The sequence below is a fragment of the Bhargavaea massiliensis genome (assembly GCF_018390575.1).
GTDB classification, from domain to species: Bacteria; Bacillota; Bacilli; order Bacillales_A; family Planococcaceae; genus Bhargavaea; species Bhargavaea massiliensis.
Genome location: NZ_JAHBCJ010000004.1, coordinates 246,265 through 303,400 on the forward strand (window position 1 = coordinate 246,265; position 57,136 = coordinate 303,400).

The 57,136-nt window shown below is 54.4% G+C and carries 55 protein-coding genes and 1 riboswitch (1 of these 56 cut by a window edge); of the genes, 30 read left to right on the forward strand and 25 right to left on the reverse strand.

What is annotated here, in order from left to right; translation table 11 throughout:
• Positions 1-44: 44 nt before the first annotated feature.
• Entirely contained in the window at positions 45-854 is an 810-nt protein-coding gene (proC, locus tag KHA84_RS08065; protein ID WP_213423016.1) for a pyrroline-5-carboxylate reductase, read from the reverse strand.
• A gap of 395 nt (positions 855-1,249) precedes the next feature.
• Between proC and KHA84_RS08070 the strand changes: the two genes are divergently transcribed.
• From KHA84_RS08070 to KHA84_RS08100, 7 genes are all read left to right on the forward strand, one after another.
• Entirely contained in the window at positions 1,250-2,197 is a 948-nt protein-coding gene (locus tag KHA84_RS08070) for an MBL fold metallo-hydrolase (RefSeq protein WP_213423017.1), read from the forward strand.
• On the forward strand, positions 2,184-2,936 hold the full coding sequence (locus KHA84_RS08075) for an SDR family NAD(P)-dependent oxidoreductase (protein WP_236823184.1): 753 nt from the start codon (positions 2,184-2,186) through the stop codon (positions 2,934-2,936). The genes KHA84_RS08070 and KHA84_RS08075 overlap by 14 nt, the downstream gene beginning before the upstream one ends.
• A 43-nt stretch (positions 2,937-2,979) precedes the next feature.
• On the forward strand, positions 2,980-4,515 hold the full coding sequence (locus KHA84_RS08080; RefSeq protein WP_236823185.1) for a caspase family protein: 1,536 nt from the start codon (positions 2,980-2,982) through the stop codon (positions 4,513-4,515).
• Positions 4,516-4,610: 95 nt separating this feature from the next.
• A complete protein-coding gene (locus KHA84_RS08085) occupies positions 4,611-4,784 on the forward strand; it encodes a hypothetical protein (RefSeq protein WP_213423020.1) in 174 nt (57 codons plus the stop codon).
• 368 nt (positions 4,785-5,152) lie between these two features.
• A complete protein-coding gene (locus KHA84_RS08090; protein ID WP_213423021.1) occupies positions 5,153-6,379 on the forward strand; it encodes an argininosuccinate synthase in 1,227 nt (408 codons plus the stop codon).
• On the forward strand, positions 6,376-7,767 hold the full coding sequence (gene argH, locus KHA84_RS08095) for an argininosuccinate lyase (protein ID WP_213423022.1): 1,392 nt from the start codon (positions 6,376-6,378) through the stop codon (positions 7,765-7,767). Before KHA84_RS08090 ends, argH begins: the two co-directional genes overlap by 4 nt.
• A gap of 299 nt (positions 7,768-8,066) precedes the next feature.
• Entirely contained in the window at positions 8,067-9,320 is a 1,254-nt protein-coding gene (locus KHA84_RS08100) for a Y-family DNA polymerase (protein ID WP_213423023.1), read from the forward strand.
• A 252-nt stretch (positions 9,321-9,572) separates the two neighbouring features.
• On the opposite strand, the gene KHA84_RS08105 is transcribed toward KHA84_RS08100, so the two are convergent.
• Complete coding sequence (locus KHA84_RS08105; RefSeq protein WP_213423024.1) at positions 9,573-10,988, reverse strand: vWA domain-containing protein; 1,416 nt, start codon at positions 10,986-10,988, stop codon at positions 9,573-9,575.
• Between the two features lie 111 nt (positions 10,989-11,099).
• On the opposite strand from KHA84_RS08105, the gene KHA84_RS08110 reads away from it, so the two are divergent.
• The 6 genes from KHA84_RS08110 (at position 11,100) to KHA84_RS08135 (ending at position 16,819) form a co-directional block, all read left to right on the forward strand.
• Positions 11,100-11,423 (forward strand): YolD-like family protein, encoded by a 324-nt coding sequence (locus KHA84_RS08110; protein WP_213423025.1) that lies wholly within the window; start codon positions 11,100-11,102, stop codon positions 11,421-11,423.
• A gap of 81 nt (positions 11,424-11,504) precedes the next feature.
• The gene (locus KHA84_RS08115; RefSeq protein WP_213423026.1) at positions 11,505-13,259 is read left to right on the forward strand and encodes an ABC transporter ATP-binding protein; all 1,755 of its coding nucleotides are present in this window, start codon (positions 11,505-11,507) and stop codon (positions 13,257-13,259) included.
• Complete coding sequence (locus KHA84_RS08120) at positions 13,259-15,052, forward strand: ABC transporter ATP-binding protein (protein WP_213423027.1); 1,794 nt, start codon at positions 13,259-13,261, stop codon at positions 15,050-15,052. Before KHA84_RS08115 ends, KHA84_RS08120 begins: the two co-directional genes overlap by 1 nt.
• Before the next feature lie 172 nt (positions 15,053-15,224).
• Positions 15,225-15,935: a cytochrome c biogenesis CcdA family protein gene (locus tag KHA84_RS08125; RefSeq protein WP_336511117.1), complete on the forward strand. Its 711-nt coding sequence runs from the start codon at positions 15,225-15,227 to the stop codon at positions 15,933-15,935.
• Between the two features lie 46 nt (positions 15,936-15,981).
• Entirely contained in the window at positions 15,982-16,311 is a 330-nt protein-coding gene (locus KHA84_RS08130; protein ID WP_213423029.1) for a thioredoxin family protein, read from the forward strand.
• Entirely contained in the window at positions 16,304-16,819 is a 516-nt protein-coding gene (locus tag KHA84_RS08135) for a CcdC family protein (RefSeq protein WP_213423030.1), read from the forward strand. The genes KHA84_RS08130 and KHA84_RS08135 overlap by 8 nt, the downstream gene beginning before the upstream one ends.
• A gap of 39 nt (positions 16,820-16,858) precedes the next feature.
• Here the strand turns inward: KHA84_RS08135 and KHA84_RS08140 are convergent, their stop codons facing one another.
• Positions 16,859-17,299, reverse strand: coding sequence for a DUF2621 domain-containing protein (locus tag KHA84_RS08140; protein ID WP_213423124.1), 441 nt, complete (start codon positions 17,297-17,299; stop codon positions 16,859-16,861).
• A gap of 118 nt (positions 17,300-17,417) precedes the next feature.
• Between KHA84_RS08140 and KHA84_RS08145 the strand changes: the two genes are divergently transcribed.
• From KHA84_RS08145 to KHA84_RS08165, 5 genes are all read left to right on the forward strand, one after another.
• Positions 17,418-17,639: a DUF1659 domain-containing protein gene (locus KHA84_RS08145; RefSeq protein ID WP_213423031.1), complete on the forward strand. Its 222-nt coding sequence runs from the start codon at positions 17,418-17,420 to the stop codon at positions 17,637-17,639.
• A gap of 39 nt (positions 17,640-17,678) precedes the next feature.
• Positions 17,679-17,897: a DUF2922 domain-containing protein gene (locus KHA84_RS08150; RefSeq protein ID WP_213423032.1), complete on the forward strand. Its 219-nt coding sequence runs from the start codon at positions 17,679-17,681 to the stop codon at positions 17,895-17,897.
• Between the two features lie 80 nt (positions 17,898-17,977).
• Positions 17,978-18,106: a YvrJ family protein gene (locus KHA84_RS08155; protein WP_008298335.1), complete on the forward strand. Its 129-nt coding sequence runs from the start codon at positions 17,978-17,980 to the stop codon at positions 18,104-18,106.
• A gap of 99 nt (positions 18,107-18,205) precedes the next feature.
• Positions 18,206-18,802, forward strand: a complete 597-nt coding sequence (locus tag KHA84_RS08160; protein ID WP_213423033.1) for an SCO family protein — start codon at positions 18,206-18,208, stop codon at positions 18,800-18,802.
• A 49-nt stretch (positions 18,803-18,851) separates the two neighbouring features.
• Positions 18,852-19,538 carry a lytic transglycosylase domain-containing protein gene (locus KHA84_RS08165; RefSeq protein WP_213423034.1) on the forward strand — a complete coding sequence of 229 codons (687 nt, stop codon included), beginning with the start codon at positions 18,852-18,854 and terminating at the stop codon, positions 19,536-19,538.
• A gap of 48 nt (positions 19,539-19,586) precedes the next feature.
• On the opposite strand, the gene KHA84_RS08170 is transcribed toward KHA84_RS08165, so the two are convergent.
• Positions 19,587-19,838 carry a GlsB/YeaQ/YmgE family stress response membrane protein gene (locus KHA84_RS08170; RefSeq protein ID WP_008298338.1) on the reverse strand — a complete coding sequence of 84 codons (252 nt, stop codon included), beginning with the start codon at positions 19,836-19,838 and terminating at the stop codon, positions 19,587-19,589.
• 577 nt (positions 19,839-20,415) lie between these two features.
• On the opposite strand from KHA84_RS08170, the gene acnA reads away from it, so the two are divergent.
• The 3 genes from acnA (at position 20,416) to KHA84_RS08185 (ending at position 24,043) form a co-directional block, all read left to right on the forward strand.
• Positions 20,416-23,148: an aconitate hydratase AcnA gene (gene acnA / locus KHA84_RS08175; RefSeq protein WP_213423035.1), complete on the forward strand. Its 2,733-nt coding sequence runs from the start codon at positions 20,416-20,418 to the stop codon at positions 23,146-23,148.
• A 161-nt stretch (positions 23,149-23,309) separates the two neighbouring features.
• Positions 23,310-23,735 (forward strand): acyl-CoA thioesterase, encoded by a 426-nt coding sequence (locus tag KHA84_RS08180; protein WP_213423036.1) that lies wholly within the window; start codon positions 23,310-23,312, stop codon positions 23,733-23,735.
• Positions 23,735-24,043 (forward strand): hypothetical protein, encoded by a 309-nt coding sequence (locus KHA84_RS08185; protein WP_213423037.1) that lies wholly within the window; start codon positions 23,735-23,737, stop codon positions 24,041-24,043. Before KHA84_RS08180 ends, KHA84_RS08185 begins: the two co-directional genes overlap by 1 nt.
• Positions 24,044-24,174: 131 nt before the next feature.
• Here KHA84_RS08185 and KHA84_RS08190 read toward each other — a convergent pair whose 3' ends face one another.
• Both KHA84_RS08190 and plsY read right to left on the reverse strand, forming a co-directional pair.
• Entirely contained in the window at positions 24,175-24,471 is a 297-nt protein-coding gene (locus KHA84_RS08190) for a HesB/YadR/YfhF family protein (RefSeq protein ID WP_213423038.1), read from the reverse strand.
• A 36-nt stretch (positions 24,472-24,507) separates the two neighbouring features.
• Positions 24,508-25,110 (reverse strand): glycerol-3-phosphate 1-O-acyltransferase PlsY, encoded by a 603-nt coding sequence (plsY, locus tag KHA84_RS08195; protein WP_213423039.1) that lies wholly within the window; start codon positions 25,108-25,110, stop codon positions 24,508-24,510.
• 264 nt (positions 25,111-25,374) lie between these two features.
• On the opposite strand from plsY, the gene parE reads away from it, so the two are divergent.
• Genes parE through KHA84_RS08210 form a run of 3 tightly spaced genes read left to right on the forward strand, consistent with a single transcriptional unit; the run spans position 25,375 to position 29,996 of the window.
• Positions 25,375-27,336 carry a DNA topoisomerase IV subunit B gene (gene parE / locus KHA84_RS08200; protein ID WP_213423125.1) on the forward strand — a complete coding sequence of 654 codons (1,962 nt, stop codon included), beginning with the start codon at positions 25,375-25,377 and terminating at the stop codon, positions 27,334-27,336.
• On the forward strand, positions 27,333-29,783 hold the full coding sequence (parC, locus tag KHA84_RS08205) for a DNA topoisomerase IV subunit A (protein ID WP_213423040.1): 2,451 nt from the start codon (positions 27,333-27,335) through the stop codon (positions 29,781-29,783). Before parE ends, parC begins: the two co-directional genes overlap by 4 nt.
• A gap of 57 nt (positions 29,784-29,840) precedes the next feature.
• Positions 29,841-29,996 (forward strand): hypothetical protein, encoded by a 156-nt coding sequence (locus tag KHA84_RS08210; RefSeq protein ID WP_213423041.1) that lies wholly within the window; start codon positions 29,841-29,843, stop codon positions 29,994-29,996.
• Positions 29,997-30,008: 12 nt separating this feature from the next.
• On the opposite strand, the gene dapB is transcribed toward KHA84_RS08210, so the two are convergent.
• From dapB to KHA84_RS08240, 6 genes are all read right to left on the reverse strand, one after another.
• Positions 30,009-30,755 carry a 4-hydroxy-tetrahydrodipicolinate reductase gene (gene dapB, locus KHA84_RS08215; protein ID WP_213423042.1) on the reverse strand — a complete coding sequence of 249 codons (747 nt, stop codon included), beginning with the start codon at positions 30,753-30,755 and terminating at the stop codon, positions 30,009-30,011.
• Position 30,756: 1 nt separating this feature from the next.
• Entirely contained in the window at positions 30,757-31,638 is an 882-nt protein-coding gene (gene dapA, locus KHA84_RS08220) for a 4-hydroxy-tetrahydrodipicolinate synthase (RefSeq protein WP_213423043.1), read from the reverse strand.
• Positions 31,639-31,796: 158 nt separating this feature from the next.
• Positions 31,797-31,975, reverse strand: a riboswitch (Lysine riboswitch).
• 1,149 nt (positions 31,976-33,124) lie between these two features.
• Complete coding sequence (locus KHA84_RS08225) at positions 33,125-33,532, reverse strand: MarR family winged helix-turn-helix transcriptional regulator (RefSeq protein ID WP_236823213.1); 408 nt, start codon at positions 33,530-33,532, stop codon at positions 33,125-33,127.
• A gap of 94 nt (positions 33,533-33,626) precedes the next feature.
• Positions 33,627-34,031 (reverse strand): sporulation protein, encoded by a 405-nt coding sequence (locus KHA84_RS08230; RefSeq protein WP_213423045.1) that lies wholly within the window; start codon positions 34,029-34,031, stop codon positions 33,627-33,629.
• Between the two features lies 1 nt (position 34,032).
• The gene (locus KHA84_RS08235) at positions 34,033-35,244 is read right to left on the reverse strand and encodes an AI-2E family transporter (protein WP_213423046.1); all 1,212 of its coding nucleotides are present in this window, start codon (positions 35,242-35,244) and stop codon (positions 34,033-34,035) included.
• 21 nt (positions 35,245-35,265) lie between these two features.
• Positions 35,266-36,249, reverse strand: coding sequence for an LCP family protein (locus KHA84_RS08240; RefSeq protein ID WP_213423047.1), 984 nt, complete (start codon positions 36,247-36,249; stop codon positions 35,266-35,268).
• 129 nt (positions 36,250-36,378) lie between these two features.
• Here KHA84_RS08240 and msrA point away from each other — a divergent pair, with 129 nt between their 5' ends.
• The 3 genes from msrA (at position 36,379) to KHA84_RS08255 (ending at position 39,007) form a co-directional block, all read left to right on the forward strand.
• Positions 36,379-36,912, forward strand: a complete 534-nt coding sequence (gene msrA, locus KHA84_RS08245; RefSeq protein ID WP_213423048.1) for a peptide-methionine (S)-S-oxide reductase MsrA — start codon at positions 36,379-36,381, stop codon at positions 36,910-36,912.
• Between the two features lie 143 nt (positions 36,913-37,055).
• Entirely contained in the window at positions 37,056-37,310 is a 255-nt protein-coding gene (locus KHA84_RS08250; RefSeq protein ID WP_213423049.1) for a hypothetical protein, read from the forward strand.
• 86 nt (positions 37,311-37,396) lie between these two features.
• Positions 37,397-39,007 (forward strand): ABC-F family ATP-binding cassette domain-containing protein, encoded by a 1,611-nt coding sequence (locus KHA84_RS08255; protein ID WP_213423050.1) that lies wholly within the window; start codon positions 37,397-37,399, stop codon positions 39,005-39,007.
• Between the two features lie 49 nt (positions 39,008-39,056).
• Here KHA84_RS08255 and KHA84_RS08260 read toward each other — a convergent pair whose 3' ends face one another.
• The 3 genes from KHA84_RS08260 to KHA84_RS08270 all read right to left on the reverse strand — a co-directional run bounded on the left by KHA84_RS08260 (position 39,057) and on the right by KHA84_RS08270 (position 40,419).
• Positions 39,057-39,536, reverse strand: a complete 480-nt coding sequence (locus KHA84_RS08260; RefSeq protein WP_213423051.1) for a YkvA family protein — start codon at positions 39,534-39,536, stop codon at positions 39,057-39,059.
• Positions 39,537-39,710: 174 nt separating this feature from the next.
• Complete coding sequence (locus KHA84_RS08265; RefSeq protein ID WP_040228597.1) at positions 39,711-39,911, reverse strand: cold-shock protein; 201 nt, start codon at positions 39,909-39,911, stop codon at positions 39,711-39,713.
• 205 nt (positions 39,912-40,116) lie between these two features.
• Positions 40,117-40,419 (reverse strand): DUF1033 family protein, encoded by a 303-nt coding sequence (locus KHA84_RS08270; RefSeq protein WP_213423052.1) that lies wholly within the window; start codon positions 40,417-40,419, stop codon positions 40,117-40,119.
• A gap of 218 nt (positions 40,420-40,637) precedes the next feature.
• Between KHA84_RS08270 and KHA84_RS08275 the strand changes: the two genes are divergently transcribed.
• Entirely contained in the window at positions 40,638-41,354 is a 717-nt protein-coding gene (locus KHA84_RS08275; protein ID WP_213423053.1) for a 5-bromo-4-chloroindolyl phosphate hydrolysis family protein, read from the forward strand.
• A complete protein-coding gene (locus KHA84_RS08280; RefSeq protein ID WP_213423054.1) occupies positions 41,329-42,531 on the forward strand; it encodes a toxic anion resistance protein in 1,203 nt (400 codons plus the stop codon). Before KHA84_RS08275 ends, KHA84_RS08280 begins: the two co-directional genes overlap by 26 nt.
• 20 nt (positions 42,532-42,551) lie before the next feature.
• Here the strand turns inward: KHA84_RS08280 and KHA84_RS08285 are convergent, their stop codons facing one another.
• From KHA84_RS08285 to KHA84_RS08310, 6 genes are all read right to left on the reverse strand, one after another.
• Positions 42,552-44,450, reverse strand: coding sequence for a vWA domain-containing protein (locus KHA84_RS08285; RefSeq protein ID WP_213423055.1), 1,899 nt, complete (start codon positions 44,448-44,450; stop codon positions 42,552-42,554).
• A gap of 6 nt (positions 44,451-44,456) precedes the next feature.
• Complete coding sequence (locus KHA84_RS08290) at positions 44,457-45,320, reverse strand: AAA family ATPase (protein WP_213423056.1); 864 nt, start codon at positions 45,318-45,320, stop codon at positions 44,457-44,459.
• Positions 45,321-45,374: 54 nt separating this feature from the next.
• On the reverse strand, positions 45,375-45,572 hold the full coding sequence (locus KHA84_RS08295) for a DUF6501 family protein (protein ID WP_213423057.1): 198 nt from the start codon (positions 45,570-45,572) through the stop codon (positions 45,375-45,377).
• Positions 45,573-45,890: 318 nt separating this feature from the next.
• A complete protein-coding gene (gene odhB / locus KHA84_RS08300; RefSeq protein ID WP_213423058.1) occupies positions 45,891-47,150 on the reverse strand; it encodes a 2-oxoglutarate dehydrogenase complex dihydrolipoyllysine-residue succinyltransferase in 1,260 nt (419 codons plus the stop codon).
• A gap of 30 nt (positions 47,151-47,180) precedes the next feature.
• Entirely contained in the window at positions 47,181-49,997 is a 2,817-nt protein-coding gene (locus KHA84_RS08305) for a 2-oxoglutarate dehydrogenase E1 component (RefSeq protein WP_213423059.1), read from the reverse strand.
• A 265-nt stretch (positions 49,998-50,262) separates the two neighbouring features.
• Positions 50,263-51,339: an undecaprenyldiphospho-muramoylpentapeptide beta-N-acetylglucosaminyltransferase gene (locus KHA84_RS08310; RefSeq protein ID WP_213423060.1), complete on the reverse strand. Its 1,077-nt coding sequence runs from the start codon at positions 51,337-51,339 to the stop codon at positions 50,263-50,265.
• A 99-nt stretch (positions 51,340-51,438) separates the two neighbouring features.
• On the opposite strand from KHA84_RS08310, the gene KHA84_RS08315 reads away from it, so the two are divergent.
• A complete protein-coding gene (locus KHA84_RS08315; protein ID WP_213423061.1) occupies positions 51,439-52,800 on the forward strand; it encodes an MATE family efflux transporter in 1,362 nt (453 codons plus the stop codon).
• 56 nt (positions 52,801-52,856) lie between these two features.
• Here the strand turns inward: KHA84_RS08315 and KHA84_RS08320 are convergent, their stop codons facing one another.
• From KHA84_RS08320 to KHA84_RS08335, 4 genes are all read right to left on the reverse strand, one after another.
• Positions 52,857-53,945, reverse strand: a complete 1,089-nt coding sequence (locus KHA84_RS08320) for a Ger(x)C family spore germination protein (protein ID WP_213423062.1) — start codon at positions 53,943-53,945, stop codon at positions 52,857-52,859.
• Complete coding sequence (locus KHA84_RS08325; protein ID WP_236823214.1) at positions 53,942-54,982, reverse strand: GerAB/ArcD/ProY family transporter; 1,041 nt, start codon at positions 54,980-54,982, stop codon at positions 53,942-53,944. Before KHA84_RS08325 ends, KHA84_RS08320 begins: the two co-directional genes overlap by 4 nt.
• Entirely contained in the window at positions 54,982-56,382 is a 1,401-nt protein-coding gene (locus tag KHA84_RS08330; RefSeq protein WP_236823186.1) for a spore germination protein, read from the reverse strand. Before KHA84_RS08330 ends, KHA84_RS08325 begins: the two co-directional genes overlap by 1 nt.
• Positions 56,383-56,566: 184 nt before the next feature.
• Positions 56,567-57,136 carry the 3' portion of a CAP domain-containing protein gene (locus tag KHA84_RS08335; protein WP_213423064.1) on the reverse strand. Its footprint extends 309 nt past the window's final position, so the window shows 570 of its 879 coding nt (coding positions 310-879); its start codon lies beyond the right edge, outside the window; the stop codon is at positions 56,567-56,569.

Genomic DNA, 57,136 nt, shown 5'->3' on the forward strand with positions numbered 1-57,136 from the left:
CCCTTTTCCGATAGAATTCCTTTCCATTCTATCAATCGGGCCGGTCACTGTCCGGTCGCAAGCTCGCGGGAGCGGTTTTCCGCCGCCCGGATGCAGGATGCGACCGCATTGTGGAATCCGGCATCATCCAGTGCCCGGATGCCAGCTGCCGTCGTGCCGCCCGGACTCGTTACATGTTCCCTGAGTTCCGAAGGTTCGGCCGTGCGCCGTTTCAGCATCGCGGCTGCACCCTCGAGCACCTGGATGATCAGGTCGCGCGCATCCGTTCCGCACAGTCCCGATGTGGTCGCCGCTTCCTCCAGGGCCTCGGCGAAATAATAGACGTAGGCCGGGCCGCTTCCCGCCAATGCCGTGATGAGATGCAGCTCGTCTTCCTCGACTTCTTTCACAAGGCCGACCGAGCCCAAAAGCGACAGAATGTTTTCCCGCACGTTGGCGCAGACCGCCTCATTCATCGCGACACCCGTTGCGGCAAGGCCGATTGTGGCGGATGTATTCGGCATGGAGCGGGCGACCGGGCGGCTGCCGAGTATTTTTTCAAACAGGCTGATCGGAATGCCGGCCATGACGGAAAGGACGGCCGCCGACGGCTCGAGCTGTTTTGCGACCTGTTCCATCGCCTGGCGGGCATCTTTCGGCTTGGTCGCAAAAACGGCCAATTCCGCCTGGCTGATTTCCGGATCGCCGCTTTTGACCGGCGTGATGCCATATTTGTCCCTGAGTTCATCCAGGCGCGCCTGGTCCGATTTGTTCATGACGAAAACCGAGGCGGGCTTCACCGCGCCGCTTGACGTAATCCCTGCGATGATCGCCTCCGCCATCGAACCGGCACCGATAAATAGTACGTTTTTCAATCCGATCATCTCCTCAGGCAAAAATAAAAATGCGTTTCCGTCCATCCATGATGTGCATCATGAAAAGGACGAAAACGCATCGGTTTCCGCGGTACCACCTTTGTTCGCCGGACTGGCCGGCGCAGCTCTTCCCCCTTTAACGCAGCGGGATACGGCCATGTTTCCATGGCGGCTCGGAAGCAGGTTCGGGGCGGGAGAGGGGATGCGGCTCTCAGCCGGTGACCGCATTTTCTGTGCGCCATCACCGCCCGTACTGGTCTTCGTCGGAGCGTCCGTTCATTTGATTATTGCGATTATACGCATTCTTCCCTGCCAAAGTCAACAGGTGACGCCGGGAGGGCGCTTGTGTAAAATGGATGAATGACCATTCATATTCCTATTCCGGAGGGGATCCGATGACTATCCATAAAATTACAATGCCGACGCCTTTTGCGGTGGGCGATGTCAATGCCTGGCTGCTGAAGGGGGACGCCCTCACCCTGTTTGACGCCGGCACAAATACAACCGAGTCGGAACAGGCGATGCTTAACGGCCTGAAGGAGGCGGGCTGCCGGCCGGAGGATGTGGAGCAGGTCATCCTGACCCATCATCACCCGGACCACGCAGGGCTCGTCGGCCTGTTCGGAAACGCCCGGCTTCTCGGTCACCGGTACAACGAACCGTGGCTGACCCGCGACGAGGCGTTTTTCGAGTACCATGACCGTTTTTATGAAGAATGCCTGATAGAAGAGGGGGTGCCGGAGTCCTATATTCATTGGGTGCGTAAGATGAAGCGCCCGGTGGAATACATCGGGAAACGGCCGCTTGACGGGGTTCTTGAAGACGGCGAAGAAGTTCCCGGGCATCCGGGTTGGTCGGTGGTGGAGACGCTTGGCCACGCCCAGAGCCATCTTGCCTTTTTCAATGAACAGGGCGGGGAGATGATCGGCGGGGACCTGATCCTCGGCAAAATCTCATCCAACCCGCTGATCGAGCCGCCGCTCGACCCCGGGCAGGGACGTCCGCGTTCGCTTCTTCTATATAATGATTCCATGCGCCGCGTCGCGGATCTGCCTGTCGGGGTTATTCATCCCGGCCACGGAAAAGATGTGCGGGGCATCCGGGAGCTGGTCGAATCGCGCCTCGTCCAGCAGAAGCAACGGGCATTGGCCGTTCGCGACATGCTGGCGGAGGGGCCGAAAACGATTTTCGAATTGACAAAGCGGCTGTTCCCGCAAGCGTATGAACGGGAGCTCGGGCTGACGCTTTCCGAGACGATCGGCCAGACCGACTGGCTGGTGGCCGAAGGTCTGGCGTCGGAAACAAGGAAAGAGGATGGAGTGCTTCATTATGAAAAAGTGTAAGCGGGTGCTTGTAACCGGTGCCACCGGCGGCATTGGGCGCGCCATCGTTACCGCACTGCTCCGCGAAGGCCATCTGGTTCTCGCGGCCGGGCGCAACCAGGGGATTCTTGACCAAATCTGCGCGGAAGGCGCGGGCACTGTCAGGGCGGACCTGTCGACCGCGGAGGGGCTGGACCGGGTCGCCGAGGCCGCCGGCGCACCGGATGTGTTCATCTCGGCCTCGGGCGTCGGGGTATTCTTGCATGCACACGAACTGTCGGATGCGTCGATCGACCGCATGCTGGACGTGAATGCGGCCTCGCCGATGAAACTGCTCCGGCGGATCCTGCCGGGCATGATGGAGCGGGGGAGCGGACAGATTATCTTCATCGCTTCCGCAGCAGGCAAGGTCTCAACGAAAAAGGCCTCGGTGTATGCGGCTTCCAAGGCGGCGCTTCTCGGATACGCGGACGCCCTCCGCCTCGAGATGGCGCCGTTTGGCATCTCTGTCACGTCGGTCAACCCCGGTCCGGTCGACACCCCGTTCCTCGACATCGCCTCTCCGCTTTCGGACTACAGGGAATCGATGGCAGGCTACCTGACACCGCCGGAGAAGGTCGCGGAGACCGTCACCGGTGTACTCGGGCGGCCGGTGCGAGATGTCGACCTGCCGTGGTACATGGCAGCCGCCTCGCGGATGCATGCAGTCGCGCCCGGCCTCACCGAGCGGCTCGGGCGGAATTTCTTTAACAAGAAATAAGTGATATCAGTTTGAGTATTTTTATATGTCAGGGGGAGAAGTAATGGTGATAAAAGCATTAATTACTGGTGTTAGTAATTATAATATGGAAGGGGCACCTGATCTTCCTTTTTGCAAAAATGATCTAGCCGCTATGGAAAACTCATTAAGTGTTGGTTTAAAACTAGATAGAACAGATATTATTAAATGTGGTGAGTCAGGAAATCTCACGGTGGAAGAATTCAATAAAGAACTTTCAAAACTATCCTCTACTCTAAATAAAAACGATACACTGCTTTTTTATTTTTCTGGACACGGCCATAACATTGATCAACAGCATTATTTAGTATTAAGTGATGATTTTATAAGCACAAATGAATTGATACGGAAGCTTGAAAAAATTCAAGCGAAAAGTAAAGTGATTTTCTTGGATTGCTGTTTTTCTGGAAATTTCACTGTTGGCAATACTTCAGAAACAGATTTTGAGAAGATGATGTCAGATTTTTATGGAAGAGGTTATGCAGTTTTAGCATCTAGTAGTGCTAATCAAGTCTCTTATAGACATCCGAGTAAGCCGATGAGTCTATTTACAAGCTTCTTATGTGATGCTATTAAAAATAAATCCCTAGTTAAAAAAGGGAAAGTTACTCTAAATGATATTCAAAAATTGACCAGTCTTTATTTGGATGTTTGGAATAAAAAGAACCCTCAATTTTCTCAAAAGCCAATCTTTAAAAAGAATATGGGTGGTACCATCTTCTTTGAGGTAGATGAATATACACCTTATCCCAAATCCTGCATATATTATGAAAGCGAGCAATTCAGTATTTATGATGTAGAACCATTGCATACCGGCAAACTTAAAAGGTATGCGGTAAAAGTTACCTTAAATGAGCCACTTTCTCTTGAAGAGATATCTAATGTCTCTAATATGGTAAAAAACATCATCAAATCTGCTGAAGTTTATAATAATAAGATAAGCGAGGAGAGGTGGAAAGGAAAACCGACAAATATAATTTGGATATATTACGGCTTTGATGAAAGTGATATGAATAGGGGAAATTTTATCTGTCATACGACTTGGTGTGATGAATATCAGGATAAAGAACGGATATATAGTGTAGATAATAAAAATACGTTATTTATAAACAATACACACTTTACTCTTCATACCTTTTACAAAAGTCTAAAAGAATTTCAGCAAGCCAACACCGGGAGTCAAAACGAATTGATCGTAGAATTTGGGATGATTGCTAAGGCAATGATTGAATCAGCCGAATTAATAATCGATTTTTATCATGAACACACTAACGGTTTGTATTCAGAAAAAGAGTTAGCTCGATTGATAGCAACCTACATCGCAAAAATAGAAGAATTGTATCTAGCAAGTAGTGATTTGCCATTGGCACCATACGATTTACAACAATGGGTAGATTCTTATCATGGCCTTTTCTCATCAATTCACAACCTTACGTATTACTATAATGAAAGATATTTATCTCAACGCTCGCCCGAGAATAGAAAAATAGGTATGGAAATGTCTATTAACCAATACTATGAAGAGTTAGAAAGTATTCGAGAGATTGAGCGCTCATTATAATAATGAGTAGGCAAAAGCCTTTTGGTCTAAGCCCCATCCGAATAGGATACGTGGGATGGGGGGATGACGAATGACCAGGGATTATCAACGGCGTCATGATTATTACGAGGATTTTGGCAGGGACAGACACCGGCACAGACATCGGGATCACGACCATTACAGGCACCGTTACCATGACCATCACAGGCATCACGACCGGCACCGCGATCATCACAGGAATCAGGACCATTGGTACCGGGATCAATGGAGCGGATACGGAGAAGCCTTAGCGGGGTTTGCGGGCAGCCTGATTGGAAGCGCATTGTATCCGCAATACGCATATAATAACTATTATTCTCAACCAATTCCTTACCAGTACCCGTATCCTTACCCGTATTCCGGGTATTCCCCATATGACAACCAACCATATGGATACGGCTTTTATTAAGTTCTGATGCCGTGCGTAAGGTGCCTTGAGGCATAGGATTCCGGTTACGGATCACCGAAAACAGATGGGGAAGAGCGGCCTTCGGGCGGCTCTTTTTGTTTTCTTTGAAAATGCATAAACATTTGCTTGCACCGATTATTATTCCATGTTATGATTCTCTCATGAATAAAACATGTATATTATGAATAAACATACACGGAGGGATTCACTATGGGTAAAAAAGTCGTTCTCGCTTACTCGGGCGGTCTGGATACATCGGTTGCCATTGCTTGGCTCAAGGAAAAAGGGTATGACGTCGTCGCGGTCTGCCTCGATGTCGGAGAAGGAAAAGATTTGGATTTCGTCAAAAACAAAGCGCTCGAGGTCGGTGCGTCCGAAAGCTACATGATCGACGCGAAAAAAGAGTTCGCCGAGGAATTTGTCCTCACTTCGCTCCAGGGGCACACGATGTATGAAAACAAATACCCGCTCGTCTCCGCGCTGTCGCGCCCGCTCATCTCCAAAAAGCTCGTCGAGATTGCGCACGAAACCGGCGCGACTGCCGTGGCACACGGCTGCACAGGCAAGGGGAACGACCAGGTGCGCTTCGAAGTGTCGATCAATGCGCTGGATCCGTCCCTTGAAGTGATCGCACCGGTGCGCGAGTGGAGCTGGTCCCGTGAGGAAGAGATCGAATACGCGAAAGAACGCAACATCCCGATCCCGGTGAATCTCGACAGCCCGTACTCGATCGACCAGAACCTGTGGGGCCGCGCGAACGAATGCGGCATCCTCGAAAATCCGTGGATCGCGCCTCCGGAAGATGCCTACGACCTGACGGCTTCCATTGAAGACGCACCGGACACAGCGGACGTCATCGAACTGGAATTCGTCAAAGGGGTTCCGGTATCGCTGAACGGCGAGAAAAAGGAACTGCATGAACTGATCCTGGAACTCAACGACCTGGCGGGCAAGCACGGCATCGGCCGCATCGACCACGTCGAAAACCGCCTCGTCGGCATCAAGTCCCGTGAAGTGTACGAGTGTCCGGCGGCGATGACACTGCTGACAGCGCACAAAGAACTGGAAGACATCACGCTCGTCAAGGAACTCGCGCACTTCAAGCCGGTCGTCAGCAAAAAGCTGACGGAACTCATCTATGAAGGCCTCTGGTTCTCGCCGCTCACCAAGGCGCTCCAGGCATTCCTGAAAGAAACCCAGCAGTTCGTCAACGGCACGGTCCGCGTAAAGCTGTTCAAGGGCCATGCGATCGTCGAAGGCCGCAAATCGGACAACTCGCTCTATGATGAAAAACTCGCGACCTACACGAAGGAAGACGAGTTCAACCACGCATCCGCCGTCGGATTCATCGAACTGTGGGGCCTGCCGACAAAAGTCCACGCATCCGTCAACAAGGCTGCCGATTCCCAGAAGCAGCCGGAGAAGGTGCAGTCATGACCGAAAAGCTCTGGGGCGGCCGTTTCCAGAAAAGCGCCGAGGAATGGGTCGACGAGTTCGGCGCGTCGATCGGCTTCGACCGGGAACTCGTCCTTGAGGACCTTGAAGGCAGCACGGCCCATGTGAAGATGCTCGGAAAATGCGGCATCCTGACGGAAGAAGAGACGGAAGCGATCCTTGGCGGCCTGGAAAAGCTGAAGGAACAGGCGAAGGCGGGTGAGCTGGAGTATTCCGTCGAGCTCGAGGACATCCACCTGAACCTCGAGAAAAAACTGACGGACGACATCGGCCCGGTCGGCGGCAAGCTCCACACCGGACGCAGCCGGAATGACCAGGTCGCGACCGACATGCACCTGTACCTGAAGGAGCGAACAAAGGAGATCATCGCGCTTACCGAGGACTTCCAGAAGGCGATCCTCGAGCAGGCAGAAATCCATGTCGAAACGCTTGCGCCGGGCTATACGCATCTCCAGCGCGCGCAGCCGGTATCGTTCGCCCATCATCTGATGGCATACTTCTGGATGCTCGAGCGCGACAAGGGCCGCTTCACGGACTCCCTGAAGCGCGTCGACCTGTCGCCGCTCGGCGCGGGGGCTCTTGCCGGGACGACGTTCCCGATCGACCGCCATTACTCCGCGGAGCTGCTTGGCTTCTCCGGCGTGTACGAAAACAGCATGGACGCGGTGAGCGACCGGGACTTTATCGTGGAATTTTTGTCCTCTTCGTCTCTTCTCATGGCGCATCTGTCGCGCCTCGCAGAGGAGATCATCCTCTGGTCCAGCCAGGAGTTCGGCTTTATCGAGCTGGATGATGCCTTCTCGACCGGCTCCAGCATCATGCCGCAGAAAAAGAACCCCGACATGGCGGAACTGATCCGCGGCAAGACCGGACGCGTGTACGGCAACCTGGTCGGCCTCCTCACAACGCTGAAAGGCCTGCCGCTCGCCTACAACAAGGACATGCAGGAAGACAAGGAAGGCATGTTCGACACGGTCAGGACCGTCACCGGCTCGCTCCGCATCTTCGCGGGCATGATCCGCACGATGACCGTCAACACCGACGTCATGGAACAGGAGGTCAGCAAAGACTTCTCCAATGCCACCGAGCTCGCCGATTACCTGGCGGCCAAGGGCATGCCGTTCCGCGAAGCGCATGAAGTGACCGGCAAGCTCGTCTTCACCTGCATCCAAAAAGGCTGTGTCCTGAAGGATCTGTCCCTTTCCGACATGCAGGAAGAAAGCGCGCTGATCGAAGAGGATATCTATGAGGTCCTTGCACCCGTCGCAGCCGTCCGCCGGAGGAACTCTTATGGCGGCACCGGATTTGACCAAGTGCGTGTGCAGCTCGACAAAGCGAAAGAGCTCCTCGGCCAGACAGCCACAAAATAAAAATGATGAACCGGACCGGAACGCCATCGCGCGTTCCGGTCTTTTCATGTTCGGACAGGGAGTGGCGGTGCTCCGCCCGTTTTGCGAAATTTCCCATTCAAAAGCACCCGCAACTGATTTTAAAGCACTCATGCCACATTCCGAAGCACTCGCGCCAACTTAGGAACACTCACCGACTTTCATCCCATCCCCTCGATTTCCCGAAATTGCCGTTGAATGATTCCTTGCGGTTTGGCTATACTGAAGGAGGGGAACATTTGTTCTGTATCGAATAAATCATCAAAAAGGAGGATGCGCGCATGTATGAGGGACTGCCGGACCGGAAAATCATCTGCCTGGATATGCGGAGTTTTTATGCAAGCTGCGCGGCCGCGGACGAGGGGCTGGACGTTTTAAAGGAGCCGATCGCCATCATCGGGGACCGTGACCGGAAGGGAAGTGTCGTCCTCGCCGCCTCGCCCCGTCTCAAGCGGGAGTTCGGCGTGCGCACGGGTCACCGGCTGTACGAGATTCCCGACGATCCGTCGATCCGGCTCATCGAACCGAAGATGGGCTTCTATGTCCGGGTGTCGATGGAGATCACCCGGCTCCTTGGCGAATACGTGCCGAAGGAGGCGATCCATGTATACAGCATCGACGAGGCGTTTGTCGACCTCGGCGGGACGGAGCGGCTGTGGGGTCCGCCCGAGGAGACCGTGAAGCGGCTCCGGGACCAGCTGCTTGCCCAGTTCCAGATGCCGGCGGCCATCGGCATGGGGCCGAACATGCTCTTGGCGAAGGTGGCCCTCGACCTCGACGCGAAAAAGACCGGATTCGCCAGGTGGACGTATCAGGATGTTCCAGACAAGCTTTGGCCGGTCGCCCCGCTGTCGGGCATGTGGGGGATCGGCCGCCGGATGGAGCGCCGGCTGAACAGCCTCGGCATTTTCTCTGTGGGCGACCTTGCCCATGCCGACCTCAAGCTGCTGGAGAAAGAGTTCGGCGTCATGGGCAACCAGCTGTACCACCATGCATGGGGCATCGACCTGTCGGAGCTCGGCGCGCCGCTCATCGCCGGGCAGGTCAGCTACGGGAAGGGCCAGGTGCTTTACCGCGACTATGTGAAGCGGGAAGATATCCTCGCTGTCATCCTCGAGATGTGCGAAGACGTGGCACGGCGCGCGCGGGAAGCGGGCAGGGCGGGGCGCACCATCCACCTGTCCGCCGGCTACAGCGAGAACGCGTACGGGGGCGGCTTTTCTCGATCACGCTCGGTGGAAACGGCGACCAACTCGACGATGGCGATCTACCGGGTGTGCACGGCGCTTCTTGATGAATTCCACGACGGCCGCCCGGTCCGGCGGCTCGCCCTTTCGCTTTCCAATCTGGAAGAGGAACATTCGATGCAGCTCAGTTTGTTCGAGACACGGAAATGGGAGGAGCGGAAATTAGGCGCCGCGATGGACGCGATCCGGTCAAAATACGGGCCGGCAGCCATCCTGCGCGCGGTTTCCTATACGGATGCCGGGACCGCCGTCGGCCGGGCGAAGCTGATCGGCGGGCACAAGATGTAAGGCTGCGGCATCGCGGATGGCGCGCCGCCGGACGGAGGGCGGTTTCGTCATTCGAGGTCCCGGTTTCATCATTCGCTGACGGGGTTTCGTCATTCGCCCGTGAATGACGAAACTGGCGGGCCCAATGATGAAATGAACGGCCCCAATGACGAGATCAACAGCCCGAATGACGAAACCGGCCAGCAAATACAAGTCGCCGGGCCTTTCCCGGAAGCCAAAAACCGGCCATGCCGCAGCATGACCGGTTCCGGATCAGGATCCCTGTTCTTTTTTCAGCGCTTCCATCCGGGTGCGGTAATCATCGATCTTCGCATCAATCCGTTCGACTTCCGAGTTGACCGCGTTGCGCTTTTCCTCTTCGAGCCCGTCCAGGATGAGGCGGTGGGCTTCTTCCCGTGCAGTGCTCCTGTCATTCAGGGCATCCCGCATAGCTTCATCGATCAGGCCTTTTTCCAGCATCAGATCGGCGGCGCCCATAAACCGGTACTTTTCGCTCGTGGCCGCGCGCTTCGCAAGTGTGGCCCGTTCGGAGATGCGGTGGAGGGCCGTGGAGCTTTCCCATCCGTTAGGCGACTGGTAGACGAGGAGGGAGAGGTCGAGGTCGGACGGCAGCCAGTACTCCGTCATGCCGCCGGTCATCTCTTCCAGGCTGTCGGCCCCAAGGTAGTTGCCGTTCCCGGCATCCGCCACCGCTTTCAGCTGGCTTTCCGCCTCTGCGTCGACCTGGAAGCCGATAATATCGACGTGGCGTCCGGGATGGTCTTTGACGAATGCCGCGGCTTCCTTGACCGGGTCGCCGCCGCACGTCTCCGCGCCGTCACTCACAACATAGACCGTAATGTTGCCTTCATGCTGCGAGAGGTCTTCCCGCGCCTGGCGGATGGCGCCGGCGAGCGGTGTCCACCCGGCCGCCTGGACGCCGTCGACGGCAGTGTTGAACGTTTCTGCGTCATACTTCCCGGACGGGTAGATGTCTTCAATGGTGCCGCAGGAAAGCGCCTTGTCGGCTTCGTTCTGTGTGCGGGCATGACCGTATGCATAAAGGGCCACGTCGCTTTTCTGGCCGATTGTGCGGCCGAAGCTCCTCACCGCGCTTTTGGCGGTTTCCATCTTCAGCTGCCCGTCCGCCTCCAGCAGCATGCTGGAGCTGGCATCAAGGAGGATGACGGCCTTTTCCGGAAAGGCCGTCCGCGTCTTCTCTGATTCGATTTCATGGGGTTCCGGCAGGAGCGGCTCGTCAAAGGCCGGCTCATACTCGGCCAGCCAGCCGACAAGTTCGCTGTAAGACGGGGTGCCGAGGGTGCCGGCGATTGCACCGAACAGGGCATCGGGATCATCTCCCGCCGCTTCGGCGGCCGGTTTCACGCTGTCGAGAAAAGCATCGCGGATGGTTTCCGGCACTTCCCGGCCGTTCCATGTGGAGGCTTCCCCTTCAATCGTGAAGTCGGCCGTGAGCTCGCCCGGCGGCAAAGCGGCAAGCTCGTCCGCCGTTTCCGCCTGCAAAATGGCGGGGGAGGACACCGCCTCCTCCTTCGTTTTGTCCGCCTTGTCCGATACGGGGGCGGACCCGGCCGCTTCATCCGGCACCGGCTCAGGCGAATCCGCGGTTCCGCCCGAGCATCCTGCCAGCAGGGCGGCGGCCAACAGAGTGATTAACAATGGTTTCACAGTGGTTCCTCCTATCCAGACCTTCGGGCTTATCTACGGAGCGGAGCGAAAAAGGTTTCATTCGGCGTACAGGCAGGGAAAGAACACATCTTTTCAAGGAGAGTGATGCGGATGATCCGCGACAGAGGGAACATCAAATGGACGGCGATGATGCTGCCGGAGCACCTGAGGCTGCTCCGGGAATGGCAGGAGGAAGAGGGCAGGCGGGAGCCGCTCGAGCCGGATCCCCAGCAGATGGAGGAGTGGGACCGGATGCTGCATGAAGCACTCGAGTACGGGAAGCCGCTTTCCGTCTCCAGCCGCGGGGAGAGGTGCTGCACGGGGGCGGTCCATCACTTCGATCCGGCTTCGGGAACGATCCGGATGGTCGGAGTAGACGGGGAGCCCGCGGTCATCCGGACTTCGGACGTCACTGGTATTTCAACAATCGGATAATTTGCATTCCGGCACTTCTCGGATTTCAGAACATTTGCTACACTGGATATCGGCCCAAACATAGAGGGGGGGACGGGAGCCGTGAATGTGTTCATGCAATTGGGGTGGTTTTTCAGAGAGCGGAAAAAGCAGTACATCATCGGCATCCTGATGCTGCTTGTCGTAGCGGTGCTCCAGCTGCTGCCGCCGAGAATCATCGGCTATGTCGTCGATGAAATCCGGCTCGGCACGCTGACGGGAGCCGGGCTCGGCAGGTGGCTGTTCATCCTAGCCGGGGCGGCGCTCGCGATGTATGCGCTCCGCTACTACTGGCGGATCATGATCTTCGGTTCGTCGGTGCTTCTCGGGCGAAGGCTCCGGAGCGAGCTGTTCGCCCATTTCACGAAGATGTCGTCCTCGTTCTACCAGCAGCGCCGTGTCGGCGACCTGATGGCGCACGCGACCAACGATATCCGCGCCGTCCAGCAGACGGCCGGGCATGGCGTGCTGACGCTCGTCGACTCGGTCACGACGGGCGGTGCGGTCATCATCGCGATGGCGGTGACGATCGATTGGAAGCTGACACTCATCGCGCTTCTCCCGATGCCATTCATGGCAGTGCTGACGAGCTGGTACGGAAAACTCTTGCACGAACGCTTCCGCACGGCGCAGGAAGCGTTCTCCGACCTGAACGACAAAACCCAGGAAAGCATCGCCGGCATCAAAGTCATCAAGACGTTCGGCCAGGGAAAAGAAGACATTGATGACTTCAGGGAGCTGTCCGCGGATGTCGTCGCGAAAAACGTCCGCGTTGCCAGGGTCGATGCGTTGTTCGACCCGACCATCTCCCTGATCGTCGGCCTGTCTTTTTTCCTGTCAATCACCTTCGGGGCCCGCTTTATCCTGAACGGTGACATGACGCTCGGGGACCTGGTCGCCTTCACCGCCTATCTCGGCCTGCTCGTGTGGCCGATGCTCGCGTTCGGATTCCTCTTCAATATCGTCGAGCGGGGCAGGGCGTCCTATGGCAGGATCCGGGAACTTCTTGCCGTCCGCCCCGACATCGGGGATGCGGACGGAGCGGCGGACCAAGCACCCGGAGGGGATCTCGTCTTCGCTATCCGGGAATTCCGTTTTCCCGAAGCGGATCAGCCGGCACTCCGCGATGTCCGGTTCACACTGAAAAAAGGGGAGACGCTCGGAATCGTCGGCAGGACCGGTTCCGGCAAGACGGCGATCCTTAAGCTGCTTTTGCGTGAGTTCGAAGGGTATGACGGTGTGATTACATACGGGGGAACCCCAATCACCGATTACCGGAAAGAGCGGCTCCTGGAAGCGATCGGCTATGTGCCGCAGGACCACTTCCTTTTCTCGGCAAGCGTCCGGGAAAACATCGCCTTCACCAATGTGGACGCGCCGTTTGATCAAGTCCGGGAAGCGGCAAGGCTTGCGCACATCGACGGGGACATCCTCGGATTCACCGACGGCTACGACACGGTCGTCGGCGAGCGCGGCGTTTCGCTGTCCGGCGGCCAGAAGCAGCGCATTTCCATCGCGCGCGCCCTGCTCATGGAGCCGGAACTACTCATCCTGGACGACTCGCTGTCCGCGGTCGATGCCCGGACGGAGGAAGCGATCCTTGCCGCCCTGAAGGAATCGCGCACAGAAGAAACGACGATCATCACCTCCCACCGGATGAGCGCCATCCAGCACGCCCACCAGATCATTGTCATGGAAGATGGCACCATCGCCGAAAAGGGCACGCATGACGAACTGATGGCACTTGGCGGGATCTATCATGAAATGTACCGGCTGCAGCAGCTGGAAGCACTTGTTGAACAGGGAGGGGATGCGTGATGGAAGCACCTGAACAGCGGAAACTGAGCGGGCGCGACCAGTGGCACGTCCTCAAGCGGCTGCTCCGCTATCTCACTCCGCACAAGGGAGCGGCGACCGTTGCACTCATCCTGCTCGGGCTGACCGTACTCGGGAGTGTCCTCGGCCCATACCTGATCAAGACATTCATCGATGACTATCTGACACCGGGGGAGTTCCCGGCGCGTCCGCTCATGATCCTCGCAGGCGCCTATCTGGCCATCCTCGTGCTGAATGCGGTGTTCGGATATATCCAGCTCCTGAAATTCCAGGAGATCGCCCTCCGCATCGTGCGCCAGATCCGGATCGATGCATTCACGAAAGTGCACCGGCTCGGGATGCGGTACTTTGACAAGACACCGGCGGGGGGAACCGTCTCCAGGGTGACGAACGACACCGAAGCCATTCTCGAGATGTTCGTGGACGTGCTCGTCGGCTTCCTGCAGAGCGGGTTCCTGATCACCGGCGTCTATATCGCGATGTTCGCGCTTGATGTGCGGCTTGCGCTCCTGTCGCTTCTGCTGCTGCCGCTCATTTTCCTCATCATGTGGATCTACCGGAAGTACAGCTCCGAGTTTTATCAGGACCTCCGGGAGCGGCTCAGCCAGCTCAACGGCAAAATCGCCGAATCCCTGAACGGCATGGGCATGATCCAGGTATTCAGGCAGGAAAAGCGGTTCCGGGAAGAGTTCGGGGAGATCAACGACAAACACTACGAGGCGGGCATGCGCAACATCAAGCTGGACGGACTGCTCCTGCGCCCGGCGGTCGACATCGTCTATGCGCTCGGGCTGATTTTGCTCCTGTCCTATTTCGGGGTGACATCATTCAGCGAACCCGTTGAGATCGGGGTCATCTACGCGTTCGTGACCTATATCGACCGGTTCTTCGAGCCGATCAACCAGGTCATGCAGCGCCTGTCGATCTTCCAGCAGGCCATCGTCTCGGCCGACCGGGTGTTCCGCCTCATGGACGATCCCGAACTGGAACCGGCACAGCCGGAGCAGGGCGATGTACGCATCGATCAAGGCAAGATCGAATTCAGGGATGTCTCTTTTTCCTATGACGGGAAAAACGATGTGCTGAAACACATCAGCTTCACCGCCAACCCGGGGGAAACGGTGGCGCTTGTCGGCCATACCGGTTCGGGGAAAAGCTCGATCATCAACCTGCTCATGAGATTCTACGAGTTCGGGCGGGGGGAGATCCTGATCGACGGCCGGCCGATCAGATCGTATCCGAAAACCGCGCTCCGGGAAAAGACCGGGCTCGTCCTTCAGGATCCATTCCTATTTTATGGGGACATCGAAAGCAATATCCGGCTCTTTGACGGGTCGATCGGTTCCGCCGAAGTGCAGGCGGCCGCCGAATTCGTCCAGGCGGACCCGTTTATCCGGAGCCTGCCGGACGGCTACGGCCAGAAAGTGACGGAGCGGGGCTCCACATTCTCGGGCGGACAGCGGCAACTGATCGCATTTGCGCGGACGATGGTCAAAAAGCCGAAGATCCTTGTCCTAGATGAAGCGACGGCCAATATCGACACAGAGACCGAGGTGGCGATCCAGAAAGGGCTGGAGCAAATGCGGAAAGGCCGGACGACAATCGCCATCGCGCACCGCCTGAGCACTATCCAGGACGCGGACCTGATCCTCGTCCTTCACCAGGGCGAAATCGTGGAGCGGGGCACCCATCAGGAACTGCTCGCCAAAGGCGGCCTCTATCACAAGATGTACCGCCTGCAAAACGGCTTGCTCGAAGAAAATCAGATCAAGTGAGCGGCACCCGCCTTTCTTTTACGGAAGGCCGGTGTTTTCCTGTATAACTTTGGATATCTTCGCGGAAGCCCGGCCAAGGCCGGACTTGGTCAATAAACTGTCACAGACAGGAATGGCGAAAACGCAATCGGATTCTGATAGTATAAGGACAGCAAGAGAAAGGGGGATTGTGGTGTCGACAGACCTCAACATCCTACTGGCCTTCGGAGCGGGATTCCTGAGCTTCATCTCCCCGTGCACGCTGCCGCTATATCCTGCATTCATCTCCTACATCACCGGCATGTCGCTGGATGATCTGAAATCGGACCGGGGCAAGATGTCAAAAAGCGGAATCCTGCACACCGTGTTTTTTCTGCTGGGCTTTTCGGCCATCTTTATCGCCCTCGGGTTCGGCACCTCGTTTATCGGTTCGTTCTTCGTCAAATATGATGATCTTCTCAGGCAAATCGGTGCCATCTTCATCGTCGCGTTCGGCCTGATGATTGTCGGACTTCTGACGCCCGATTTTCTCATGAAAGAACGGAGAATCCAGTTCAAGAACCGGCCGGCCGGCTACTTCGGTTCAGCGGTCATCGGCCTGGCTTTTGCCGCGGGTTGGACGCCCTGCAGCGGCCCGATCATCGGTGCCATCATTGCGCTTGCCGGACAAAATCCGGGATCGGGCATGTGGTACATGCTCGCCTATGTTTTCGGCTTTGCGATTCCGTTTTTCGTCCTGTCATTCTTTATCACGAAACTCGCGGTCATCCGCAAGTACAGCAACATCATCATGAAAGTCGGCGGATGGGTCATGATCCTCGTCGGAATCCTGCTGTTCTTCGACGGCATGACGATGATCATCGGCTGGCTGAGCCCGATTTTCGGAGACTTCCAAGGGTTCTGATAGGATGAAGACATCGTCATTGCCGCAGGAAAGGAGGGATTCGGCAATGGAGCAAATCAATTCGTTCGATGAATGGCTCGGCGCGCTGGAGGAGGAAGGCACGCTGCTCCTCTTCGTCAAGACCGACAACTGCTCAGTCTGTGAGGGGCTGCTTCCGCAGGTGGCCCCCTTAGAAGAAGAGTATGCATTTCCTTTCTACCTGGCAAACGCCGCACAAGTACCGGAACTTGCGGGACAGCTGTCGCTTTTCACCGCTCCGGTGGTGCTCCTGTTCAAAGAAGGCCGGGAATTCGCCCGTTTTGCGCGTTTTGTCCCGATGGCAGAACTAAAACAGCGAATGGACGAACTAGAGCTGGCGGGTGGACAATATGAATGAGTTTGTCAACTGGGTCTTCACCGAGATACCCGCTCCGGTCCTGATCGTCGGATCCACTGTGATCTTCGCGATGGCGGGACTCGGCGCGGTGATCATGCGCTCCAGGGCAAGCAAGCAGCCTGCGAGCGCCAAAAAGATCATCCTCCCGCCGATCATGATGTCGACCGGCGCACTCATGTTCCTTTTTGAGCCGTTCCGTGTCGCCTGGCCCCATGTGTTCGAGGCACTCGCTGTCGGCCTGCTGTTTTCAACCCTTCTCATCCGGACTTCCAAGTTCGAGGAAAACGGGGGAGAGATCTACCTGAAGCCCTCAAAGGCATTCATCTTTATCCTGGCCGGCCTGCTTGTCTTGCGGGTTGCAGGCAAGCTGATCCTCAGCAGCACGATCGATGTCGGCGAACTGGCAGGGATGTTCTTCCTGCTCGCATTCGGCATGATCGTCCCGTGGCGCATTGCCATGTACGTGAAATTCAAAAAGCTGCAGTCCCGCACCGGGGCCGCAGCATAAAAAAACCGCCATCCGGGAAAACGGAATGGCGGTTTTTGGTTAGTCCCTGCTGAACTGGTACAGATTCCTGTACGGGGTGTCATCAATCTGCATCTGCTCAAGCTTCTTCTTGAGAAATTTATGGTCACGCTTGGGCGTCGCGAGAATATAGCCGCGGATAATATGGTCCAACTCAATCCGCTTCGCCTTTTCGTGCAGGGCAAGCTGGCCGATCCTTCCGGCGATCTTCTGTTTGGCCACCGGGCGGAACAGTTCCGGCACAGGCGACACCAGTTCATTCAGCATCTCCTTGGACTCGGCTGTCCAGAGATGCAGCGATTTATTGACATAGTATTCTTCCCAATCGAGCGTCGACCGTCCGTCTTCCTTCGGCAGGGCCTTCAGGAACTTGCGGAACATGAAATACCCGCCGATTGCGAACAGGCTGACCAGGACAGCCACCCAGAATAGGATAAACCAGAGAAACCAGCCGTCTAGCAACACTCTCACCTCTTTTGCATTCTCCAACAATTATAAAGCCGACGACGACTTTTTTCACCTCCGTTGTATTCTTTTCACCAAATCGCCCTATGTAACGGGTGAAAGGGGGGGAGAAAACATGGCAAACATCGTCTTCAAGAACGCATCCATCCGGCTCCACTTTGACGCAGGCTTTGACGGGGAAGGCAAACCGGTAGTGAAGCTGAAAACCTACCGGAATGTGTCCGGTTCGGCGGATGCGGAATCCCTGGCGGCGGCAGTCGGTGCACTTGGCAGCCTTTCGGGCTACCCGTACATCGCAGCCGAAAAGGTGGAAACAGCGGAAATCACCCAATATTGATCGCCCGGAACCGGTAGGTCATAAAAGGAGGGATGGAGAATGGATCAGACGTTGGAACTCATTTTCAAGACTGCCGGCGGCAAGCGGATGACCCTCACGGTTGATGCACCCAAAGAAGGGATCACGGAAGCGGAGGTACGCCAGGCGATGCAAGAAGTGATCGGCAGCGGCGTATTCGGCACGGACGGATACCCGGTCGATTCGGCAGAGGCCGCCCGTATCGTATCCCGTGGGGTAACGGACATCATTACCGCCTGACCCTGGGCTCCCCGGCTTTTCCGGGGAGCTTCTTTTTGATCCGTCCGGATAAGGCAAGAACGGGAAAGGAGGGCACCTTCATGCAAGAGTGGATGACGTTCATCCAAGATCTCGGATTCCCGATATTTGTGTCATTTTACCTGATGCACCGGGTAGAGACAAAACTGACCGCCATTCATGACGCACTCGTGTCGCTCAAAGCGGGGTAGTTCATCGGATTGTCGGAAAAACGGGACCGTCACTGTTGAAGGCGGCCCACGCTTCCGATAAGATAAAAATGAATAGATGAAATAAAGGCGGTCTTATTGATGAAAAAACTCATCTCTGCTGCGGCGATGGTCATCTTGGCCGCACTGGTACTCGGCGCCTGCAACGCGGGAAAGTTTGAAGGGGACTTTTCGTGGGAGGTCAAGCCGTTTGAATACACGAACCAGCACGGCGAAAAAGTCTCTCTGGAAGACCTGAAAGGCCAGCCATGGCTCGCACAGTTCGTCTTTACCAACTGCAACTCGGTGTGTCCGCCGATGATGTTCAACATGGCGGAAGTCCAGGACCACTTGGCAAAAGCGGGCATCGAAGATTATAAAATTGTTTCATTCAGCGTCGACCCGAAGTACGACACCCCTGAAAAGCTCCAGGAGTATCTTGATACGTTTGAAGTGGCCGATCAGGCAAAGTGGGAAATGCTGACTGGCTACACTCAGGAGGAGATTTCGGACCTGTCGGTGAAATCATTCAAGCTTCCGGTCATTGACGATCCGAACTCTGACCAGGTCACGCACGGAACTTCCTTCTTCCTTGTGGACCAGGAAGGAAATGCGGTCAAGAGCTATGACGGTTATATGGAAGTGCCTCATGATCTCATCGTCGAAGACATGGAAGCGTTGATCGAGGCAGGGTCCTGATGAGAAAAAGCCGGCGCATGCCGGTTTTTTTCGTGGAAGGGGAATGAGGATGCGCAAACGCAAAATCACGAAAAGCCGGGGAAGGCGACTGCGAAAGGGAAACTGCCTTCTCGCAGCGTTCGTTTTTCTCCTCCCTTTACTGATTGTCTTTTACGTGTTGACCGCACTGCTTTGGCCGGCGCTCCGGGATGTCCCTCTGATCCGGGAGCTGAATGAGTACGCAGCCCATAAACCGGACCGTCTGTTCGACATCAGGGTGCCGGAAAATTATGTGCCGCTTTACAAGGAAGCGGCAGATGAGTTCGGGATACCATGGACGCTTCTGGCGGCACATCATCGGGTGGAGACACGTTTCAGCACGATGGATCCGCTTGTATCGCCGGCAGGTGCGGAAGGGCATATGCAATTCATGCCCTGCACTTGGGTAGGCTGGTCACATCCGAGCTGCACAGGACTGGGGAAAGGGGACATTCCCGAAAAAGTAAAGACGGACCCTGAAGCAATCCGCTCTTACGGGGGATACGGGCTTGATGCGGACGGAGACGGGAAAGCGGATCCGTTCAGCCTGGCAGATTCGATCTACAGCGCCGCGAGCTATCTGGCGCAAAACGGGGCGGCGGAAGGTGAGCTGGAGCAGGCGATCTTCCTATACAACCACAGCGACCGGTATGTGGAGGACGTCATGTCGTTTTACAGGGATTACGAACAGCGGGCAGTCGAATACAGCGGAAAATGAAGGAACACAAAAAGAGGACCGTTTCGGTCCTCTTTTTTGTGTGTTCCATTATGCTCTGCGCATGGCCTTGAGGATAAAGCTGACGACGAACACGAGAATCAGTGCGCCGATCAGGGCAGGGATCAGAGCGATTCCTGCAACGTCCGGACCAAAGTCACCGAAGAGCGCGCCGCCGATCCAAGCACCGATGATACCTGCGATGATGTTACCGATGATTCCGCCAGGGATGTCTTTCCCGAGGATCATGCCTGCGAGCCACCCGATGATTCCGCCTACGATCAGATACATTAAGAATTCCATGTTTCCTTCACTCCTTCTGTAAAATTTTTATAATGCCGTTACAGTACTTTATATATCCAAAAGAGTCCGGGCTAAAACCTAATATGCCCGAAACAAAGTCAAAAAACCTCAGAAAAAATTGGTTTCTGAATGATTTAAATATTGAAATATCAATCTCCTTCCTTTATAATCAAGAAAAGCAAAAGGAGAGATGGATACGATGAACACGGAACGGATGAAAGTTCTCGACCGCCACGCATTTCTGTTTGCCTTGGTGCACAGTCTGTTCGTCGTTTCCCTTGCTTATGACTTCATCAGCTTCTACTGAAGCCTGCCTGCACACATTGAAATCCGGCTGCCCTTTAGGGATGGCCGGATTTTGTTGCGTCTTTTCATTAAAAACGGCGTTCGGAAAGCCGGACTGCCTCGGACAGGCCCGGATCTGACACCTGCTTGACCCTTTAATTAGAGTCATTCGGTTTTCTTATGTTCTTCAATCAATATTATGTAATTTACTTATCGTGCGGAATTCGATAAGATAAGGAAGAGAAAAGTGGATCCATCCGTCTTTTCACGTAGAAACAGAGGAGGAAAAGCAATGGCTAAGAGCACGCAAACAGTTAAAAGCAATCTGCACAACAGCCGCCAGTCGTTCGAATTGAACGGCAAGACGTATCACTATTATCGTCTGAAGGCTCTGCAGGATGCAGGCATCGCTGATGTATCACGCCTGCCTTACTCCATCAAAGTGCTGCTGGAATCTGTCCTTCGCCAGCACGATGGCTATGTTATCAAAGATGAGCACGTTGAAAACCTTGCAAAATGGGGCACGGATGTAGACCCTTCCTCGGAAGTTCCATTCAAGCCTTCCCGCGTCATCCTTCAGGACTTCACCGGCGTTCCGGTCGTCGTTGACCTTGCGTCGATGCGCCAGGCAATGGCGGATCTCGGCGGAAACCCTGACGAGATCAACCCTGAAATCCCGGTAGACCTCGTCATCGACCACTCCGTCCAGGTAGACCGCTACGGCTCGAATGAAGCACTCCGCCTGAACATGGAGCTGGAGTTCGAGCGCAACGCCGAGCGTTACCAGTTCCTGAACTGGGCGCAGAAGGCCTATGACAACTACCGTGCCGTACCACCGGCAACAGGTATCGTCCACCAGGTCAACCTCGAGTACCTCGCCAGCGTCGTACACGAAATCGAAAACGAAGACGGCACATTCGAAACTTATCCGGATACACTGGTCGGCACAGACTCCCATACGACAATGATCAACGGGATCGGCGTACTCGGATGGGGCGTCGGCGGTATCGAAGCGGAAGCCGGAATGCTCGGCCAGCCTTCGTACTTCCCGCTTCCTGAGGTCATCGGTGTCAAGCTGACGGGCGAACTCCCGAACGGCGCGACGGCAACCGACCTTGCACTCCGCGTCACACAACTTCTCCGCCAGAAGGGCGTTGTCGGCAAGTTTGTCGAATTCTTCGGCCCTGGCGTGGCACAGCTTCCGCTTGCGGACCGCGCGACCATCGCCAACATGGCACCTGAATACGGCGCGACTTGCGGCTTCTTCCCGGTTGACGAAGAATCCCTCAACTACATGCGCCTGACAGGCCGTGACGAAGATCACATCGCCGTCACAAAGAAATACCTCCAGGAAAACGACATGTTCTTCACTCCGGACAACGTGGAACCGACGTACACGGACACAGTCGAACTTGACCTTTCAACAATCGAACCGAACCTGTCCGGCCCTAAGCGCCCTCAGGACCTCATCCCGATGTCCAAGATGAAGGAAGAGTTCAACAAGGCCGTCACGGCTCCAATGGGCAACCAGGGCTTTGGCCTCGACGAAAAAGAATTCGACAAGAAGGCTACCGTCGAGTTTGAAGATGGCCGCACTGTTGAAATGAAGACCGGCGACCTCGCGATTGCAGCGATCACATCCTGCACGAACACGTCGAACCCTTACGTCATGCTCGGCGCAGGGCTCGTCGCGAAAAAAGCGGTCGAGAAGGGCATCCGCCCGCCGGCATACGTCAAGACATCGCTCGCACCGGGTTCGAAAGTCGTTACCGGCTACCTCGAGTCCGCAGGCCTCGACAAGTACCTTGACCAGATCGGCTTCAACACAGTCGGCTACGGCTGCACAACGTGCATCGGTAACTCCGGGCCGCTTCTTCCGGAAATCGAAAAGACGATCATGGACAACGACCTGCTCGTATCCTCCGTCCTTTCCGGTAACCGGAACTTCGAAGGCCGAATCCACCCGCTCGTCAAGGCAAACTACCTGGCGTCGCCTCCGCTCGTCGTCGCTTATGCCCTTGCAGGCACAGTGAACATCGACTTCGAAAAAGAGCCAATCGGACGCGCAGCGGACGGCACGGATGTCTTCCTGAAAGATATCTGGCCATCCACTGAAGAAGTGAAGGCTGAAATCGAGCGGACGGTCACACCAGACCTGTTCCGCAAAGAGTATGAGCATGTCTTCACTGAAAACGAGCGCTGGAACGCGATCGAAACAACGGACGACTCCCTGTATGACTTCGACCCTGAGTCGACGTACATCCAGAACCCTCCGTTCTTCGAAGGACTGTCGAAGGAAGCAAGCCCGATCCAGACGCTTGCAAACCTCCGTGTCATCGGCAAGTTCGGCGACTCGATCACGACAGACCACATCTCTCCTGCAGGTGCGATCGGCAAAGATACGCCTGCCGGCAAGTACCTGCGCGAGCGCGGCGTAGAGCCACGTTACTTCAACTCGTACGGTTCCCGCCGCGGTAACCACGAAGTGATGATGCGCGGTACATTCGCGAACATCCGGATCCGCAACCAGATCGCAAAAGGCACTGAAGGCGGCTACACGACTTACTGGCCGACAAAAGAGATCCTGCCGATCTACGATGCAGCGATGAAGTACCAGGAAGACGGCACGGGCCTCGCGATTCTCGCAGGTAAAGACTACGGCATGGGCTCTTCCCGTGACTGGGCTGCGAAGGGCACAAACCTTCTCGGCATCAAGACAGTCATCGCCGAAAGCTATGAGCGGATCCACCGTTCGAACCTTGTCATGATGGGCGTACTTCCGCTCCAGTTCATGAAGGGCGACAGCGTGGAATCCCTCGGCCTGACAGGCGAAGAGGCGATCAGCGTCAACCTCACGGACAACGTGAAGCCGCGCGATATCCTGACAGTCACTGCAACCGCTCCGGACGGCTCCGTCAAGGAATTCAAGGCACTTGCGCGCTTCGACTCCGAAGTGGAAGTTGACTACTACCGCCACGGCGGCATCCTTCAGATGGTTCTCCGTAACCGCCTGAAAGCCAACTGATCACGCCAAGTGACAAACAGCCTGAAGAGGAAATCCTCTTCAGGCTGTTTTTTTATGTTCGGTTTGTGGTCATTCTAATCAGTGTGGCGAAACGACTCGTACCGGGCCATCACCGGACGTGACCAGGCATTTTCCGGTATAATGGCAGTGAGGTGAATGAAATGTATGTGAACGAAACATCAGTCAAGGTGCGCTACTCGGAAACCGATCAGATGGGCGTCGTCTATCACGCCAATTACCTGGTCTGGATGGAAATCGGCCGGACATCGCTGATTGAAGACATCGGTTTCCGCTACGATAAACTGGAACAGGAAGGATACCTGTCCCCGGTGATCGACCTGAACATCAGCTACAAAAATGCAATGCGCTACGGCGAATCGGCGATCATCCGCACATGGATCGAGTCGCACGGGCGGCTCAGAACCACGTATGGCTATGAGATCCTCCATGAGGACGGCACGGTTGCCGCGACAGGGCAGTCCGTCCACACGCTGGTCCATAAGGAAACGTTCCGACCGGTCGGCCTGCGCAAGGCGGATCCGGAATGGGATGCCAAATATCGTGAACTCGCCAGGGAGCTTACCTGATGGCTTTCGGCGTCAAGCGCCGGGAAGTGGCCGACTGGAAGGAAGCCGTCAGCAGGGGAGAAATCGCTTTCCTGACACATTTCTGGCTGGATGACCGCTTTCCGGGCTGCCGGACCGTCACGAAAGCAGGCTGCGCCGATCTCAAAAAGCTTGAAGCCTGGGGCAGGCAATACGGCCTCCGCCCGGAATGGATCGATCACAAAGAACGTTATCCGCACTTTGATCTGTTCGGCGAGAGGGAATATGAGATCCTCAGGCAAGAGGGAAGGGAAGACCTGATCAGCCGATTCGGTCTGACCGGCAATTGAACAAAAGCGCAAGCGCCCGTTCAGCAACGTACAAACTGGATCACTTCGCAATGAGATAAAGGAAACACGGCGAGGAACGAGCCGATGTTGACTTATCGTAAGCAACAAAAAGCGTGAATCCTCCGCAGGATTCACGCTTTCTCTTTTTCGTATCCGTATTTGGGCTCGTCCAATGCGGCATCATAACCGACAACGAGGTCGTGTCCGTCAAAGTACCATTCATCATCGGATTCGACAAAATAAGTGATCCCGCCCGATTCCGCCTTTACGGCCGGGTTTTCCGGTTTCTCCACCGAGAGCCCGAGCGAAAAACCGGGCTGCAGTCCGGATCCGCCATAGCGGACCGTAAAGCGGACAAAATCACCGGTTCCGAGCCCCATCTCGTCATGAAACCATTTTTGCGCATCTTCGGAAACTCTGATTTCCATGGAACACACCGCCTTCCGTGGTCTCCCTACAGTATACTAAAGCCACTTGACCTTTGGCTCGGTTCCCGCCTTGATGCGGCCGATGTTCGCCCGGTGGCGGTAGAAGATAAAGGCGGACAGGACAAGGATCACGATCAGCAGATACAAATCACCCGTCCTGACATAGTGAATGATTGCATAGACCAGCGCGATGACACCCATTGCCATCGAAGTGAGAGAAACGATCTTCGTCATCTTGAGAATGATGAGGAAAGAAGCAATCAGGACGAGGAAAAACGGCCAGCTGTATCCGAGGATGACACCCCCGGAGGTCGCAACTGCCTTGCCGCCGCGGAACTTTGCAAAGACCGGAAACATGTGGCCGATAACCGCCGCGATGCCGAGTGTCAGCGGGTGGACGCCCGAGTCGGCAAATGCCGGAATCTGAAGAAGGAGAACGGCGGCCGTCCCTTTCAGGATGTCCATGAGCGTCACCGCGATGCCTGCCTTTTTTCCGAGCACGCGGAAAGTGTTTGTCGCACCGAGATTGCCGCTGCCGGACTCCCTGATGTCTTTATTATAGAATAGCTTCCCGACCCACAGCCCCGAAGGCACGGAACCCAGTAAATATGCGATGAGCAGCACAACAGCTGTATCCATAGCAAACCTCTTTTCAGTTTAAGGGTTGGTCTTAACAGTCAGTCTCAGTTTACATCATCGAGGCTGCCGGCACAATGCCCATCCGGCTGGCCGGAAAAGCATGAATCCTCACGAAACATTGCAACGGCGGGCTTTTGTAGTCTACAATGAAGTGCGGGACTCCCGACCCGGCGGTTGGACACACGCCGGCAAAACAAGTACAATAGGAACATATACGAACAAACGTTTGATGGAGGAATCCTCTTGGCCAAAATAACTGAAACCATGAATTATAATGACGATTCAATCCAAGTGCTCGAGGGGCTCGAAGCGGTACGCAAACGGCCGGGCATGTACATCGGCTCGACCGATTCACGCGGACTTCATCACCTTGTCTATGAAATCGTCGACAACTCGGTCGATGAGGCTTTGGCCGGATTCGGCGAAGAGATCAACGTCACCGTCCACAAAGACGGCAGCGTCTCTGTACGGGACCACGGCCGCGGCATGCCGACGGGCACTCACAGCACGGGCAAGCCGACGACTGAAGTCATCCTGACCGTCCTGCACGCGGGCGGCAAGTTCGGGCAGGGAGGATACAAGACAAGCGGCGGACTCCATGGCGTCGGCGCTTCTGTCGTGAACGCCCTGAGCGAATGGCTCGAAGTGACCGTATTCAAGGACGGCAAAAAATTCCGCCAGCGATTTGAGGGCGGAGGACATCCCGTCACCACACTGGAGGAGATCGGCAACACCCGCGAGCGCGGCACGCTGATCCGCTTCAAGCCCGATCCGTCCATTTTCTCGACCGTGAAATACAACTACGAAATTTTGAGCGAACGGCTGCGGGAATCCGCCTTCCTGCTTAAAGGGATGAAAATCACGCTGTCTGACGAAGGCAGCGGACGAACAGATGAATTCCTCTATGAATCCGGCATCATGGAATTTGTCGGATATTTAAATGAAGAAAAAGACACGATGCATGACGTCGCCTATGTCGAAGGGGAACATGACGGCATCGAGCTTGAGTTCGCCTTCCAGTTCACCGACGGCTATTCGGAAACCATCCTGTCGTTCGTCAACAACGTCCGGACCAAGGATGGAGGCACCCATGAGACAGGCGTCAAGACGGCCATGACTCGCGTATTCAACGAATACGCCCGGAAAACGGGACTTCTGAAGGAAAAAGACAAGAACCTGGACGGCGCGGACATCCGGGAAGGAATTTCCGCGATTATCTCTGTCCGGGTTCCCGAAACGCTGCTTCAGTTTGAAGGGCAGACAAAAAGCAAGCTCGGAACCAGCCAGGCACGCGCCGCGGCTGATGCCGTCGTCTCCCAGAAGCTCATGTATTATCTGGAGGAGAATGCGGAGCTCTCCGCGACGCTCGTCAGGAAAGGAATCCGTGCCCAGCAAGCTCGGGAAGCAGCGCGCAAGGCCCGTGAGGATGCGCGCTCCGGCAAAAAGCGGAAACGGTCAGAAATGCTGCTTTCCGGCAAGCTGACACCGGCGCAGTCAAGAAACGCCGCAAAGAACGAACTTTATCTTGTCGAGGGCGATTCGGCCGGCGGCTCGGCAAAACAGGGACGGGACCGGACTTTCCAGGCAATCCTGCCGCTCAGGGGCAAGGTCATCAACACTGAGAAGGCCAAGCTGGAAGACATCATGAAAAACGAGGAGATCTCCACGATCATCCATACGATCGGCGGGGGCGTCGGCTCTGATTTTAATGTCGAAGACATCTCCTATGACAAAATCATCATCATGACCGATGCCGACACCGATGGCGCCCATATCCAGGTGCTGCTTCTGACTTTCTTCTACCGCTACATGAAGCCGCTGATCGAGGCAGGCAAGGTCTATATCGCACTCCCGCCGCTTTACAAGGTCTCCAAAGGCAGCGGGAAAAAAGAGAAGATCGAATACGCCTGGACAGAACGGGATCTTGATGCAGCCATCCGGAAAGTCGGCAAAGGCTATGTCCTCCAGCGTTATAAAGGTCTCGGCGAGATGAATGCCGACCAGCTCTGGGATACGACGATGAATCCGGAGACGCGCACACTGATCCGCGTCACAATCGAGGACGGCGCGAAGTCCGAACGGCGTGTCACGACGCTCATGGGCGACAAGGTCGAGCCGAGGAGAAAGTGGATTGAGGACAACGTCGATTTCGGCATGGAGGACGGCGATACGATCCTCGAGAACGAATTCCTGATGGCCGAGACAGCTGAGGAGGAACAGGCATGACGGAAATAGCACAATACCAGGACCTCCCGCTTGAAGAGGTCATCGGCGACCGCTTCGGGCGGTACAGTAAATACATTATCCAGGACCGGGCACTGCCCGATGCGCGTGACGGACTGAAGCCTGTCCAGCGGCGTATCCTGTTCGCGATGATGGAAGAAAACAACACGCATGACAAATCATTCCGAAAATCTGCGAAGACGGTCGGGAACGTGATCGGCAAGTATCACCCGCACGGCGACTCCTCCGTTTATGAGGCGATGGTCCGGATGAGCCAGGACTGGAAGCTCCGCCACCCGCTGATCGAGATGCACGGGAACAACGGATCCGTCGACGGCGACCCGGCAGCGGCCATGCGATACACGGAAGCCCGCTTGTCCGCGATCGCTTCCGAAATGCTCCGGGATATCGGCAAGCGCACCGTCGACTTCATCCCGAACTATGATGACAACGAAAACGAGCCGACGGTTCTGCCGGCTGTGCTCCCGAACCTGCTGATCAACGGCTCGACGGGCATTTCCGCGGGATACGCAACGGACATCCCGCCACATGCCCTGCACGAAGTAATCGATGCGGTTCTCATGAGGATCGACAATCCACAGGCAACAACCGATGAACTGATGACCGTCCTGCAGGGGCCGGATTTCCCGACCGGCGGCATCATCCAGGGCGCTGAAGGCATCAAGAAGGCCTACGATACAGGCCGCGGCAAGATCATCATACGCTCGAAGACGGAGATTGAGAAAATTCGCGGCGGCAAGCAGCAGATCGTCATCACGGAAATCCCTTACGAAGTGAATAAGGCACATCTCGTCAAGAAAATGGACGAGCTCCGGCTCGACCGGAAACTTGAAGGCATTTCAGAAGTCCGCGACGAGTCCGACCGAACCGGCCTCCGGATTGTCGTCGAGCTGAAAAAAGAAATCGACGGCGAAGCGATCCTCCAGTATCTGTTCAAAAATACCGATCTCCAAGTCAGCTACAGCTTCAACATGATCGCAATTGATGCGAGACGACCGAAACTCATGTCGCTCGGCATGCTGCTGGACGCCTATATCGCGCACCGGAAGGAAGTCGTCACGAAGCGCTCGGAGTACGACCTGCTGCGTGCAAAAGACCGGCTCCACATCGTGGAAGGGCTCATGAAGGCCCTGTCGATCCTCGATGAGGTCATCCGCACGATCCGGGCATCCAGCGACAAGCGGGACGCAAAAAACAACCTCATCGAATCGTTCGAGTTCACCGAACCCCAGGCTGAAGCGATCGTGTCCCTTCAGCTTTACAGGCTGACGAACACAGATATCACCGAGCTGAAAAAGGAAGAGGGAGAGCTGAAAACTCTCGTACAGGAACTCACGGAAATCCTTGCTTCCGAGAAAAAACTGTTCCGCGTCATCAAGAACGAGCTGAAGGACATCCGAAAGCGGTTCGCAGAGCCCCGGCGCTCTGCCATCGAGGCGAAGATCCAGGAGATCAAGGTCGACCTGGACATCCTGATCCCGAGCGAGGATGTCGTTGTCACCGTCACAAAAGACGGCTACGCCAAGCGCACGAGCCTGCGCTCCTACGGGGCGTCCGGCGGCCGCGATCTGGAGATGAAGGAAACCGACAGACTGCTGTTCGGCGGTACGCTCAACACTCAGCAGACACTCCTGATCTTCACTTCTTCAGGCAATTACATCTATCAGCCGGTCCATGAGCTGCCGGACATCCGCTGGAAGGACCTTGGACAGCATGTCTCGAGCATCATCCAGCTGGGCCCGGAAGAAGAGATCATTGCCGCAATCGGCATCGATTTGTTCGACCGGGAAGACATGGATGTGGTCACGGTCACCAAAAACGGCTTTATCAAGCGCTCCGCACTCGCAGACTATCAGGTCAAGCGCCACAACCGGGCGTATCGGGCCGTTTCGCTCAAGAAAGGGGACACCCTGCAGTCGGTTCATCTGGCAAAGGCAACCGACGAGGTGCTTCTGTTCACGCATCTTGCCTACGGGCTCCGTTTCCCGCTCGAGGAAGTCGCACCGACAGGCGTCCGCACGGCAGGCGTCAAAGGCATCAACCTGAAAGACGGGGACTATGTGGTGTCCTCGATTCTCCGTTCACCGGAAGACGGCCGTTCGCTGATCCTCGCGACCCACCGAGGCGCGGTCAAGCGCATGCCGGTCGATGAATACGAGCTCGGCACGCGGGCAAAACGCGGCCTCGTTTCACTGAAAGAGCTGAAGACCAATCCGCACCGTCTTGCGGGCGCTGTTTTGGCCGGAAGGGAAGACGCCGTCGTTTTGAGGACAGACAAGGACGAGGAAGTGGCCGTCCTGCCGCATTCCTACCGGATGGCCGACCGCTACTCAAACGGCAGCTTTGCCGTCGACCAGAAAGAAGACGGCTATGTGACTTCTGTCTATCTGGCCGTAGATATGGAAGCAAAAGACAACGATCAGGCATAATGAAAGCGCCCCCTGTCAGCACGCCATCAAGGCTGCGGGCAGGGGGCATTTTTGTTTGTGGGGAAGTGTGTGTCGCCGGTTTCGTCATTCATGGCGGCAATTTCGTCATTCACGGCTTCTGTTTCAGTATTCGCGGCCGCAGTTTCGTCATTCATCCCGGACCGGCACGCGAATGACGAAGCCGAGACATGGACACAAAAAAGCGGAGGGTGAGCGCCCTCCGCTTCATTCTTCTGCAGAATCGCCGATTCCGAGGTTATCGTAAGTATAATAGCCGTTTTCCTTATGGATCAGGCGCTCTGCAACATCAAGGGCGCCGGATGCGAAGATGTCCTTGGACTGGGCATGGTGTGCGATCGTAATGGTTTCATCGTGGCCGGCAAACAGCACTTCATGCTCACCGGTGATCGTGCCGCCGCGCACCGAATGGATGCCAATTTCTTCATCCGTCCGCGCGCCTTCCGACTGGTGCCGGTCATGCACGGGATGGATATTCGGCCTGGCCGACGCAATGGCGTCATACAGCTTGATGAGCGTCCCGCTCGGGGCATCCACCTTTTTTCGGTGGTGGCGTTCCGTCATTTCAATATCAAAGCCAGGAAGGAGGGAAGAGGCATACCGGACGATTTCCGTCAGGATATGGACCCCGTAGCTCATGTTCGCACTGAAGAAAATCGGGTGGCGATCCGCCTTTTCCTTCATCTGCTCGATCAGGACTTCCTTTTCGCCCGTGGTCGCAATCACCAGCGGGAGGCCGGTGTCCGCGGCAAGCAGGGCTTTCGTCAGGACAGGATGCGAGAAGTCGATGACCGCATCGGCTTCAGGCAGTCGTTCATCCGGACGATAAACCGGATAGCCGTCCGCCGTCTGGCCCCGCAGCAGCAACACCCCCACAATCTCATGTCCCCGTTCCTTGGCAAGGGCGGCGACGCGTTTGTTCGACGCGCCGTACCCGCAAAGCAGCAATCTCATGTCAAACCTCCATCATCATCGTTTCAAACTGCCGGACCAGCCGGCTTTGTTCCTCCTCTTCCATCGGCAGGAGAGGGAGGCGCACTTCGTAGTCGCCGAAGCCGAGGTGCGAGGTGAGCACTTTAATCGGAATCGGATTCACATCAACCGATAGTGCATTGATCAGCGGAGTCAGGCGGTAGTGAAGTTCCTGCGCCCGAGTCAGATTGGTGAATGTCTGTTCATACATTTCCTGGAATTGGGAAGGCACCGCGTTGGCAACGACCGAGATAACCCCCTGGCCGCCGAGCGATGTGAATGGAAGCGCCGTATCGTCATTGCCGCTGTAGAGCGCGAACGACGGATCCGTCACAAGGCGCACCTGAGACATATAGTTGAGGTCGCCGGTCGCGTCTTTCAGGCCGACAATATACGGATGGCGGCTCAGCTCCAGCACCGTTTCAGGCGTGATCGTCATGCCGGTGCGGGAAGGGACGTTATAAAGGAGGGCAGGGAGCTCCGCAGCGTTCACAATCGCCTCGAAATGGCGGATCAGGCCGCGCTGGCTCGTCTTGTTGTAGTAAGGGGTGATCAGCATGAGGCCGTCCGCGCCGATTTCCTTGGCTTCACGGGAAGCACGGATCGATTCCGCAGTCGAGTTCGAGCCGGTTCCTGCAATGACAGGCACACGGCCGGCAGCCGTTTCAACCGCAATCTCGAGAAGGCGGCGGCTTTCTTCCGCAGTGAGCGTCGAGCCTTCTCCGGTCGTGCCATTGATGACGAGCGCCTGGATGTTGTTTTCAATCAGGAACTCCAGGTGGCGGCGGAAGCTGTTGTAATCGACTTCGTCGTCCATGAATGGGGTGGTGACTGCAGCGGCAACTCCTGTAAATAGATGTGTCATGTAAAATCCCTCTTTCTATCCATAATGTATTCCGGTCTCCCGGTTTCCGGCACAAACGCCCGGTCAATGGATGAAATGTCCCATGCATCGGCAATATAAAAAGCCGGAAACGGTAGGTTTCCGGCTTGTGATTGTCGACGATGCACGACCCTGAGGTCACAAGTGGAAGCACTCCATTATTACGAGAATAATGACAGCCTGCATATTGTTCATATACAGTCCAACGGGTATCAGTCTGCAAACCAAATCCCGTTTCGGCAAATCTCCCTTTCCGCCCGCTACCGGTCTGCAGCCGTTGCAGCGGGGTACTCATGATCTTTGCACCTCATCCATTGCTATTCAATTGTGTTAGTTTGAATCTTGTGTACTACGTTAACATGAAGAAGAAAAGAATGCAAAGGGTTTTGCGCAAATTATCGGAACAGCAATGACGCGAACAGGATTCACCAAACAAGAAACAGCTGGATAAATCACTAAAAGGAATCGCACAGCCAAAAAGCCGGTGGACCAGGATTATATAAACAGACGAGAAATTAACAGAAACAGTGATGAGCCGACTGCATTTCATCTCAATAGAAATGAGACGGAAGGCTAACGGATATGTTCAGGCACAAGCAGCAGACTGATTCAGCCCGAACCAAATCGGATGAACCCGATAAAGTAGCTTGATCCGTGCCAGATCGTTATAAAGAGTCGACATTCTAAACATCTGATCTAAACAGCAGAATCAAGGCAGCTAATGGACCCAGATTTCCGTTTCGTCTCACTGTCTTAAGTATACTACTTAATGAAACGCAACTTCCTAAAATAGAAATTATGTAAACTAAAAATAAGAGAAGCCACTTACGGCCAGGATCCGCCTCTCCCATTCTATACGTACAGCCACAACCATGCCAACAACATAAACATGATAAAGAATGATTTTGCTGACCTCGTCTCTTATGTTGGTCGCAATGAATGTTCATCAATCCGCCAGCTTGCTTGGACATCCAGCTTTAGCTGAATCAATTTGACAGGACTCCATATACATTGGACTCAAATTCTACCCTTGCAGGATTTCAATTTTGCATCGTTCACGGCTCACGTCATGTGTCCGGTTTCATGAAGTGATCCGCTTACGACTGGTCAACTTAAGATTCAGCAGACCTAAACACCACGAATCTTTGCCGTGTTGTTTTTAATGATTTCACGACTCGCTGAACCCAGCCCGACTGTGTTACATGGTGTGTATCATTGCTCCATCAACTTCTGTTCCGTATAATCTGCCGTATAATAGATGCACATTAAAAGTAATGTATCCACAGACCGGTCCATCGTTGTTTGTAACTTGATTGCAAAATGAAATTGAATGAATCAATTTCTGCAAATGTTATGATTGCATTTTGCAATTAAGTGAGTGCTTTATAGGCTTATCAAGGGATTTAACCAATTACTTTCTGATTGCAATAATTGAGCTTGCATTTTGCATCTATTGGTCAGGCAGGAATCATTCCTCATTCCCGCCAAGAATCCGCTGCAATTCACTTAGTGAACGGACAATGATTTCTTGTTCGAATTCTCCCATGGATGCAAGGGCTTCATTCATCTGTTCCAGTATTTTTTCATCGATCTGTTTCACCTTTTTAGTGCCTTTGTCGGTCAGTGAAAGAATCTGGATTCTCCGGTCTCCCGGATACGGTCTCCGCTTGACGTATCCTCCGTTCACGAGCGTCTGTACCTGGCGCGAAAATGTCGTGATGTCCATGCCGAGCCCCCTGGCCGTTTCCTGCATCGATGGCTCATTTCTCATCTGGATTTCATGCATGATGGTACTTTGCTGCACAGAAACATCAGTGCAGGCTTCCTTATGAATCTTGTTCAGCTCCCCGTTCAGTGAATGGAATGTAGCAAGCATTTGTTCCACGCCTGTTCCCCCTCCCCTTCTGAATTTATTGTACATTCAAAAAACGGAACGCGCATCCGATTGGACACGCGTTCCGCAGAAAGGGTCAGGCATATTGGATTTCATCTTCGTCATAGGCATCGATGGCGTTGTCTACATGGACGGTCGTCTTCAGCATCAGCTTTTCATTGTCCTTATTGATCAGCCATCGGTCATCCGGAACGATTTCAAAAGGGATCATCCGGGTTTCCTTCGACTTGGAATCGCCGATCAGTTCGATGGAGTGCTTCGTGATCGTACGATCTACGTCCTCAAAGTCGCTCATGGCGTCTTCCCGGTGAATCCGGACCAATACTTCCAGCGTGATATGGTCAATGATCTGATCTGCCTCGCCGCCGTCAATATAGACGGTGCCGTTCAGCGTCTCCCCTTCTTCGAGTATCTGGTTATCGACAACCGTGTCGACTTCAAGCCCCCCGATACCGATCTTGGATAGGAATGATTTCAACATGTTACTCGCTCCCCGTATGTTCGATGATCTTCCTGCTGTCCGTTTCATATCTCATGTTCGGATTGGATTCATGTTCATCGTATCTCTTTTTCACCAGTTTGAACAGGTGTGACACAATGACCTTCAGAAGTGCATAACCCGGTATCCCAAGGATGACTCCCGGCACCCCGAACAGCGATCCGGCGGTGAGGAGGACAAAAATAATGGTAATCGGATGAATATGAAGTGTTTTACCCATAACCTGGGGAGAGATAAACTTCCCTTCGATCAGCTGGACAATTGTCCAGACCGCGGCGAGCTTCAGGATCATAAATGGAGACGTGACCAGGGCAATGATCAGTGCAGGAGTAATGGCGATGACAGGGCCAAGGTATGGGACGACGCTTGTCACCGCGGCCAGCGCACCGAGCGCCAGCGCATATTCCATACCGATAATCACGAATCCGATATAAATCAGCAGGCCGATGCAGAATGAGACGATCAGCTGTCCCTGGATATAGTTGCTGAGCTGGTGGTCGGCTTCGCGGAAGATTTCCTTTGCCTCACGCCTCATTCTCGGCGGCATCAGGTTCATGATATAGCCCGGAAGCCGGTCGCCGTCTTTCAGAAGATAAAACAGGATAAACGGAACGGTGACAATCGAGATGACAATTCCTGTCAGGGTGGAGATGAAATTCGTCACTCCGGAAGCAATCCCGCCTGCCGTGTCCCTGAAAAATCCGGCAATGTCTTCGAATACCGAGTCGACCAACAGATTCAGGTTGACATCAAGCTGATTATAGTAAGAAGCAAACAGGGATGTGCTCAAATAGTCGTCGATATTCAGGATCAGCAGCCTGAAGTATTCGGGAAACTCCTGGACCAGGTTGATGACCTGAGTTTTCAGGAACGGATAAATCAGGAATACGACGAGCGAAATGAGTCCGATTCCTCCGACGTAAATAATGAGAATCCCCCAGAGCCGAGGGATTCTCGCACGCTCCAGGAGCCGGAGAACCGGCCGGAGCAGATAAAACAATACGGTTGCCAGCACAACCGGCAGCACAACGTTTTGAACAAGCACTTTCACAGGTGTGAATACAAATTGGATCTGGTTGAACACCAGGATGATCAGCCCGGCCAAAAGAATGATCCCCAGGACGAACAGAGTCGTTCGCCCGCCCAAAAAACGGATCACCCGGCTTTGGCCGGGATTACCCTTTGTTCCTTGCATCGGCTTCCCCCTACTCTCTGTTTATGGCATAAGCCGCGCAGATGCGCCTTTCATCGCCTCGGGAGTCCCGAGAAATTCGCTAATCGCTTCCCGATTGGCAGATACGTCAAGCTCAATGACTGAACCGGCATGCGAATAAGATCCGAAACGGTAAGTCCCATCCACCGGAATGGTCATCCGGTCAAGCTCCAATCCTCCTGATGCTGCCGCCTTTAACACTTTGCGGAGCCCGTCCAGCCCGCCGACATCGGTTTCAACGTAACCGGTCGCAGCCCCGGCCAGTTTCGGGAGGCGCGGCAATGTGCTTGGAGAAAGTACTTCATCCTTCAGGGCCGCAATGACTTTCTGCTGACGTTTCACACGTCCGAAGTCTCCTTCGCTGTCCGCCCGAAAGCGCGCATAGCCAAGCAGTTCCTTGCCGTTCAGGTCGTGAGTGCCCTGCTTCAGGGTCACGCCGATTTTTTCGGACATCGGCTTTTCCACATCGATCCGGACTCCCCCGGGCGCGGCAATATCAATCAGTTTTTCGAAGTTGTCAAAGTCTGTTACGGCGTAATGGTGGATTGGGATGCCGAACATGCCCGAAATGGTGTCCTTTGTCAATTGCACGCCGCCAAGATAATAGGCTGTGTTCAGTTTGTAGGACTGATAGCCCGGGATATCCGCATAGATGTCCCTCATGAACGATATGAGCTTTACCCGGTTGTTTTCTTTGTCGAGCGAAGCAAGGATCATCGTATCGGAGCGCGACTGTCCGGACTTGTCGTCATCGATACCGAGAAGCAGAAAGTTTTCTACATACGGGTATTGCGGATCGATCGGGTCGCCGCTGAATGGACCGGAATCCGGCTTTTCTCCGGACGCCAGCTCGCGCCCTTGGTTATATTGCCATACGGAGTACAGGCCGGCTGCAATTGCCAGAACGATCAGCAGGGCGAACAGCGCCCGGAACGGACGGAGCCTGCGCCGCCGTTTCCTGCCCCTCCTTGTATGAGGTGTTTCCATTATTATTCCTCCAAACTCTTAGTTCGTGAATAGGACGCCGCTTTCCTTCCGGGGGTTGCATCTTGCTGACCGGTTTTCCGGGTGCTACAATACAATCCGAGTGAATCCATAGAAAGAGAAGGTGCTGCAATGGCAGGATTAAAGACCGAAAAAGCGATCTTTGCAGGCGGATGTTTCTGGTGCATGGTCAAGCCGTTCAAAAGTTGGGATGGCGTGATTGACCTCGTATCAGGCTATACCGGCGGAACGCTTGAAAACCCAACATACGAAGACGTCAAGCGCGGAGACACGGGCCATTACGAGGCGGTCGAGATTGAATTCAATCCGGATGTATTCCCTTATGAGGAACTGCTGAACGTTTACTGGCAGCAGATCGATCCGACTGACGACGGCGGACAGTTCCACGACCGCGGGGACTCGTACCGGACGGCGATCTTCTATACGACCGATGAGCAGCGCGAGTCTGCCCTGCGGTCAAAGGAAGCCCTCGAGAAAAGCGGACGGTTCGACAAGCCGATCGTCACGGAAATCCTTCCGGCCTCACGTTTCTACCCGGCCGAAGACTATCATCAAGACTATTATCTCAAAGAACGCGAACATTATGAACAGGACCGGGCCAAATCCGGCCGAGATGAATTCATCAGCACCCACTGGGGACAGTAAGCATCCGTGCCAGCGGATGCTTTTTCTTTATCTTTCCTTACCCATTTCCACAATTATATCTCACTTTCTCCTCCATCCCACCATACATGGATACCCGAACTTGCGTTCCTAAACATCACCGGTTAATATTGGGAATGTAGGTGATGAATATGAAACTTGTGCAGTGGGCATATGCCCGCAAATATCAGATCAAAGCCGTTTTTGATGACTTTCCGGAGACTGTATTTTTGTTCAGGCGCATCGGTGAGTTTTATTTTCTTTTTTCCTGCAGTGGCGGCGAATTCACACGCCTGCCGGAGCGGAATGACTATAACCGGATGGAGGAGCTCATCAATGAAGAGCTCGGCACACTGGAGCATTATATGAACCGCCGGAGCAACCGCCGCGGCGTCTCATAGGCGGCCGGTTCTTCTCTGTGTCTCCGGTTACAGTTCGGAACGTGTTTGTGGTATAATCGGAGCATTGTGAACAAGGAGGAGAATGCATGATCCAGGTCAGCAACGTCAGTCTTCGCTTCGGCGACCGCAAGCTGTTCGAAGACGTCAATATAAAATTCACCCCGGGGAACTGCTATGGACTGATCGGCGCGAACGGCGCCGGGAAATCCACGTTCCTCAAAATTCTTTCCGGCGAGCTCGAGCCGCAGACGGGCAACGTATCCATGGGTCCCGACGAGCGTCTCGCCGTCCTGAAGCAGGACCACTTCCAGTACGAGGAAATCGAAGTACTTGAGACAGTCATCATGGGCCACAAGCGCCTGTTTGACGTCATGACGGAGAAAAATGCAATCTATATGAAAGAAGACTTTTCCGACGAAGATGGCATGCGTGCAGCCGAACTTGAAGGCGAATTTGCCGAAATGAACGGCTGGGAAGCGGAAACTGATGCATCGATCCTTCTGCAGGGTCTGGGCATCCCGGAATCGATGCACCACGTCAAGATGAAAGATCTGAGCGGTTCCGATAAAGTGAAAGTCCTCCTCGCACAGGCCCTCTTCGGCAAGCCGGATGTCCTGCTGCTTGACGAGCCGACCAACCACCTTGACCTGAAGGCAATCCAGTGGCTGGAAGAGTTCCTCATCAACTTCGAGAACACCGTCATCGTCGTCTCCCACGACCGCCACTTCCTGAACAAAGTATGTACACATATCGCGGACCTCGACTTCAGCAAAATCCAGGTCTATGTCGGAAACTACGACTTCTGGTATGAATCCAGCCAGCTGGCAGCCAGAATGGCGGCTGAACAAAACAAGAAGAAGGAAGAAAAGGTCAAGGAACTCCAGGCATTCATCGCACGATTCAGTGCAAACGCATCGAAATCCAAGCAAGCCACTTCCAGGAAGAAGATGCTGGACAAAATCGAACTGGACGACATTAAACCGTCTTCCCGCCGGTATCCGTATGTTAACTTCCAGATCGGCCGGGAGATCGGTAATGATGTCCTCCAAGTAAAAGACCTTACCGTCTCAGAAGAAGGCCAGACTTACGTAAAAGACATCAACTTCACGATGAACAAAGACGACAAAATCATCCTGCTCGGCAATCCGCTTGCCAAAACGGCATTACTGGATGTACTTGCCGGCGAACGCGAGCCGGATGCGGGCTCATTCAAATGGGGCGTCACCACTTCCCAGGCGTACTTCCCCCAGGACAACAGCGAGTTCTTTGAAGGCACGAACCAGCCGACACTCGTTGACTGGCTGCGCCAGTACTCGCCTGAGGACCAGACGGAAACATTCCTTCGCGGCTTCCTCGGAAGAATGCTGTTCTCCGGCGAAGAAGTAAAGAAAAAACCGTCTGTCCTTTCAGGAGGAGAAAAGGTCCGCTGCATGCTTTCGAAGATGATGCTGACGAACGCGAACGTCCTTCTCTTCGACGAGCCGACGAACCACCTTGACCTCGAATCGATCCAGGCACTCAACAACGGCCTGATCGCCTTTAAGGGCGCAATGATCTTTACCTCGCATGACCACCAGTTTATCCAGACGGTCGCGAACCGCGTCATCGAGATCTTGGATGACGGGACGATCCTCGATAAGCAGCTCAGCTATGATGAATACCTGGAATGGCGTGACGCAAAGGGCGTCGCGAACTGATTCCAAGACAAAGGAGACGGCAGATGCCGTCTCCTTTTTTGACGTGTGCTCAGCGTTTGCGGATAAACCGGCGTGCCAGCGTTCCTGCCGGAAGTTTCCGGATCACTTTGCCGCCTTTTGCGCTGATGCGTTCAAGCGTGCGGAGAAGCTTCACATTGCCGGTCCAGTGCTCTTCCAAAACCTCTTCTCCTGCCGAATTGACCAAAGTATTCACGATAAAGGTGGCGACCGCAATATCATCGAGATATCCGCCCGGCCCCAGTATGCCTTCCGGCAAAAAATCGATCGGTGATATAAAGTACAGGATACCGCTTGCCACAAGCAGCTTGCTTTTCCTGTCAATCCGGCTGTCGGTCAACGACTTCATGAGAAGGTGGAACAGATCCGGCGCAAACAGGATAATGTCTGCAAACCGCCCCCGCTTTCCGGGCTTGTCTCCGAGCCAGGTGGCCACTCTGCCCCTCAGCCGTTCGTAAAAGTCCTGTTGCTCTTCTTCTGAAGGCAGCGGACGCTTAAGTTCTGAATCCATTTAATCACGTCCCTTCTCCGTCCTATACCAAAAATACCGGCAAATGAAACGTCCGGGCAAAAAATGACTGATAAAACGATGAAAGATATTGAAATTCCCCACAGCTGATTTTTTCCCGGAAACGAAAAAAGAAGCTTCCGGTACAACCGGAAGCCTCCCATATGAACCCGCCGCTCAGAGCTTGACGACGTTTGCAGCCTGTGGTCCGCGGTTGCCATCGACAACTTCGAACTCAACTTGCTGGCCTTCGTCAAGCGTCTTGAAGCCTTCGCCCTGGATGGCGGAGAAGTGTACGAATACGTCGTCTTCGCCTTCGACCTCGATGAAGCCAAATCCCTTTTCCGCGTTGAACCATTTCACTGTGCCTTGTTTCATGTTAACTTTACCCCCAACTTAAAAGAAATAATTTTAATATGGAACTTTTTTGGAGGATCAAAAAAATTCACATATTATAAAAAGTACCGACCTGAACCCGATCACTTTTTATAATAGGTGAATCCGTGTTTCCAGTCCTCTTGTTCAATTAATGACATTATACCATCTTCAGGAAGCGTGTCAACGACGGCGCCCCTAATAATTTTTATTTTTTTGAAAACGGGTGCGGCTTTCCGTCTTTCATGACAATCAGACCGTGGTAAAGCTGCAGGTCCTCCGCGCAATCCTCGCAATAGCATACCTCTTTTACGCTCCAGAACGCCCAGTACTTGCCATCTTTCTCCGCTTCGTGTTCACACTCCCTGCGCAGCCGGGTAATCAGCTCGGTCAGGCCCGCCCTCGCATTTTCCTCGCGGTCAAAAACCTTCCGTTCCAGGACATGCTCTTCCCAGCCCTCAAATTGCCACCATGGTTCATAGTCTGCTCTCATATAGATGATTTCATACATTCCAATCGACCTTCTTTATCAATGTAATGCTGACTTCGACCCTATTGTAGCAAATGAGCGTCCGATGTCCACGCGTTACGCTCAGCTGCAGGCGATTCGGATGTTGCACAAGCGGGTATGCGATATAATGGAGACAGGCCGCGCCGGAAAACAAAAATGAAACTTTCCGGCCGATCCGGACGTAAAAATAGTTAGATTTCTTTAGGAGGTCCGGCCAGATGAATACATTCCAGCAATTTTTGACACGGCATGCGATTATGCTGCCGGTCAGCTTCGGGTCCTGGCTCTATTTCCTGTTGGGTGCCGGCATGGGCTTCGTCCCGGCCACCGGCCTGCTGATCGCGATCTATCTTGCAGGCGATTTTGCGATCAGGCAAGTGCAGATCGGCTCAACGGTGAAACAGCTCGGAATGACACGGTCCGAATATAAACATATCGTCCACCAGCTCGGACAGGCGAAGGCCAAGCTGCGGCAGCTGAACACCCATTACGGCAGCATCCGGTCTGTACAGGCATTCCGCCAGCTGAACGATCTGAACAAGCTGTCCAAGCGGATCATCGGGATTGTCCAGCAACACCCGAAGAAATTTTACAATGTCGAGAAGTTCTTTTACGCCCATCTCGACTCCGCGGTCGAGCTGTCCTCCAAGTATGCACTCCTTGCTAATCAGCCGACCAAGGATGATGAAATGAAACAGGCACTTGAGGACACCCGCGAAACCTTGAAAGACCTGAACGCGGAAATCCGCAATGATGTAAAGCGAGCGCTTGCCACTGACCTGGAGACATTGAGGTTCGAACTGGACTATGCGGAGGTCCTGACGGGTAAGGAAAAAAGGCAGCTTGAAATGCAAGAGCAAAAACAGCTGAAACAACCCGAGGAAGCGCCGCTGAAAGGAGACGACACTGATGACAGAAAACAAACCCGCCCGTGATACGGCAGATTTGACGATGGACGACCTTCTTGATAATCCGTTCGACCTGAAGCCCCAAACCTCTCTTCTTCCGGACGAGATGGCCAACCAGGCACCCGCCAAGCCGGGCGTCAAGCTGATGGAACGGCTCAGTGAGGAAGAGCAGCAAAAAGCACGGGATCTCGCCAAACAGATTCCTGCCGGAGATTACGAAGCCATCATCACATACGGTGCAAATGCGCAAAGCCAGCTTTCAACGTTCTCCCATAAGATGCTCGATCATGTACAGTCCAAAGACATCGGCCCTGTCGGCGATGTCCTCAAGGACCTGATGGGCAAGCTGAACGAAATCGACCCGGAAGATTTGTCTGTCGAGAAAAAAACAGGCATCCGGAAATGGTTCGGCCGGGTGCAGAAGTCCGTCCAGGAGCTCATGACGAAGTACCAGAAATTGAGCACCCAGATTGACCGCATCGGCGTCCAGCTGGAGCATGCCAAGCGTGGTCTCATCGAAGACGTCCAGATGCTTGACCAGCTGTATGACCAGAACAAGGCCTACTTCCAGGCGCTGAATGTCTATATCGCTGCGGCAGAACTCAAGCGGGACGAAATCGTCAATGAAATCATTCCTGCGATGAGGAAAAAAGCCGAGGAGACCAATGACCAAATGGCGATCCAGGAAGTCAACGACATGGCACAGTTTGTCGACCGGCTTGAAAAGCGCATCTATGACCTGCAGCTGTCCCGCCAGATCACCATCCAGAGTGCACCTCAGATCCGCATGATTCAGCAGACCAACCAGACTCTTGCAGAAAAGATCCAATCGTCGATCATGACCTCGATTCCTCTTTGGAAAAACCAGATCGCCATCGCCCTGACCCTCAATCGTCAGCGGAAAGCGGTCGAATCCCAGCGCGCGGTCACCGAGACCACAAACGAGCTTCTGCTCAGAAACTCTGAAATGCTTAAGATGAACAGCATCGAGACAGCCAAGGAAAACGAGCGAGGCATTGTGGAAGTCGACACGCTAAAGAAAACCCAGGAAAACCTGATCTCCACCATCGAGGAGACACTGGCCATCCAGGCGGACGGACGCGCAAAGCGGAAGGCCGCGGAAATCGAAATTGCCCGCATGGAAGAAGAACTCAAACAGCGCCTGATCGCTGTTGCAGACAAAGCGGAAAACCGTCCTCAATGAGGACGGTTTTTCTGATGGTACTACATATTCCCGGTGGCCAGCACAAGCAGTTTTCGGAGAATCCGCAAAGTTTCGTCGGAAAACCGGTCGATCGAATCCGCCGACACCGACCGGCTGCCGAACATCATCCTGAACAGCTCCTGCTGGCGCGCGGTTGCCGGAGCCGAGGACAGGAACAGATGGATAACCGTAATGCCCTGCTTTTCCGCTTCCCTGACAGCTTCGGCCGTATCGACGATTCCGTTCTGGCCGTAGCCGAACGCTGAAGGTTCACCGTCAGAAAACACGAGCAGGAAACGGTGCGCCTCCGGTCGCTGAAGCAATCGCTGAGTCATCCAGCGGACAGCGAAGCCGTCCCTATTGTCATCCCCCGCCTCCAGCGACAGGATCCTTCCCGCGTCATCCTTGCCATCATCCCGGAACCGGTGCAGCCACTGGAAGGTATTCGGCTGGCGCGTTTTGGTCGCTGTTGCCGAGTCTTCCTGATAGACCGCTATGCCATGCGCCGTATCCAGGGAACGGAGAATGTCATGAAAGAGGAGAACCGCTTTTTTCGTCTCGTCCAGCTTGTCTGCCATCGACCCCGAGCCGTCCACCAATAGGCCGAACACGGCATCCAGACGTTTTGACGGGCTCTGCTTCCGGTAGAACGGGCGCGGACGTTCGTTCAGGAGAACCGATACCGGATTTTTGGACAGACGGCCCTTCGGCAGCCCTTCCCTTCGCTCCTCCATTTTTCTTTCGATCCGTTTCTGCATTTCCTTGATGATGGCTCGGACATGCGGGACGGATTCTTCACGCCATTTCAGGATCCGTTCATAGGCTTCGGTTCTGTTGTCCGGCTCGGCAAGCACTTCCCTGTAAACGACTGACTCATTTGCCGTACCAAACCCTTCTGCCTTCTTCCAGGCGCCTGCCTCGGCGGAGGCTGCCTCGCTTCCCGCCTCCTGTGCGATACCTGTGCGCTCGTCTGCGGACGACTGCCCACGCCCGGTTGATGTCGCCTCCGTCCCTTCACGGCCTTCCCTGGCGCCGGAACCGTCGCCTTCCCCGATCCGTCCGTGTTCAAGCTCATAATTGAGATGCATGCCTTTCTCGGACCGGTTGGCGGCATGCCAAGTCGAGAACAGCTCCCCGACCGAGTCTTTCTTGCCTGCCTCCCCTTTTTCGCGATCCTTGGTTCCTCTGTGGTAATGAAAGTCGGATTTCGGACCCGTGAGCCCATCTCCGACCGCATAATAAGTATGATGAAGGTCTTCTTCCAGGCGTCCGTACAGTAACGGAGCCAAACGCTCTGCCATACGCACCGAGTCTGCCGTCGAGCGGGCATCGAACACGCTGAAAAGCACAGGTTCCACGAGACCGGCCAATTCTTCTTCTGATGAAGCATAGGCATCCGGGATGCCGTGAATGACCGTATACAGGTGGTTGAACAGCGCATCCGCATGGAATCCCCGGCTAAGATTGACCGGCTGCTGGCCTTTATGAAACTCACCGTAAAGCTGTCTTCTTAGTGTGAATGCTTCCGCCGTGCCAGGACGTTCGGAGATGACCTCGTCTGTGATGCGGAGCTCTTCGAACAGCAGGACGGCCGATCGGAGGAACTCCCGGAGCGGATGCGTCTCCGTTTCCGAACGGTAGTCCCGCCAGACAGCCAGATTGAAACTGGACCAGAAACCGGCCGCCAGCAGATACAGGTCGGACAGCCGGCCCTGCTCGGTCACTTCAGGGTCCCGATGCCTCCAAAAGACGCTCATCGCCAGCTCATTTGAAGCAGGCCGGAATTCGATATGCTGCCTTTCGGTCAGCCCAAGGTCCGCCACACCGGTGAGTGCGCGTGCAAGGCGCTCCAGCCTCAGCCTTTCCCCTGCGTCAATCAGTTCGTCATTAAAGTCGATAAACCGGTTAATCGATGTCATCTGGCATCACCGGATCCATGTGGCAGCCAGGTCCATGACAAGCTGCCGCTCTCCAGGATCTTCGAGCTTCTCCGCGATTGCATAGCGAACAGCCCGTTCAGGCCCCATATGAAGCGACAATTCCGTGGCATCGATCAGGCTCCTGATTGATGCGGCCTCATCGGCCAGAAGCCCGTGTCTCGCCTGATTTTTAAGGTCTTCCGAAATGTTCAGCATTGTCGTGATCAACGTTCGGGGAGCATCCGGAAACTCTCGCTCCAGGAGTGCCTTCGATTCTTCCTGTCCGAGATAAGGCACCTGAAACGCGATAAACCGATTTTTCAGCGCTTCATTCATCGGAACTGTGCCGACATAGCCCTCGTTGATCGCAGCAATCACAGTAAAATCAGGATGTGCGTGGATGACTTCGCCGGTAAACGGATTCGTCAGCATCCTCCGATAGTCCAGCACGCTGTGGAGAATCGGTAAAGTTTCAGGCTTCGCCATGTTGATTTCATCAATATAAAGGATATGGCCTTCTTTCATCGCCGTCACGACAGGCCCGTCAACAAAGTCGATCACTGTATCCCCGTCCTGCCGGATGATCGTCTTGAATCCGATCAGTGATTCGGCGTCCAGGTCGACCGAACAGTTGACCTGATGCATCGGCTGTGAGAAAAACGCCGACACCGATTCGGCAAATTTCGTTTTTCCGGAACCGGAAGGGCCCTTCAGGAGAACGGGACGGCGGATGACCACCGCCGTCAGCACATCCTCCCACAAGTGGTCATCCGGCGCCACATATCCTCCCTGCCCGATCAGTGCCGCCTCGCCGGCGGGATAGGATCGGCCGGTCCGTTCCTTACGTTCTTCTTCGATGATTGCCAGCATAAAACAGTCCTCCCTCAACAAAAGGCCCGGCGGTTTTCCCGCCGGGCCTCCGGATCATTCAAAATACGTTTTATAGAAACCGCCGACTTTGCCCGTGTTGTCCATGACAAAAATAAATTCCTCGGTCTCGTTTTTCACTTCGTATTCCTTGCCAGGTGTCAGCACATTCGACACCAAGTACTTTTCCGCATCCGTATGCTTGCACGTCACTGTGCGGATCGCCGGCGCGTCTTTCCACTGCTTAAAATCCATCGGCTGCCGCCTCCTTTAACATGGTTCCATTATAGACAAAACGGTGACTTGTTTTCAATGATACAGGTGGAGCGTATTGTGAAAAGTGGAATGGCGCATAGGTTTGTATATGTGGTGGTTTCGTCATTCAACGGAGAAGTTTCGTCATTCGCGCCCCCGTTCTCGTCATTCGACACAAGCGGATGCGCGAATGACGAAACCGAGAAGGCGAATGACGAAACCGCACCATCGAATGAAAAGTCCCGTCCCCCCTTGGCGACTCCGCAAACCCCAAACAAAAAACGCCCCATAAAGAGGCGTTTTTCATCGTATTGCAGATCAGGAACCGAGGAGAAGGTCTTCCGGGTTCTCGATCATTTCCTTGACTGTCTTCAGGAAGCCGACGGAGTCTTTGCCGTCGATGACACGGTGGTCATACGAAAGCGCGACATACATCATCGGGCGGATTTCGACGTTATCGCCGACTGCCACAGGACGCTTCTGAATCGTGTGCATGCCGAGGATCCCGACTTGCGTGCCGTTCAGGATCGGCGTGGAGAAGAGCGATCCGAAGACGCCGCCGTTTGTAATCGTGAACGAGCCGCCGGAAAGGTCGGACAGAGCAAGCTTCTTGTCGCGGGCCTTTGTCGCAAGATCAGCGATATCTTTCTCGATCTCGGCAAAGTTTTTGCGGTCTGCATCACGGACAACCGGTACGACGAGGCCTTCTTCGGTGGATACCGCGATGCCTACATCATAGTAGTGTTTGAGCAAAAGGTCATTGCCGTCGAGCTCGGAGTTCACATATGGGTACTGTTTAAGAGCAGCGACGACCGCTTTCGTGAAGAACGACATGAAGCCGAGGCGTGCGCCGAACTTCTTCTCGAACTCGTCTTTTTTGCGCTTGCGCAGTTCCATGACGTTCGTCATGTCGATTTCGTTGAATGTAGTGAGCATCGCTGTGTTCTGGCGAACTTCCAGAAGACGTTTCGCGATGGTCTGGCGGCGGCGCGACATTTTCTCGCGCGTTACGCGGCCGGATTCTTCATCCGAAGAAACAGCCGGCGCCGCAGGTTTGGCAGCCTGTTGCTGAGGCGCTTGCTTAGGCGCTGAAGCAGCCGCTTCGACGTCCTGGACGCGTACGCGGCCCATCGGATCAACCGGTGTGATCGCAGCGAGGTCAATGCCTTTCTCACGTGCAAGCTTGCGTGCTGCAGGGCTGGCGATCGTGCGGTCGCCTGCGCCTGCTTCTTCGCTTGCTTCCACAGATGCAGCCGGAGCTGCCTGCTGCTCTTCTTTTTTGGCTTCAGGAGCAGGAGCTGCTTCCGCTGCAGGCTTTTCAGCCGGTGCGGCAGCCGCGCCGGAACCTTCGCCTACAATGGCAATGACCTGTCCGACTTCAACTGTGTCGCCTTCTTCTGCGAGCAGTTCCTGGACAACGCCCGCTTCTTCGGAGATGACTTCGACGTTGACTTTGTCAGTCTCGAGTTCGACGATGAATTCGCCTTTTTCTACTTGTTCGCCCGGCTGTTTCAGCCACTGGGCCACTGTACCTTCCGTGATGGATTCTGCAAGTTCAGGCACTTTGATTTCTGCCACGGTGGATTCCTCCTTATGATCATGCAAACCTTAGGATTTGCTCAGTGCTTCATTGATGATGCGGTCCTGTTCGATCTTATGGGACTTTCCGTCACCTTCCGACGGGCTCGAGCGGCGGATGCGGCCGCAGTAGCGCACAGGCTTATCCCCTGCAAGCTCCCGTACAAACGGTTCTGCAAACGACCACGATCCCATATTCTTCGGCTCTTCCTGTACCCAGACGAATTCTTTCGCGTTCGGGTATCGCTCGATGATTTCTGCAATCCGCTCGGACGGGAACGGGTACAGTTGCTCGACGCGGATGATGTGGAGCCATTCGTAGCCTTCGCCATCCTTGACCTGTTCGGCAAGGTCGATCGCCATCTTGCCGCTGGCAAAGGCGATGCGCTCCACCTTCTCAGGATCATTTCCGAGGCCCGGCTGTTCGATGACCGTCTGGAACTTGCCGGATGTCAGGTCTTCGACATCTGCACCGACGAGCGGGTGGCGCAGAAGAGATTTCGGCGACGTGATGACAAGCGGACGGCTGATGTCTTCACCGAGATGCTGGGCCTGACGGCGAAGGATATGGAAGTAGTTAGCGGCACTCGACAGGTTTGCGACTGTCCAGTTGTTTTCTCCCGCAAGCTGGAGGAAACGCTCAAGGCGCGCACTGGAGTGCTCCGGCCCCTGGCCTTCATAACCATGAGGAAGAAGCATGACAAGCCCGGATGTCTGCCCCCACTTCGATGCGCTGGAAGAGATGAATTGATCAAAGATCATTTGTGCCATGTTGGCAAAGTCACCGTACTGGGCTTCCCAAAGGACGAGCGCATTTTTGTTCTCGAGTGTGTAGCCGAATTCGTAGGCAACAATCGATGGTTCGCTCAGCGGGCTGTTGTAGACCACGAACGATGCATTGGCGTCACTGATATGGTGGAGCGGCACGAGTTCCTTGCCGTCTTTTTCATCATGGAGAACAAGGTGACGATGCGCGAACGTACCGCGCTGGGAATCCTGTCCTGTCAGTCGGATCGGGTGTCCGTCCTGCAGGATCGAACCGAACGCCAATGTCTCGGCATGCGCCCAGTCAATCTTGCCTTTTCCGTTAAACGGCTCTTCACGGCGCTTCAGGATGCGGGAAAGCTTCTTGAAGACGTGGAAGTCTTCAGGGTAGTTCAGAAGCTCTTCGTTCATCTTCCGGAGGCGCTCTTCGGACACACCCGTCTCCACGCCCGGATAACCGGCCATGATGTATTCAGGGGTGCTGTTGTCCGTCGTCTCTTTGGCGGCCGTCTCTTTCACCTTGTCGTAAGACTCCTGCAGCATGGCGAAGGTGTCGGCGTCGAGCTTCTCGACTTCTTCCGTCTTGACGATCCCCTTTTCGGTCAGCTCCTTGCCGTACAGCTCACGGACTGTCGGATGCTGGTGGACCTTGTGATACATCACCGGGTTCGTCACAAGCGGCTCATCCATTTCGTTGTGGCCGTAACGGCGATAGCCGACGAGGTCGATCAGGATGTCCTTGCCGAACTTGTTGCGGTATTCGAACGCGAACCGCGCAATGGCGATGACCATTTCAGGATCATCAGCGTTAACATGGATGACCGGCACTTCGTATCCTTTGGCAGGGTCGGAAGCGTAGCGGGTCGAACGGGAATCATAGTATTCGGTCGTGAAGCCGATCCGGTTGTTCGCGATGACATGGATGGAACCGCCCGTCTTGAACCCGCGGGTGCGGCTGTAGTTCATCGTTTCCATATTGATGCCCTGGCCTGCAAATGCTGCATCACCGTGCACAAGAACGGCAAATGCGTCTTTCTCATTTTGTTCCGGAGTGCCCGGATGGCCGGTATCTTCCTGGGCGGCACGTGTCTGGCCGGTGACGACAGGATTGACCACTTCAAGGTGGGACGGATTGTAGGCCAATTTGACCTTCAGGCCGTCAGGAGCCGTGTAAGTGGCGCCCATGTGGTATTTCACATCGCCGAACCAGCCATGCGTCACTTCGAGTGAACCGTCCTTTGGAATGAACGGATCTTCCTCGAGGCCCGCGAATTGGGCAAGCATGATCTCATATGGCTTGTTGAGCACGTGGGTCAGTACATTCAGCCGGCCGCGGTGTGCCATGCCGATGAGAACTTCCTTCATCTTTTCCTCATGAGCACTGCGGACAAGCTCATCCAACAGTACCACCAGCGAATCAAGACCTTCGATGGAGAAGCGTTTTGCACCGACGAATGTTCGGTGGATGAACTTCTCGAAGCCTTCGATCTTCGTCAGGCGGTCGAGCAATTCGTGGCGCTGGCTGTCATCAAGCCCAGGACGCACTTTGCCTGACTCGATGTAAGAACGCAGCCATTTGCGCTCTTCCGGATTGATGACCTGTGTGAACTCATAAGCCGCTTTGCCTGTGTAGATGCGCGTCAGATGGTTAATCGCATCAAGGCCGTTCGATACACCTTCCGGAACCTGTTCATGGAAGAAAATCGAAGCCGGCATTGATACGAGGTCCGCTTCAGTAAGCCCGTAAGCGGACGGAACGATCCTGGAATTGTCCAGTTCGCGGTCCTTCAGCGGGAAAATATTCGCTGCAAGATGGCCGTTGTGGCGGATGGAATCCGCAAGCTGTGCCGCTGCAACGATTTTTCCGAACTGAGCCGGGGAAGCGCCTGCAGCCGCTTCAGCAGTGCCGGTAACGGAATCCGGCAATACCGGTGCACCGAAACTCCTGAAAAGTTCCGCTAGTTCTGGGTCGACCTGGTCCGGATCGTTTTGGAACAGATCATACTGCTCCATCACATACCCCAGGTTCGGCCCTGAGAAGGAACCCCAAGGCGAACCGGGAGCAGCAAAATTGTTTGACATGTAGATACCCTCCACTTTTTACGCTGGCATCGTCTACCTCTATTTAAAGGTCCGCATCAATTTTAGCATGCCGTCTCTGACACTGAAAGCAAACGGCATCCAAGGCGACGCCTGCGTTTTTGTCCAATTCAATCTTACTACTGTACCGACAAAATACAATCTTTTTTTACAAAAAAACAAGGCACTTCCGTTGTAAGCGGATACATGCCTTTAGAATACCGATTGATGGGTAATATTAAACATTTTCCACTGGAATCATCCCAATTTATCTGGAGTGTGAAAGAATCAGAGACGCCATTTCTCCGGGTGTTTTCGGCGGCTCGGCCTGCTCCATCTTGAGGATGATTTCCTGTGCGCGGTCCTGCAGTGACCGGACGGCGTCAAGAAACGCCTGTCGCCCGACTTCCTCTTCCTGAAGCACAACGGCGAATCCGGCTTTCTCGAACAGCCTGGCATTCAGAATCTGGTCTCCCCTGCTTTTTTCCGCCGAGAGAGGTATAAGAAGCATCGGAAGGCGCAAAGCAAGAAATTCGAAGATGGAGTTCGAACCCGCTCGGGACACGACGTAATCCGCAGCTTTCAGCAAATGTCTCAGCTCATCCGTGACATATTCAAATTGCGAATAGCCTTCCATCTGTTCCAGTGCTGTGTCAAGATGCCCCTTGCCGCACAAATGGATGATATCCATTGTTTTCATGAGTTCCGGCAAACTTGAGCGGACCGCTTCATTCAGGACCGCCGATCCCTGGCTGCCGCCCATGACGAGAAGGACCGGCTTCCGTCCCGATAAGCCGGCGATGCGGAGCCCTTCGCCTTTGGAACCTTCGAACAGTTCCTGACGGATGACCGGTCCCGTACAGGTCGCTTCCGCTTTCCGGACATGCGGCACTGTTTCCGGGAAGACCGTGAACACATGATCGGCAAACGGCATCGCCAGCTTGTTGGCAAGTCCGGGTGTGACATCTGATTCATGGATGACTACCGGGACCCCCGCCATACGTCCGGCCAGGATGACCGGCACCGAGACGAATCCTCCTTTGGAGAAGATCAGCGACGGCTTCAGCTTCCGGATGATCTTATATGCCTGCAGCACTCCCGCTCCGACCTTAAACGGATCGGAAAAGTTCTTCATCGAGAAGTACCGCCGCAGCTTTCCGCTGGAGATTTCATAATAAGGGACTGACGGAAATGATTCAGTGATCAGATTTTTTTCTATTCCGTCGCGGGACCCGATATAATGGACATCGTAGCCTTGTTCAGCCAGCGACGGGATGATTGCCTGATTCAAAGAGACGTGCCCGGCCGTACCGCCTCCTGTGAGGATGATGTTCGGTCGTGTCATACTATTCCCTCAATTCATTTACAATGTTTCATACATATGAACGCATTATCCATTCTAACACAGCAGAATGCAAGTACTTACAGACTGGAGGTATGCAGGATGGAAACACGAAGGCCGCTCCGTCTGAAAGCGGGGACCATGTCGAAAGTCGTCGGCCCGATCCTCGTCACTCAGGTGGCGATGTACCTCATGACATTCTTCGATATCCTCATGACCGGACGTTATGACTCCGGACACCTGGCAGGCGTGACAATCGGATCTTCCTTCTGGAACCCGGTCTACACGGGACTGGCAGGAATTCTTTTATCTGTGACACCCATTGTCGCCCAGGCGATCGGTGCCGGACGCAAGGAAGAGACACGCCCGACTGTACAGCAAGGACTGTATATAAGCATTGCCCTGTCTGCAGCAGTGTTTATTTTGCTGCAGATTGCCATACGCTTCGGACTTGGCCAAATGCCGCTTGAGGAGCAGGTACGCCAGGTGTCTGCCGGCTACCTGACGGCGATGAGCGCCGGGCTGCTGCCGCTGTTCGCCTATACGGTCATCCGCTCCTTTATAGATGCTCTCGGGGCCACAAGGGTCACAATGTTCATCACCCTTCTCTCCGCCCCGGTCAACATCCTTCTGAACTGGCTGTTCATCTTTGGCAAGGCCGGCTTCCCTGAACTCGGCGGTGTGGGAGCCGGTGTCGCCTCCGCCATCACTTACTGGATCATCCTGGCGATCGCGATCTTTGTTACCCATACGAAGCGGCCTTTCCAGCCGTACCGGCTATTCCGCGGATGGGAACGCATCTCCCTTCCCCGCTGGAAGGAAATCATCGTCCTCGGTGTTCCGATCGGCATCTCGATCTTCACTGAGACAAGCATCTTTGCGGTTGTCACACTCTTTATGAGCGGCTACTCGACTGAAACCATTTCCGCGCACCAGATTGCGCTCAACTTCACTTCACTTCTTTACATGATTCCGCTCAGCCTCTCGATGGGTGCGACCATACTCGTCGGCCACGAAGCCGGTGCCGGCAGGTGGAAAGAGGCGAAAGAATACAGCTGGCTCGGTGTCGGATTGGCAATCGTGTTCAGCCTGATTTCCATCTTCATTCTCGTCACATTCCGTGACGGAATCGCCTCCCTGTATACACAGGACGAGGCCATCGTCCGGCTCGCCGTCCAGTTCTTCGTCTTTGCGGCATTTTTCCAGCTGTCGGACGCCGTACAGGCCCCGGTTCAGGGCGCTTTGCGCGGCTACAAGGATGTAAATGTCACCTTTATCATGGCGATCATCTCGTACTGGGTCATCGGCCTTCCGGTCGGCTATATGATTGCGAACAACACGGACCTGGGACCGTTCGGCTACTGGATCGGACTGATCACCGGTTTGACAGCAGGAGCGATTACTCTGTCCATCCGTCTTCTGCTCATCCAGAAAAAGAAAGCCGTTCTCCGGACTACCCGATGAGCCGCATAGAAGAGCCCCGTTGCCAACACTGCAACGGGGCTTTCGTGTTTCCCTTCTCACTCGAGGATGCCTGTCCGCTCGATTTTCAGATCGACGCTCGCATCGATCTCTAGTGAAGGATAAGTTTCACTCCACTTCGCTTTTTCCCAGAGATCGTGATGGAACGCCCGTACCCTGCGCCCGATTCCGATCGCGTCACTTTCCGCCTCCTGAAGTTTGCCGATCAGCTTGTTGACATCTTCTTCAACAAGTTTGCCAAGTTCCTTGCCCAGCCGGTCCATCTGCTTTTGATTTTTATAGACGGCACCATGTGCAAATTCTTCGACTTCCGCTTTGATGCGCAGCTCGATATCCACATGTTCCCCTTTGATTTTGATCTTCTGCTTATTGGAGATGATCTCGATCTGGATGGGCGTCTTTTCCCCCTCCACTTCCACATCATAATTCAGCCTGAGAATGGTGCCCGTCTCCTTCTTCAGCATGGCGAGTAATCGGCCTTCGTCGAGACTCAGAACTTCTCCCGTGTACTCCATGCCGCTGAACAGCCCGGTACCCGCAAGCTCCGGTTCTCCGGTCTGTTCCTCGATTTTAAGTACGGGAAGTGACAAGTCCATCCCATCATCAAAAAGAATCGTGCAGACCTGCTGGAGATCATACATGGTGGAAAGGGAATACTTGTGGAACGTATCGATCTTTTTTCCGAACGTTTCGGACTCGTTCTTTGGCGCGCCGGATGATCCCGGATTATCGAAGTATTGTTTCATGTCTCCCTGTGCGATTGCCATATGCCCGGTTACCCGGTTCCTGGGAACGCGAAAAAAGGAATCCATGAAATCGTAGATCCTGTGCTTTGCCGCCTCCTCTGATATTAAGAATACCTGAAGATAGCTGAGGTCAAGCACTTCATCGGAGCGCTCATTGGCCGTGTTCCTCGCTTCTGAGTAGGTACGCCCTTTCGACTCGAGTGACTGTGGTACTGGCTGGCTGTCCAGCAGCTCAGGAAAGCCGTAATAGACGGTCACTTCATCCTTGTTTCCGTCGATTCCCGCCATAGTCACAACCTGAATATCCCTGAAGACAAGCTCATCCCAGCATCCTGAAAGCAGCAGCACGGCTGACAGCACCCAAAACATCAAACGCTTCATCCGCTTGCCCCCTCCCCGGTTCTTTTCCGCCTCCTCAGTTGATTGGATATGATGATAAACGCCGGAATTGCCATGGCAAACACAGTATGAAGATATGGTATTAAAATGGCATTCATCTCAACGGCGCTTTTCGTCGCCATGGTATTCGTGATAAATATGAAAATGACGGCCATCCAGACGGCATGCTTCTTGTAATTGGCAATCCCCATCAGCGTAAGGAGACGGACGACCGCAAATGCATATATGCACACCGTGACAATCGACCATGCCAGCCAGATATAAATGAAAAAGAGATCAAGCCGTTCGACAAATGTGACCTCCTGTGATTTCAGCAGATACATGATCGGGTCCGGGAACAGGTCGAATTCTTTCAGGGAAAAGTAGGCAAGCGGAAAAATCAGCATATACATGAAAAAGGCTAACCAGATGGAACTGTAGATTGCCAAATTGCGAAAACTCACCTTTTCCGGCAACAGGAGCCTGAAGAGCAGATACAACTCGATCCCGATAAAAGGCAGCTGCGCAGGCTGGAGCGCCTTTTGCAGTTCGGAAAGTGAAAGATGCGCGACTGGCAGCAGGTTGGTCCAGATCAGATCATTGACCGCCAAAGAAACAAACAAGACAAAAATCAGAATCAGGGGGATGAGAATGACCCCCAGATTGATGGCTGTGGTCGGTTTACTGAGAACAACTGCCAAAAGCACCGACGTCATCAGTGCGATGACCAAAAGCATGGGCGTTTCAGGGAAAGCCCACACATTAAGCGTATATACAGTCTTGCCGATGAGACTCGAACAAATAAAATACCAGTACAGGCCATAAAGCACACATACAGGCTTTGACCAGATAAAACGATCGATAAACCGTTCAAACAGCCAAAGATGCAGGGGGAAAAGCAGTCCCAGGCACAAAAATACCAGCCAGGCATCGCTGCCGGCCACCCTGATCAGAGGAGCCTGGAAAGAAATGAACACCGTGCCGGTCTGTACTATGAACAGCATGAGAAACAACTGCGTTTGCGTAATCCGGATTTTCATCACGAGCGTTTACCGCCATGATTAAACGTTTGCTGCTGCTTATCCGGACGGTAAAACGGCACCCTGAAAAAGACATCCTTGAAGCGGCTCGGATCGAACGGGACAAGTGGAGACAGATAAGGCTGTCCGAGAGATGAAAGATTCAGCAGATGGATGAACAGGAATAGGGTTCCAAGCACCATCCCGAGGAATCCGAGTGCGGCACTCAGCAGCATGAACGGGAACCGGATCAGCCTTACCGCCATATTCATCTCAGCGGAGGGAATGACGAAGCTGGCAATGGCCGTCATCGCGACGACGATTACCATCAGATTTGAGGCAAGACCCGCGCTGACGATCGCATCCCCGATGACAATCCCGCCGACGATGCCTACAGTCTGGCCGATCGGCTGCGGCAGCCTGACGCTCGCTTCCCTGATAAGCTCAATGAACAGTTCCAGGATCAATGCTTCCAAAAGCGGCCGGTAAGGAATGTCATTGATCTGCATTTTTACCGTCTTCGCCAGCTCAATCGGCATGATTTCCGAATGGAAGCTGATGACGGAAATATAGAATGCAGGCAGCAGGATGGCCGTGAAAAAAGCGACGACCCGGACCATCCGGTAAAAGGAGCCGACAATGATCCGGCTATTGTAGTCATCAGGTGACTCGTAAAATGCAAAAAAATTGGTCGGCGTGATAATGCTTGTAGGTGAACTGTCTGTTAATAATGCCGCTTTCCCTTCCAGTAGGCTGTAGATCACACGGTCTGGCCGCTCGGTATTCAGGAACAGAGGAAAAGGTGAATACACCTGGTCCTCAAGATAATCCTCGGTCTGTCCCATGCTGTAGAACTCCTTGTACGGTATATCTCTGATCCTTTGGCGGATTTGGGCCAGCACATCCGGGTCGATGGCATCCGCAAGATAAAGGATATTGATGTGTGCATGGGTGTTCTCCATCCGGAAGCTTTCCATCACCAGGTCCTTGCGCTGAAGCCGTTTTCTGACCAGCGCAACATTGTCGGTGATACTTTCCACAAACCCTTCATGCGCCCCACGGACGACCGTCTCGTTTTTCGGCTCTTCCGGTGAACGCTTCGGGGCATTGTTCACCTGGATGCCCAGCATCATGTTGGTCTCCGGGAAGACGATGACCAGATTGCCGGTGCACACCTGTTCAGCAAGCTTTTCCTCACTGAAGGCCTCAGCCGATGAGGTAGCGGAATTTCCCCATTTCTCGCTTCCTGCCATCGCCCGTTTCTCGAGCATCTCCAGATGCCGGTCCGCCAGTGCAGTATCGATCAGTGTTGTATAGTAGCAGAGAACCGCGGGGACTCCCGCAACCTCACGTTCCTTCACTTCAAAGTCCACGGAATGATTAAAATAGCTGTGGATGGATTGCATAAACTCGGCATTCATAATGAATCACCTCTTCAAGGAAGTATCCGCCCCAAAAAAGAAATTTATTCCTCGATTCGAGTGTGTGCCGATGAAGGCTTGTTCACTACAGCATACAAAAACCCCCTTATCTCTTCCGGAATTTCCGGTAGAGACAAAGGGGTGTTTTTATCTGATCAGTTGACCCTCAAGATATCCGTTCAGCTTATTTCTGAATGAACATCTGAGTCCAGTAGTGGCCGTTGGAATCGTAGCCGATACCGATGTGAGTGAATTCCGGTGTCAGGATATTCTGGCGGTGGCCAGGTGATTCCATCCAGCCTTTGACGACTTCTTCAGGAGTCCGCTGGCCCATTGCGATGTTCTCGGCTGCTTTCTTGTAGCTGATGCCGGCAGCCTTCATCTGGTCGAACGGAGAACCATATGTTGGGCTGGTGTGCGAGAAGTAGTTGTTCTTGCGCATGTCTGCGGATTTTGCCCTTGCCGCATCCATGAGTTTCGTATCTGCCGCCAATGGCTTGAGGCCGGCTTTGGAGCGTTCTGCATTTGTCAGGTCAAGGACTTTCTGTTCAACTGCACTCAGGCCGGCAGTCTGCTGTGGTGCTTGTTCAGCCGGCTCAGCCGATGGCTGGGACGGTTGCTGTGGAGCTGGTGCAGGGGCCGGTGCTGCAGGTTTTTCCACTTCCGGCTTTTGCTCTGCAGGTTTTTCAGGTGCCGGTGCAGGCTTTTCTTCTTTAGGCTGTTCCGGTGCTGGAGCCGGTGCAGGTTTTGGCTG

What these genes read in the sequence shown, in the direction of transcription:
- KHA84_RS08230 (WP_213423045.1), bottom strand. Translation starts at nt 34,031, where the DNA reads ATGTTGAAATCATTCCTATCCAAGATCGGTATCGGGGGGCTTGAAGTC.
- KHA84_RS08290 (WP_213423056.1), bottom strand. Translation starts at nt 45,320, where the DNA reads ATGCTGGCAATCATCGAAGAAGAACGTAAGGAACGGACCGGCCGATCC.
- KHA84_RS08330 (WP_236823186.1), bottom strand. Translation starts at nt 56,382, where the DNA reads ATGAATGCCGAGTTTATGCAATCCATCCACAGCTATTTTAATCATTCC.
- KHA84_RS08160 (WP_213423033.1), top strand. Translation starts at nt 18,206, where the DNA reads ATGAAAAAACTCATCTCTGCTGCGGCGATGGTCATCTTGGCCGCACTG.
- acnA (WP_213423035.1), top strand. Translation starts at nt 20,416, where the DNA reads ATGGCTAAGAGCACGCAAACAGTTAAAAGCAATCTGCACAACAGCCGC.
- KHA84_RS08180 (WP_213423036.1), top strand. Translation starts at nt 23,310, where the DNA reads ATGTATGTGAACGAAACATCAGTCAAGGTGCGCTACTCGGAAACCGAT.
- KHA84_RS08070 (WP_213423017.1), top strand. Translation starts at nt 1,250, where the DNA reads ATGACTATCCATAAAATTACAATGCCGACGCCTTTTGCGGTGGGCGAT.
- KHA84_RS08075 (WP_236823184.1), top strand. Translation starts at nt 2,184, where the DNA reads ATGAAAAAGTGTAAGCGGGTGCTTGTAACCGGTGCCACCGGCGGCATT.
- KHA84_RS08100 (WP_213423023.1), top strand. Translation starts at nt 8,067, where the DNA reads ATGTATGAGGGACTGCCGGACCGGAAAATCATCTGCCTGGATATGCGG.
- KHA84_RS08270 (WP_213423052.1), bottom strand. Translation starts at nt 40,419, where the DNA reads ATGTATGAAATCATCTATATGAGAGCAGACTATGAACCATGGTGGCAA.
- KHA84_RS08285 (WP_213423055.1), bottom strand. Translation starts at nt 44,450, where the DNA reads ATGACATCGATTAACCGGTTTATCGACTTTAATGACGAACTGATTGAC.
- KHA84_RS08235 (WP_213423046.1), bottom strand. Translation starts at nt 35,244, where the DNA reads ATGCAAGGAACAAAGGGTAATCCCGGCCAAAGCCGGGTGATCCGTTTT.
- plsY (WP_213423039.1), bottom strand. Translation starts at nt 25,110, where the DNA reads ATGGATACAGCTGTTGTGCTGCTCATCGCATATTTACTGGGTTCCGTG.
- KHA84_RS08295 (WP_213423057.1), bottom strand. Translation starts at nt 45,572, where the DNA reads ATGGATTTTAAGCAGTGGAAAGACGCGCCGGCGATCCGCACAGTGACG.
- KHA84_RS08120 (WP_213423027.1), top strand. Translation starts at nt 13,259, where the DNA reads ATGGAAGCACCTGAACAGCGGAAACTGAGCGGGCGCGACCAGTGGCAC.
- KHA84_RS08260 (WP_213423051.1), bottom strand. Translation starts at nt 39,536, where the DNA reads ATGGATTCAGAACTTAAGCGTCCGCTGCCTTCAGAAGAAGAGCAACAG.
- KHA84_RS08155 (WP_008298335.1), top strand. Translation starts at nt 17,978, where the DNA reads ATGCAAGAGTGGATGACGTTCATCCAAGATCTCGGATTCCCGATATTT.
- parE (WP_213423125.1), top strand. Translation starts at nt 25,375, where the DNA reads ATGAATTATAATGACGATTCAATCCAAGTGCTCGAGGGGCTCGAAGCG.
- KHA84_RS08325 (WP_236823214.1), bottom strand. Translation starts at nt 54,982, where the DNA reads ATGAAAATCCGGATTACGCAAACGCAGTTGTTTCTCATGCTGTTCATA.
- KHA84_RS08085 (WP_213423020.1), top strand. Translation starts at nt 4,611, where the DNA reads ATGATTATTACGAGGATTTTGGCAGGGACAGACACCGGCACAGACATC.
- KHA84_RS08310 (WP_213423060.1), bottom strand. Translation starts at nt 51,339, where the DNA reads ATGACACGACCGAACATCATCCTCACAGGAGGCGGTACGGCCGGGCAC.
- KHA84_RS08165 (WP_213423034.1), top strand. Translation starts at nt 18,852, where the DNA reads ATGCGCAAACGCAAAATCACGAAAAGCCGGGGAAGGCGACTGCGAAAG.
- argH (WP_213423022.1), top strand. Translation starts at nt 6,376, where the DNA reads ATGACCGAAAAGCTCTGGGGCGGCCGTTTCCAGAAAAGCGCCGAGGAA.
- KHA84_RS08170 (WP_008298338.1), bottom strand. Translation starts at nt 19,838, where the DNA reads ATGGAATTCTTAATGTATCTGATCGTAGGCGGAATCATCGGGTGGCTC.
- KHA84_RS08280 (WP_213423054.1), top strand. Translation starts at nt 41,329, where the DNA reads ATGACAGAAAACAAACCCGCCCGTGATACGGCAGATTTGACGATGGAC.
- KHA84_RS08250 (WP_213423049.1), top strand. Translation starts at nt 37,056, where the DNA reads ATGAATATGAAACTTGTGCAGTGGGCATATGCCCGCAAATATCAGATC.
- KHA84_RS08320 (WP_213423062.1), bottom strand. Translation starts at nt 53,945, where the DNA reads ATGAAGCGTTTGATGTTTTGGGTGCTGTCAGCCGTGCTGCTGCTTTCA.
- KHA84_RS08110 (WP_213423025.1), top strand. Translation starts at nt 11,100, where the DNA reads ATGATCCGCGACAGAGGGAACATCAAATGGACGGCGATGATGCTGCCG.
- KHA84_RS08305 (WP_213423059.1), bottom strand. Translation starts at nt 49,997, where the DNA reads ATGTCAAACAATTTTGCTGCTCCCGGTTCGCCTTGGGGTTCCTTCTCA.
- dapB (WP_213423042.1), bottom strand. Translation starts at nt 30,755, where the DNA reads ATGAGATTGCTGCTTTGCGGGTACGGCGCGTCGAACAAACGCGTCGCC.
- KHA84_RS08145 (WP_213423031.1), top strand. Translation starts at nt 17,418, where the DNA reads ATGGCAAACATCGTCTTCAAGAACGCATCCATCCGGCTCCACTTTGAC.
- KHA84_RS08225 (WP_236823213.1), bottom strand. Translation starts at nt 33,532, where the DNA reads ATGCTTGCTACATTCCATTCACTGAACGGGGAGCTGAACAAGATTCAT.
- KHA84_RS08190 (WP_213423038.1), bottom strand. Translation starts at nt 24,471, where the DNA reads ATGGAAATCAGAGTTTCCGAAGATGCGCAAAAATGGTTTCATGACGAG.
- parC (WP_213423040.1), top strand. Translation starts at nt 27,333, where the DNA reads ATGACGGAAATAGCACAATACCAGGACCTCCCGCTTGAAGAGGTCATC.
- KHA84_RS08315 (WP_213423061.1), top strand. Translation starts at nt 51,439, where the DNA reads ATGGAAACACGAAGGCCGCTCCGTCTGAAAGCGGGGACCATGTCGAAA.
- KHA84_RS08255 (WP_213423050.1), top strand. Translation starts at nt 37,397, where the DNA reads ATGATCCAGGTCAGCAACGTCAGTCTTCGCTTCGGCGACCGCAAGCTG.
- KHA84_RS08275 (WP_213423053.1), top strand. Translation starts at nt 40,638, where the DNA reads ATGAATACATTCCAGCAATTTTTGACACGGCATGCGATTATGCTGCCG.
- KHA84_RS08090 (WP_213423021.1), top strand. Translation starts at nt 5,153, where the DNA reads ATGGGTAAAAAAGTCGTTCTCGCTTACTCGGGCGGTCTGGATACATCG.
- KHA84_RS08150 (WP_213423032.1), top strand. Translation starts at nt 17,679, where the DNA reads ATGGATCAGACGTTGGAACTCATTTTCAAGACTGCCGGCGGCAAGCGG.
- msrA (WP_213423048.1), top strand. Translation starts at nt 36,379, where the DNA reads ATGGCAGGATTAAAGACCGAAAAAGCGATCTTTGCAGGCGGATGTTTC.
- KHA84_RS08130 (WP_213423029.1), top strand. Translation starts at nt 15,982, where the DNA reads ATGGAGCAAATCAATTCGTTCGATGAATGGCTCGGCGCGCTGGAGGAG.
- KHA84_RS08080 (WP_236823185.1), top strand. Translation starts at nt 2,980, where the DNA reads ATGGTGATAAAAGCATTAATTACTGGTGTTAGTAATTATAATATGGAA.
- KHA84_RS08240 (WP_213423047.1), bottom strand. Translation starts at nt 36,249, where the DNA reads ATGGAAACACCTCATACAAGGAGGGGCAGGAAACGGCGGCGCAGGCTC.
- KHA84_RS08185 (WP_213423037.1), top strand. Translation starts at nt 23,735, where the DNA reads ATGGCTTTCGGCGTCAAGCGCCGGGAAGTGGCCGACTGGAAGGAAGCC.
- KHA84_RS08135 (WP_213423030.1), top strand. Translation starts at nt 16,304, where the DNA reads ATGAATGAGTTTGTCAACTGGGTCTTCACCGAGATACCCGCTCCGGTC.
- KHA84_RS08265 (WP_040228597.1), bottom strand. Translation starts at nt 39,911, where the DNA reads ATGAAACAAGGCACAGTGAAATGGTTCAACGCGGAAAAGGGATTTGGC.
- dapA (WP_213423043.1), bottom strand. Translation starts at nt 31,638, where the DNA reads ATGACACATCTATTTACAGGAGTTGCCGCTGCAGTCACCACCCCATTC.